The following is a 57671-nucleotide window of genomic DNA, read 5'->3' on the forward strand; positions in this document are numbered from 1 at the left end:
GCTGCAGGACGATCCCCTGCTGGAAGGCGTGGGCGCGCTGCTGTTCGATGAATTCCACGAACGCCACCTGGCCGCCGACCTCGGCCTGGCCTTGGCGCTGGACGTGCAAAGCCAACTGCGCGAAGACCTGCGCATCATGGTGATGTCGGCCACGCTCGATGGCGAGCGCCTGGCCGATTTCCTGGATGCACCGCGCCTGTCCAGCGAAGGCCGCAGCCATCCGGTCGAGGTCAGCCACTTCCCGGCCCGCCGCGATGAAGCACTGGAAGCACAGGCCCGCCGCGCGGTGGAACAGGCGTTGGCCGAGCATCCCGGCGACGTACTGGTGTTCCTGCCGGGGCAGCGCGAGATCGCCAGGGTGCAGGCCGCGCTGCAGGCGGCATTGACCGCTGCCGAGGCGGGTCGGAACGTCGATGTCCTCGCCCTGCACGGCGAGCTGCCGATCGAACAGCAATCACGCGTGCTGCAGCCCGATCCGGAGGGCCGCCGCCGCGTGGTGCTGGCCACCAACGTCGCCGAGTCGTCGGTCACCCTGCCCGGCGTGCGCGTGGTGATCGATGCCGGGTTGGCGCGTGAGCCGCGCTACGACCCCAACAGCGGCTTCTCGCGGCTGGATGCGGTGGCCATCTCGCAGGCCTCGGCCGACCAGCGCGCCGGCCGCGCCGGCCGTGTCGCCGCCGGCTGGGCGTGGCGGCTGTGGCCGCAATCGCAACGGCTGGAGCCGCAGCGGCGCCCGGAGATGGCGCAGGTGGAACTGGCCGCGCTGGCACTGGAGCTGGCCGCGTGGGGCAGCGACGAGCTGCGCTTCGTCGACCCGCCGCCGGCCGGTGCACTGGCCGCCGCGCGCGAGCTGCTGCAGCGGCTGGGCGCCTTGAGCGCGGGCAACACCCTCACCGCGTTGGGCAAGCGCATGCTCGGCCTGGGCACGCACCCGCGCATGGCCGCGATGCTGCTGTCGGCCAGGAACCCGCGCGAGCAAACGCTGGCCGCCGACCTGGCCGCATTGCTGGAAGCACGCGACCCGTTGCGCCAGGGCGGCGATGCACTGGCCGCCCGCTGGCGTGCGCTGGCGGCCTTCCGCGCCGGCCGCGCACCGCACGATGCCAGCGGCAGCGCGCTGGCCGCGATCGATGCGGCTTCGAAACAATGGCGGCGGCGCCTGCGTTGCGACGCCACGCCCCCCGGCAACATCGAGGCACATGAGCTCGGCGACCTGCTCGCCCATGCCTTCCCCGACCGCATCGCCCTGCAGCACCCCAGCGATCCCCTTCGTTACCAGCTGGCCAATGGCCGCAGCGCGCGCCAGTTCGATCACAGCGACCTGCGCGGCGAGCCATGGCTGGTCATCAGCGAACTGCGCCATGACCCGCGTGATGCGCTGATCCTGCGTGCGGCCCCGGTCGATGAAACGCGCTTGCGCACCGACTTCCCCGAACGCTTCCGGCAGCAGGACGTGGTGCGCTGGAACGCCGCCAAGCGTGCGCTGGAAGCGCGCCGCGAAAGCAGCTTCGAACGTATCGTGCTGGACAGCCGCCCGGCCGGCCGCGTGGACCCGGCGCATGCCGCGCGTGCACTCACCGATGCGGTGCGCGAACTGGGGCTCGACGCGCTGCCGTGGACCGAAAACCTGCAGCAATGGCGCGCACGGGTGATGGGCCTGCGCGCGTGGATGCCCGAACTCGCCCTGCCCGACCTGGCCGACGCCGCGTTGCTGGAAACGCTGGAGGACTGGCTGTTGCCGGCCTTCAACGGCAAGACCCGGCTGGACGCGCTCACCGAGGAAGAGCTGGGCGAAGCGTTGAAATCCGGCATCGACTGGAACACGCGGCAACAGGTGGACCGCCATGCCCCGGTGCGCATCAGCGTGCCCTCGGGCATGGACCGGCGCATCGACTACGCGCTGGACGACGACGGCATCAGCCCGCGTCCGCCGGTGCTGGCGGTGAAGCTGCAGGAACTGTTCGGCCTGGCCGACACGCCGCGCATCGCCGATGGCCGCGTGCCGTTGCTGCTGCACCTGCTTTCGCCCGGCGGCAAGCCGCTGCAGGTAACCGGTGACCTGAAGAACTTCTGGCAGAACACTTATGCCGAGGTGAAGAAGGAAATGAAGGGCCGCTACCCACGCCACCCGTGGCCGGATGATCCATGGAGCGCGACCGCCACACATCGGGCCAAGCCGCGCGGGACGTGAGGCCGGGCGGGCGCCGGGAACGGCAGCCCTCCCTTTGGCGTGGCCAAGGTGAGGGCGGGGAGGGGTGCCGTCCGCGCCACCAACACCCAAGCGTGAACGCACACGTTTCATCCCGCGCTCAGCCCCGCGCTTTCCGGCTAACATCCCCTACACGCCCGTGCAGCGAAACTGGGCGTCTGATCCTCGCAAACAAGGAGCCCCCACATGAGCAAGTTCAGCGATATCACCGGACCGGCCCTGGAGCGGGCAATGGAACTGGTCAACCATGCCGGCGGCAGCCTCAAGGGTGGCGGTGCCAATGCCGCCGAATGGCTGAAGGCCGGTGCCGCCATCGGCGCCCTGAAGACCGGTGGTCGTACCGTCAGCCGCGTCGCCCGCCGCAACCCGACCGCCACCGTGGCGGTGGCCGCCGTGGGCCTGGGCCTGATCGGTTACATGCTGTACCGCAAGAACAAGCGTGACAACGAAGCCATCGAGGCCAAGTCGCGCCAGATCGCGCAGCGTCGTCGCCACGCGCATGCGGCCAGCGTCACCGACGAAACCAGCGACATCGGCAGCGATACCTGAGCCGCGGCGGCAACGCCGGCAGTTCCGCAGGAGCGCAGCAACGGCCGTCGGCCGTGCTGCGCTTCTTTCGTTTCAGCGTGCGCCCACTTCCCGCCACTGCCCCGGCTGCAGGCTCTCCAGCGCATACGGCCCCATCGCTGCGCGCACCAGCCGCAAGGTGGGCAGTCCGACCGCTGCGGTCATGCGGCGTACCTGGCGGTTGCGGCCTTCGCGGATCGTGATGGCCAACCATGCATCGGGCACGGTCTTGCGGAAACGCACCGGCGGGTTGCGTTCCCACACGGCCGGCGCCTGTTCCATCCGCTGCACGCCGGCCGGCAACGTCGGCCCATCGTTGAGCTGCACGCCGTCACGCAGCGCCTGCAGCCTGTCCTCGCTCGGCACGCCTTCCACCTGCACCCAGTAGGTCTTGGGCTGCTTGTGCTTCGGGTCGGTCAGGCGATGGGCCAGGTTGCCGTTGTCGGTGAGCAACAGCAGGCCTTCGCTGTCGTAGTCCAGCCGACCGGCCGCGTACACGTTGGCCGGCAGGCCGAACCCGGCCAGCGTCGCGCGCGGCGGCTGGCTGCGGTCGGTGAACTGGCACAGCACGTTGAAGGGCTTGTTGAAGGCGATCAGCATGGAAACGGCGGGCGACGGGCGGGACGCCATTGTCCCATCCCCGCCGCGCGACGCTAGCGCGGCGCGCGCCGACGCCCGGCCACCGTCCGCCGCAGCACTGCGGCAAGCTGCGCCACCGCCCCCTCCATCTCCGCCACCGTGTAAGCGGCGAAGCCGAGCAGGAAACCGGCCTGCGGCGTGCGCGTGGCATGCAGGGCGCTCAGTCCCTGCAGCGCGACGCCCGCCCGGCGCGCGCCATCCAACACCGCCTGTTCGTCGATGCCGGGCCGGAGCAGGCAGGGCAGCTGCATGCCGCCCGCCGGCACCTGTGGCACCAGGTAGTCGGACAACTGCGTGCGTACCAGGTGCAGCAGTGCATCGCGCCGCTGCACGTAGAGATGGCGCATCGCCCGCACGTGCGCGCCGAAGTGGCCCGCCTCCATGAAGCGCGCCAGCGTCAGCTGGGTGAGCGTGGGGCTGTGCCCGTCCATCAGGCTGCGCGCCACCGTCATCGGTTCCACCAACGCCGGCGGCAGCACCAGGTAGCCGATGCGCAGGCCGGGGAACAGCGACTTGGTGAACGTGCCGATGTAGAGCGTGCGCTCGTGCGGGTCCAGCCCCTGCACGCACGCGGTGGGCTTGCCGGCGTAATGGAACTCGCTGTCGTAGTCGTCCTCGATGATCCAGGCATCGTTGCGCTCGGCCCAGTGCACCAGCGCCAGGCGGCGGTCCAGCGCCAGCGTCGCCCCGGTCGGGAACTGGTGCGATGGCGTGAGGAACACTGCCCGTGCACCCGCCGCCAACTGCGGCAGCCGCTCCACCTGCATGCCCTCGGCATCGACCGGCACCGGCACCGGCTGCAGTCCCGCCGCATCGAAGGCACGCGCCGCGCCGTGGTACATCGGGTCCTCGACCAGGATGCGCTCACCGGCATCGAGCAGCACGTTGGCGCACAGCGTCAGCGCCTGCTGCGAGCTGGTCAGCACCAGCACCCGTTCCGGCGTGGTGTGGCCACCGCGTTCGAGGTTGATGTAGTCGGCGATCGCCCGGCGCAATGCTTCCACGCCCTGCGCCGGGCTGTGCGCCAGCACCGCGCTGCCCTGCGCGCGGATCACCTCGCGCTGCAGGCGTTCCCAGGTCTGCAAGGGGAAGTTCCGCGTCTCCGGCACGCCGGGCGCGAAGGCATGCTGCGTGGCGCCGGTGACCCCGCCAGTGGCGCGCAACGCCTGGCCGCGCGTGCTCAGCCGCACGGCCTGCCGCGGCGCGTGGCCACGCCGTTGCGCCTTGCCGCCGGCAAATGGCCGGGCACGCTGCGACACCCGACTGCCGCTACCCACCTGACGTTCGATGAAGCCCTCGGCATGCAACTGGCGGTAGGCCGCCTCGACCGTATCGCGGGATACCCCCAGCGACTGCGCCAACGGGCGCGTGGCCGGCAAGGGGCGGCCCACTTCCAGCGCACCGTCCAGGATCAGCTGGCGGATCGCCCGCTGGATACGGGCATGCAGCGCCAGCCCGGCATGGGCGGGGTCGCCGATGCCGGCCTTCACCGACTCCAGTTGCGCGTGCCTGAACATCGCCGTGGGGTCTCCCGGGTTGCCGCAATGGTCTGCCCGGCAGGCCATAAGTGGAGGGGCGCAACATGCCATTGCCCGCCTACAAAGACAACCTGCCTTCGTCCCCGGATGCCGGATGTCCCCGCTACCTTCCTCCCCTCCCGTTCCTTCCCCGGCACTGCGTGCGGCCGACCTGCTGCATCCGACCATCGCGGCGCTGGTGTCGGTCATCGTCAATTACGGCGGAACCTTCGTGCTGGTGTTCCAGGCCGCGCGCGTGGCCGGGCTGGGCCCGGAACTGACCGCCTCCTGGGTGTGGTCGGTGTCCATCGGCGTGGGGCTGACCGGCATCGCGCTGAGCGTGTGGGCGCGCGCGCCGATCATCACCGCCTGGTCCACCCCCGCCGCCGCCTTCCTGGTCACCGCACTGGCCAGCGTCTCCTACCCGGAAGCCATCGGCGCCTACCTGGCGTCGGCCGCCGCGTTCGTGCTGCTGGGCCTGTCCGGCGGCTTCGAGAAGGTGGTGCGCTGGATACCGCCAGGCATCGCGGCGGCGTTGCTGGCCGGCATCCTGCTGCCGTTCGGCATCGGTGCCTTCGCTGGCATCAACATCGACCCGCTGCTGGCCGGCGCGCTGGTCCTCGCCTACCTGGTGCTGAAACGGATCAGCGCGCGCTATGCGGTGGTGGGCATCCTGCTGCTCGGCATCGCACTGCTGGTCGCGCAGGACCGCATCGACCTGGCGGCGCTGGAGCTGAAGATCGCCACCCCGGTGTTCACCGCGCCGGCGTTCTCGATCAATGCCCTGCTCGGCGTGGCATTGCCGCTGTTCCTGGTCACGCTCACCGGCCAGTACATGCCGGGCATGCTGGTACTGCGCAACGACGGCTACACGACCAGCGCCAATCCGATCGTCGCGGTCACCGGCCTGGGTTCGCTGCTGATGGCCCCGTTCGGTGCGCATGCCTTCAACGTGGCCGCGATCACCGCGGCCATCTGCACCGGCCGGCACGCGCACGAGGACCCGCGCAAGCGCTGGCTGGCCGGCGTCGCCGCGGGCGTGTTCTACGTGATCGTCGGGGTGTTCGGGCTGACCCTGGCGGCGTTGTTCATGGCCATCCCCGCCACCTTCATCAGCACCCTGGCCGGGCTGGCGCTGCTCGGCGCGATCGGCGGCAGCCTGGCCACCGCCATGGCCGATGCGCGCGGCCGCGAAGCAGCACTGGTCACCTTCCTGGCCGCGGCGGCCAACATCCAGCTGTTCGGCATCGGCGGCGCGTTCTGGGGGCTGGTGATCGGCCTGCTCGCCCACCTGCTGCTCGATGCACGCCTGCCACGCCACCGCACGCGGCCCGCTGCCAGAACCGCCACCCACCGCCAGCCCACCGCACCGGAGGCCCCCCATGTATGACCCCCACCTGCGCCTGGACCAGTTCGACCCCGAGCTCGCCCACGCCATCGAGAACGAGCGCCGTCGCCAGGAAGACCATGTCGAGCTGATCGCCTCGGAGAACTACGCCAGCCCGCTGGTGATGGCGATCCAGGATTCGGTGTTCACCAACAAGTACGCCGAGGGCTACCCCGGCCGCCGTTACTACAGCGGCTGCGAACACGTGGACGTGGCCGAGCGGCTGGCCATCGAGCGCGCCTGCGCGCTGTTCCAGTGCGACCATGCCAACGTGCAACCGCACTCCGGTGCGCAGGCCAACGCCGCGGTGTTCCTGGCGCTGACCTCGCCCGGCGATACCGTGATGGGCATGAACCTGGCCCAGGGCGGCCACCTCACCCACGGCAACCCGGCCAATTTCTCCGGCCGGCACTATCGCATCGTGCCCTACGGGCTGGACCCGGCCACCGGCCTGATCGACTACGACGCGATGGAGCGCATCGCACTGGAAACCCGGCCCAAGGTGCTGATCGGCGGCTTCTCCGCCTACTCCCGGCACAAGGACTGGGCGCGCATGCGCGCCATCGCCGACAAGGTCGGGGCGTGGTTCTGGGTGGACATGGCCCACGTCGCCGGGCTGGTGGCCGCCGGCCTGTACCCGGACCCACTGCCGCATGCGCACGTGGTCACCACCACCACGCACAAGACCCTGCGTGGCCCGCGTGGCGGGCTGATCCTCTCGCGCGGCCAGGACGCGGCGTTCAACCGCCGGCTCGACGCCGGCGTGTTCCCGGGCGTCCAGGGCGGCCCGCTGATGCACGTGGTGGCGGCCAAGGCGGTGGCATTGAAGGAAGCCCTGCAACCGGGCTTCCGTGACTACCAGCAGCAGGTGCTGCGCAACGCGCGCGCGATGGCAGCGGTCATCCAGGCCAGTGGCTTCCCGCTGGTCTCCGGCGGCACCGACAACCACCTGATGCTGCTGGACCTGTCATCGCGCCCGTACACCGGCAAGCAGGCCGACCAGGCGCTGGCGCGCGCCCACATCACCACCAACAAGAACACGGTGCCGAACGACCCGCGTCCGCCGCTGGTCACCTCCGGCATCCGCCTGGGCACGCCAGCGGTCACCACGCGCGGCTTCGGCGTGCTGGAGTGCGAACTGCTCGCGCACTGGCTATGCGATGTGCTCGAGGCACTGGCGCAGGACGAGCACGCGCAGCGCCACGTCAGCGAACGCGTCGCGCGCCAGGTCACCGAGCTGTGCCGGCACCATCCGGTGTATCGCCGCGCCACCACCGGCTGAAACGACGGCGGGAGGCGCAGGCATCCTGCGCCTCCCGCCCTGCTGCATGCCGCTTGCCGTGCTTCAGGGCTTCAGGGCTTCAGGGCTTCACGAAACGCAGCGTCATCCGGTCGCTCTCGCCGATGGCGGTGTACTTGCCGGCATCGGCGGCGGCGTGATTGTTGGACGGCGGCAACGTCCACACGCCGTTGGGATGGTCCTTGGTGTCGCGCGGGTTGGCATTGACCTCGCTGCTGGCATCGAGCTTGAAGCCCGCCGCCTCGGCCATGGCGATCACCTGTGCCTGCCCCACGTAACCGCTCTTGTCGTCGGCCGGCACGTCGGCCTTGGCGCGGTGCTCGACCACGCCCAGCGTGCCACCGGGCTTGAGCACGGCGAAGAACGCGCCGAACATGCCCTCGGCCTGGCCGCTGGAGCGCCAGTTGTGCACGTTGCGGAAGGTCAGCACCAGGTCGGCCGAGTTCGGCGCGCCCAGCACCGGTGCGGCCGGGTCATAGGCCACTTCGACGGCCTTGTCGAACAGCGCCGGCGACTCGTTGAACTTCTTCGCCAACCCGTCGCGCGAGCGCTGCTGGTAGTCGCGCCCGCCACCGGCCGGCAGCGCCGCCGGGTCCACGACGGCAGCCACGTACTTGCCGCCATCGCGCAGGTAGGGCGCCAGGATCTCCGAATACCAGCCGCCACCCGGGGTGATCTCCACCACCGTCTGGCCCGGCTGCAGGCCGAAGAATGCCAGCGTCTGCGCCGGGTGCCGGTAGACGTCGCGGGCCACGTTGGCCGGCGTGCGCGTGCTGGCATCCACGGCGGCCTGCAGCGAAGCCGGCACCTGGACCTGCGCGCTCGCGGCGGCACTGTCCCTGGCTTCCACCGCGACACTGGACAGCAGTGCGCTCACGCCCAGCAGACAGGCACACAACAACGGGGTTGGCTTGTTCATCACGGACTCCGGCAAGGGGTGTGGCGCGAGCCTAGCACGCGCGCATTTGCATCGATGCACGCCCGGATGTTCACAATGCGTTAGCGCGTGGCCGTGCCGCGGAACGCAGTTTTCAATCCGTTGCCACGGAACCGGAACGTTCAGCCGTTATGCTGCAAGGCTCGGAGAAAAATCAGGGAGATACGCATGCCCCAGTACCGCGAACTCGGCCGTTCCGGCCTGCAGGTCGGCCCCATCGCCTTTGGCGGCAATGTCTTTGGCTGGAGCGCCGACGAGAAGACCTCCTTCGCGCTGCTCGATGCCTTCGTCGAAGCCGGCTTCAACCTGGTCGATACCGCCGACGTCTATCCGGCCTGGGTGCCGGGCAACCGTGGCGGCGAGTCGGAAACCATCATCGGCCGCTGGCTGCAGCGCAGCGGCAAGCGTGACAAGGTGGTCATCGCCACCAAGGTGGCCAAGTGGGCCGAGCACCCGGGCCTGTCGGCGGACAACATCAACGCCGCGGTCGAGGACTCGCTGCGCCGCCTGCAGACCGACGTGATCGACCTGTACCAGGCACACGAAGACGACGATGCGGTGCCGCTGGAGGAAACCCTGGGCGCGTTCGCGCGGCTGATCCAGGCCGGCAAGGTGCGCGCCATCGGTGCGTCCAACTACAGCGCCACGCGCCTGCGCGATGCGCTGAAGGTGTCGGCCGACTACAACCTGCCGCGTTACGAGACGCTGCAGCCGGAGTACAACCTGTATGACCGCGCCGGCTACGAGGCCGAACTGGAACCGCTGGCGCGCGAGCAGTCGCTGGGCGTGATCAGTTACTACTCGCTGGCCAGCGGCTTCCTCAGCGGCAAGTACCGCAGCGCCGACGACGCCGCCAAGAGCAGCGCGCGGGGTGCCAAGGTGGTGCAGCAGTACGTCAACCCGCGCGGGCTGCGCATCCTGGCCGCGCTCGATGACCTGGCCGCCCGGCACAAGGCCACGCCGGCGCAGGTCGCGCTGGCCTGGCTGATCGCCCGCCCCGGCATCACCGCCCCGATCGTCAGTGCCACCGGCGTGGAGCAACTGCACGACGTGCTCGCCGCCGCGCGGCTGGCATTGTCGGCGCAGGAAATCACCCAGCTGGACCAGGCCAGCGCCGAACACACCTGAATGCGCAGGGCATTGGACGCCAGGGAGGGCGCCCAGTAGGATCGGCGGCACAGGGGGTAGACCGCGAATGGAGTCCTACCCATGAAGACCACATCCGCAGCCCAACGCGATTTCAACCGTGACGCCGAACTGGCCTACTGGCGCGGCGTGCACGCCATCGGCCGGCTGGGCCAACATGATTTCGACCATTACCAGCGCCTGCTGGAGATGGGTTACGACGTCTACCAGGCCTATCCGCGCGCCAACGAAGAGCAGCTCTACAAGGTGCTGCAGGACAGCTACCACCGCCACCAGCCGGCCCTGGCCGTGCCGTGGGACGAAGCCCGCTGGCTGGTCAGGCACGCCTGGCACCACGCGCAGCTGCACTGAACCGGTAGCGCCGGGCCATGCCCCGGCGCAGCCTGGCTGCGCGCTACCGGGCGCGGGTCATTGGGCGAACGGGGCGGTGCTGATCGCCTGCGCCAGGTGGTCCAGGAACGAGGTGATCCGCGCCGACACCGCGGTGTTGCGGTAGTACACCGCGTGGATGGGCTGGCCGATGCCCAGGTTCTGCCGGGGCAGCACCTCCACCAGCGTGCCCGCGTCACGGTCACGCTCGGTCATGAAATCGGACAGGCAGACGATGCCCGCGCCTTCCAGTGCCAGACGCCGCAGCGTTTCGCCGCTGGAGACCGCCAGCACCGGGCGCACGTACAGCGGCCCGCCGTCAGCGCCGCGCACCGGCCAGTAGTTGAGTGAATCCGGTTCGTTGAAGCCCAGCAGCGCGTGGGTTTCCAGCTGCGCCACGCTGCGCGGGGTGCCGTGCTGCTGCAGGTAGGCCGGGCTGGCCAGCACGCGCAGCCGGCTGTGCGCCAACGGCCGCGCGTGCAGGGTGGAATCGGCCAGCGGGCCGATGCGGATGGCCACGTCGGTACGCCGTTCCAGCAGGTCGATGTAGCGCTCGCTGCTGTTGAGTTCCAGCGCGACCTCCGGGTAGCGCGCACGGTAGCTGGCCACCAGCGGTGCGATCACGTGCAGCACGAACGGCATCGCCGCATCCACCCGCAGCCTGCCCGAAGGACGCTCGCGGCGCGCCGCGATCAGCTCCTCGGCCGCCTCCACCGAGGCGACGATGGCCCGGCACTGCGCCAGGAACGCCTCGCCTTCCTCGGTCAGGTGCAGGCGCCGGGTGGTGCGGGTCAGCAGCGTGGTGCCCAGCTTTTCCTCCAGCCGTGCCAGCGCCCGGCTCACCCCGGAGGTGGTCTGGTCCAGCTGCTCGGCCGCGGCGGTGATCGAACCGGCGTCGATCACCGCGATGAAGGCCTGCATCTCATCAAGGGTGGTTTTCACGAGGAATGCGGCCAGCCGGGATAATTATTGACTCTAAATCAACAATCATTGCACCGGGAAGCGGTTTTTCCGCAACAGTGTGGCGCGCAGACTGCGCAGCCTCTTCCTCCACCGGTAATTCCCATGTCCCGTGGTATTCCCCTCGCCCTGTGGGCGCTGACGCTGGGTGCCTTTGCCATCGGCACCACCGAGTTCGTCATCGTCGGGCTGATCCCGACCATCGCCGCCGACCTGCAGGTCAGCCTGCCCTCGGCCGGCCTGCTGGTGTCCCTGTATGCGCTGGGCGTGGCGATCGGCGCGCCGGTGCTCACCGCACTGACCGGCCGGGTGCCGCGCAAGACCCTGCTGGTCGCGCTGATGGCGCTGTTCACCGTCGGCAACCTGATCGCCTGGATGGCACCGGGCTACGGGCCGCTGATCGTGGCGCGGGTGCTGACCGGCCTGGCGCACGGTGTGTTCTTCTCGATCGGCTCGATCATCGCCACCTCGGTGGTGCCGAAGGAGAAGGCCGCCAGTGCCATCGCCATCATGTTCACCGGGCTGACCGTGGCACTGGTGATCGGCGTGCCGCTGGGCACCTTCATCGGCCAGCACCTGGGCTGGCGCGCGACCTTCCTGGCAGTGGCGGCACTGGGCGTGATCGCCCTGCTCGGCAGCCTGCTGCTGGTGCCCAACAACCTGCCGCGCAGCGCGCCGGCCACCTTCGGCCAGCAGTTCGCGGTGCTGGCGCAGCCGCGCCTGTTGCTGGTCTACGCGATGACCGCGCTGGGCTACGGCGGCACCTTCCTGTCGTTCACCTACCTGGCCTCGATCCTGCAGGAAGTCAGCGGCTTCTCGGCCAATGCCGTGGGCCTGGTGCTGCTGGTGTACGGCGTGTCGGTGGCGATCGGCAACCTGTGGGGCGGACGCCTGGCCGACCGGCTGGGGCCGATCCCCGCGCTCAAGCGCATCTTCGCGCTGCTGGCGCTGGTGCTGCTGGTGCTCACCTTCACCGCCTACAACCCCGTGCTGGTGCTGCTGACCGTGCTGGCGATGGGCGCGGTGGCATTCGGCAACGTGCCGGGGCTGCAGGTCTACGTGGTCAAGCAGGCACAGCGCTTCGTGCCGCAGGCCACCGACGTGGCCTCGGGCCTGAACATCGCCGCGTTCAACATCGGCATCGCCATCGGTGCCTCGCTGGGCGGGCTGGTGGTGGACCACGTCGGGCTGATGCACACGCCGTGGCTGGGTGCGCTGGTGGTGGTGGGCGCCTATGGCCTGACCGCGCTGAGCGGCCGCCTGGATCGCCGCGATGGCATCGATGCACGCGCCGATGGCATCGCCGCCGCCGCGCACTGAGTGACCGACCTTTCCCTGGCGCTGCACGGCATCGCCGGCAGCACCCTACTCCTGGAGATTCCTGATGAACGTTCCTTCCATTGGCCTGGGCACCTACCGCCTCAAAGGTCAGGTACTGATCGACTCGGTGCACAACGCACTGGAGCTGGGCTACCGCGCCTTCGACACCGCGCAGATCTACGACAACGAAGCCGACCTCGGCCAGGCCCTGGCCGCCGGCAAGGTGGCCCGCGAGGACCTGTTCCTGACCACCAAGATCTGGATCAGCAACTTCCACCACGACGCGCTGATCGCCAGCCTGCGCGAAAGCCTGCGCAAGCTCGGCACCGACCACGTCGACCTGGCGCTGATCCACTGGCCCTCGCCGAACGATGAGGTGCCGATGCGTGAGTACCTCGGCGCATTGGCCGAAGCCAGGCAGCTGGGCCTGACCAAGGCGATCGGCGTCTCCAACTTCACCATCGACCTGACCCGCCAGGCCATCGACATCCTTGGTGCGCAGGCCATCGCCACCAACCAGATCGAAGTGCACCCGTACCTGCAGAACCGTGCGTTGATCGCCTACCTGCGTGCGCAGGGCATCCACGTCACCGCGTTCATGAGCCTGGCCTACGGCGCGGTGCTGAAGGACCCGGTGATCCAGGCCATCGCCGACAAGCACGGCGCCACTACCGCGCAGGTCGCCTTGGCGTGGGCATTGCAGCAGGGCTATGCGGTGATCCCGTCCTCCACCCGCCGCGAGAACCTGGCCAGCAACCTCCAGGCTGTGGCGCTGCAGCTGGATGCGGCGGACATGGCGCAGATCGCCACGCTGGACCGTGGCGAGCGCGTGGCCAACCCGCAGGGCATCGCACCGCACTGGGATTGATGCCTGTTGGTGGTCCCGGGCCATGCCTGGCGTTGGGGTGCGGGTAAAGCAGAAGCGCCCCCTCCCCAGCCCTCCCCTGCTGCGCAAGGGAGGGGGCGGCTCCGCTAGATCGGTCGGATCGCCGCACGCCCGCTTCTGTCCCCTCCCTTTGGCGCAGCCAAGCGGAGGGTTGGGGAGGGGTGCTGTTGACGTTGACGTTGCCGAGCACCGTTCGGCGTTACGCCGACAACCACGCCCGCAGCGCGGCGCTGACCTGCTCGGGCTTCTCCAGTGGCGCCAGGTGCCCGCAGTCCTCGATCACCACCAGCGTGGCCTGCGGCATCAACGCCGCCATCTGCTCGCTGACCGCCAGCGGCGTGATCGCATCATTGCGTCCGCACACGATCAGCGCCGGACCCTGCCAGGCGCGCAGCTCGGCGCTGCCATCCACGCGCGCGATGCGGCTCTGGCGCAGGAACACCTCCACGCCCAGCCGCGAGGTCATCTCGCGCACGGTGCTGACCAGGGCATGGTCCTGCAGGCGCGAGGCGTCGATGTAGCTGCGCATGAGCTTGTCGCCGAAGCCGTGGAACGTGCCGGGCAGGCGCACGCTGTTCTGCTGCGCCACGCGCTGGGCCGCGCGTTCCGCGGAATCGGCCTTGTACGAGGTGTCCAGCAACGCCAGCCGCAGCACACGCCCGGGCGCAATGCGCAGGATTTCCTGGGCGATGTAGCCCCCCAGCGAGAAGCCGGCCAGCGCGAAGCGCTCCGGCGCCCTGGCCAGCACGTCCTCGGCGACGGCGCGCAGGTCGTCATGGCCGGTGAGGTCACCGACCTGGCAGTCGGCGATGTCGGCCAGGGCATCGAGCTGGGCACGCCAGAGCGTGGCATCGTTCAACAGGCCGGGGAGCAGCAGCAGCGGGGTTCGTTGTTCCATGGCGCTAGTGTGAACCGGCCATGGGCAATCGTGTGACAACGCGCGTCACCGGCAGGGTGCTCCCGGCGATGCGTCAGCCTTCGTTGACCGGCAGCGTGACGTTCATGATGGTGGCATCGTCCGGGTCGGCCTTCACCTTGAAGCCCAGGCTCTGGCACATCGCCAGCATCGTGGTGTTCTCGCGCAGCACCTGGCCCTCGACCAGGTTCAGGCCCTGCCAGCGCGCGTACTCGATCATGATCTGCATCAGCTTCCAGCCGATGCCGTGGCCCTTCAGGTCCGAGCGGATCAGGATGCCGTACTCGCCGCGGTTGTAATCGGCATCGGCATGCAGGCGCACCGCACCGAGCATGTCGCCGCTCTTCGGGTCGATGGCGACCAGCGCGATCGAACGCGCGTAGTCCAGCTGGGTCAGCCGGGCGATGAACTCATGGCTGAAATGCTTCACCGACTGGAAGAAGCGCAGCCGCAGGTCGTCGTCGGTCACCCGCGCGAAGAACGCGCGGAACAGCGCGTCGTCCTCCGGCCGCACCGGGCGGATGAAGGCCTTGCCGCCATCGGACAGCGCGATGGTGCGCTCCCACTCGGTCGGATACGGGAAGATCGCGAAGCGCGGATGGCCGCGGCCCTTGTGCAGGCGCTTGACCGGGGTGATGGCGATGCGCGCATCGAGCGCGATCACGCCATTGCGGTCGGCCAGCAGCGGGTTGAGGTCCAGCGTGCGCACCTCAGGGATGTCGGCGGCCAGCTGCGCCAGCTTGACCAGCACCAGCGCCACCGCGCGCTCGTCGGCGGCCGGCACGTCGCCGTAGGCCTTGAGGATGCGCGAGACGCGAGTGCGGCCGATCACTTCGTGGGCCAGGCGCAGGTCCAGCGGCGGCAGTGCCAGGGTCTTGTCATCGATGACTTCCACCGCGGTACCCCCGCGACCGAACACCACCACCGGGCCGAACACCGGGTCATCGGCGATGCCGGCGATCAGCTCGCGCGCCTTGGGCCGGGTCAGGCACGGCTGCACCATCACCCCGTCGATGCGCGCCTGCGGGCGCAGTTCGCGCGCACGCGCGAGGATGGCGGTGGCCGCGGCCTGCACCGCCGGCAGCGTGCTCAGGTTCAGCCGCACGCCATCGACTTCGCTCTTGTGCGGGATGTCGGGCGAGAGGATCTTCACCGCCACGCTCATGCCCTTCTCCAGCATCGGCTGGGCCAGGTCCATCGCCTCGTGCGCGTCGCGCGCGACCATCACTTCCAGCGAGGGAATGCCGTAGGCCTGCAGCAACGCATGGGTGGCCACCGGGTCCAGCCATTGCTGGCCGTTGGCCAGCGCCACGTCGACCAACCGGCGCGCGGCGGCGGCATCGACCACCAGGTCGGCCGGCAGGCTGGGCGGGGTTTCCATCAGCGCCGCCTGCGCCTGCCGGTACTTCACCAGGTGCTGGAAGCCGCGCACGGCCTCGGCCTCGCTGGGATAGGTCGGCACGCGCGCGGTGTTGAGGGTGACGGTGGCGTTCTCGTCGTTGCCCAGCCACACCGCGAACACCGGTTTGTCGCGCAGCTGCCGCGAGCGCAGCCCCAGCGTCTTGGTCAATGCCTGCGCGGCGTCGGCCGAGGAGGTGAAGGCCGTGGGGACGTTGATCACCAGCACCGCATCGTTGGCATCGTCGGACAGCAGCGCCTCGATCGCCGAGGCGTAACGCTCGCCGTCGGCATCGACCACGATGTCGACCGGGTTGTCGCGCGACCAGCCTTCGGGCAGCACCTTGTCCAGCTGCGCGATGGTGGCCGGCGACAGCTCCGCCAACGCCCCGCCCAAGGCCTGCAGCTGGTCCACCGCCAACCGGCCGACGCCGCCACCATTGCTCAGGATGGCCAGGCGGCTGCCGGGGAAGGTCCCCAGCCGGCCCAGCGTCTCGGCCGCGGTGAACAGTTCGTCCAGCGCATTCACGCGTAGCAACCCGGCGCGATTGAAGGCTGCGCCATAGACCGCGTCGGAGGCGGCCAGCGCCTGCGAGTGGGTGCTGTTCTCCTCGTTGCTGGCCTTGGGCTGGCGGCCCGACTTGACCACCACCACCGGCTTGGCGCGCGCGGCCGCACGCGCGGCCGACATGAACTTGCGCGCGTCGCTGATCTGGTCGACGTAGAGCAGGATGGCGCGGGTGCGGTAGTCGGTGGCGAAGTAATCGAGCAGGTCACCGAAATCGACGTCCAGCGCGTCGCCCAGCGACACCACCGCCGAAAAGCCGATCGAACGCGCCACGCCCCATTCCACCAGCGCGGCGGCGATCGCGCTGGATTCGGAGATCAGCGCCAGGTCGCCGGCCTGCGGTGTATGCGCGGCGATGCTGGCATTGAGCCGCGCATGCGGGGCAATCACGCCCAGGCAGTGCGGGCCGAGCACGCGCATGCCCTTGGGCCGTGCCGCGGCCTCGACCTGCGCGGCCAGCGAACCGGGACCCTTGCCGAGCCCGGCGGTGAGGATGATGGCCGCGGCCACGCCGCGTTCGGCGGCCTGCGCCACCACCTGCGGCACGATGCTGGCCGGCGCGGTGATCACCACCAGGTCCGGGATCCAGGGCAGGTCCTTGAGCCGCTTGACCGTGCGCATGCCATCGATCTCGGCATGGCGCGGATTCACCCAGCCGATCTGCCCGGCGAAGGCCGCCGCCTTGAGGTTGCGGATGACCGCGCGCCCGGCCGAGCGCTCGCGCGGACTGCCACCGACGACGGCCACCGAACGGGGACGGAACACGGTCTGCAGGTGGTAGGTGCTCATCACGGTGCCTGTTGCGGGTACCGGGCAAAGGTACACGGCCCGGAGGTGGTCTGGCTTGCTTTGGATCAAGTGCCGATGAGCGCCAGAGCACAGCCCTGCTGCGCTCTGGCGTGAAGCCCTGCCGGGCACGGCCCGGCACTACCGGCTACAGCAGCGTGCCGCCGAGGATCATCGCCGCGATGCTGAAATAGATGACCAGGCCGGTCACGTCCACCAGCGTGGCCACGAACGGCGCCGAGGCGCTGGCCGGGTCGAAGCCCAGCCGCTTGAGCACGAACGGCAGCATCGAGCCGGACAGCGAACCAAAGGTGACGATGCCCACCAGCGCGGCGCCGATGGTCACCGCCAGCAGCACCCAGTGCGCGCCGTAGTCATGCAGGCCGGCCAGCTGCCAGACGGTGATGCGCACGATCGCCAGCACCCCGAGGATGCCGCCCAGCACCATGCCGGTCGGCAGCTCGCGCAGCGCCACCCTCCACCAGTCGCGCAGGCGCAGCTCGCGCAGGGCCAGCGAACGGATCAGCAACGAGGTCGCCTGCGAGCCGGAATTGCCGCCGGAACTCATGATCAGCGGGATGAACAGGGTCAGCACCACCGCACGCGCCAGTTCATCCTCGTAGTGCTGCATGGCGCTGGCGGTCAGCATCTCGCCGAGGAACAGCACGCTCAGCCAGCCGGCGCGCTTGCGCAGCATCTCGAAGAAGCCGATCTGCATGTACGGCTTGTCCAGCGCCTCCACGCCGCCGAACTTGTGCACGTCCTCGGTGGACTCGTCGATCAACGCATCCAGGATGTCATCGACGGTGACGATGCCCAGCATCTGCAGCTGCGCATCGACCACCGGGATCGCCAGCAGGTCGTGCCGGCGGATCAGCTGCGCGACTTCCTCCTGGTCCAGCAGCGGGCCCACCGTGACCGGCGGGTTGACCTGGGCCACGTGCAGGATCGAATCCTCCGGCGCACCGGTGATCAGCCGGCGCATGGTCACCACCTGCCGCAACTGGCGGGTGAGCGGGTCCAGCACGTAGATCGCGTACACGGTCTCGCGGCTGCGCTCGACCTGTCGGATGTGCTGCAGGGTCTGGGCCACACTCCAGTCGGCCGGCACGCCGACGAACTCGGTGGTCATCAAGGCGCCGGCGGTGTTCGGCGGGTAGCTCAGCAGCAACTGGATCGACTGCCGCGCCTCCGGCGCCAGCAGCGGAATCAGCCGTGCACGCTCGGCGGCGTCCAGCTCGTGGACGATGTCGGTGGCGCGGTCGTCGGCCATCAGCCCGAGCAGGGCCGCGGCGCGGGCCGGCGGCAGCGCGGCGATCAGCTCGCCGGCATGCTGCAGCTCGGGGGCCTCCAGCAGCTTGACCGCGCGTGGCACCGGCAATGCGGCCAAGGTGTCGGCCGCCTGCGGCAGGCCCAGGGTGTTGAGGTATTCCACCGCATCGGCGGTGTTGAAGTCGGCAAGGGGTGCACTCAGGGTGGCCGCGTCGGCCACCGGGCGCAGGAGCTGCTTCTGGTTCATGTGGATTCGCCTGTATGCATTGCGATCACGCAACGCCAGCAACGGCGAATCACCCCACTCAGGCGTTCGTCACCGCTGGCGTCGATCGAGATCGACTTCTACTGTCGCTGGACATGGGTTGGACTCCGGAAAGGTGCTGCGGGCCTGCCGCAGCGGCGCGAGTCTGTGCCTGTTGGCCGCCCGGGTCAACCCCGCGCGCGGGTACCGGCGACAGTGCATTGCGCGCGCATTCCTTTTCGTTGACGGGGCAGCCCCCATAATGAACGCAGCGGCCGGCCCACCCGGGCGGCCGGCCCGGTCTTACCTCAAGGAGCTCCACTTCATGCATGGCGGCGGTCTCGAACTCGCGCTGGTACTGCTGCTGGCCGCAGTGGTGGCGGTGCCCATCTTCAAGAAGTTCGGACTCGGTGCCGTGCTGGGCTACCTTGCGGCCGGCGTGGTGCTGGGCCCGCACGTGCTGGGCTTCGTGCAGGACGCCGACCGCATCCTCAACGCCGCCGAGATCGGCGTGGTGATGCTGCTGTTCCTGATCGGCCTGGAGCTCTCGCCCTCGCGCCTGATGGTGATGCGCAAGCCGGTGTTCGGCGGCGGCACGGTGCAGGTGCTGCTCAGCGCCAGCGTGCTCGGCGGCCTGTTGCTGATGTACCACTTCCACTGGAAGAGCGCGCTGGTGGTCGGCACCGCGCTGGCGCTGTCCTCCACCGCGGTGGGCCTGCAGCTGTTGTCCGAGCACAAGGCGCTGAACAGCGATTATGGCCGCTTCGGCTTCGCCATCCTGCTGTTCCAGGACCTGATCGCGATCCCGTTGCTGGCGGCGATCCCGCTGCTGGGCGGGGTCAAGAACGAAACCCTCACCTGGCAGGACGCGGCCATCGCGCTGGGCGTGCTGGCGGCGGTGATCGTGCTGGGCCGGCCGGTGCTGCGGCGGTTGTTCGCGGTGGTGGCGCGCACGCGCATGCCCGAGGTATTCACCGCTACCGCCCTGCTGGTGGTGCTGGGCACCGCGTGGCTGATGACCGAAGCCGGCCTGAGCGCCAGCCTGGGGGCCTTCGTCGCCGGCGTGCTGCTGGCCGACTCGGAGTTCCGCCACGAGATCGAAGCGCAGATCGAGCCGTTCAAGGGCCTGCTGCTGGGCCTGTTTTTCATCGCCGTGGGCATGGGCATCGACCTGAAGCGGGTCGCCGCCGAACCGGAGGTGATCGCCGCCGGCGTGGCCATCCTTCTAGCGGTGAAGTTCTCGATCCTGGTGGGGCTGGGCCTGGCCGCGCGCATGTCGCTGCGCAGCGCCCTGATGCTGGGCAGCGTGCTGTGGCTGGGCGGTGAATTCGCCTTCGTGGTGTTCAACGAAGCCGAGCGCGCCCTGCTGCTGGGGCGCATCAACCATGACCGGCTGGTGGCCATCGTCAGCCTGTCGATGGCGATCACGCCGCTGCTGTTGCTGGCCCTGCAGCGCGTGCTGCAGCTCAAGCCGGCGCATGCCGCGCCCGAGCGGGCCCCGGATGAAACGCTCAAGGAGGCCGGCGCACAGCGCCCGCAGGTGATGATCGCCGGCATGGGCCGCTTCGGCCAGATCGTGGCGCGCCTGCTCACCGCCCAGCGCATTCCCTACGTGGCACTGGAGGCCGACCCGGACACGGTGGAAGACATGCGCCGTTTCGGCAGCCAGCTGTACTACGGCGACCCGACCCGGCCGGAACTGCTGCGCTCGGCCGGTGCCGAGCACATCCGCGTGTTCGTGATGGCCATGGACGACCCGGACACCAACCTGCGCGCGGTGCGGCTGGTGCGGCGCCTGTACCCCGATGCCAAGATCCTGGCCCGCGCGCGCAACCGCCAGCATGCGTGGAAGCTGATGGACATGTCGGCCGAACCGTTCCGCGAAGTGTTCGGCTCCAGCCTGGAAGCCAGCGAGCGCGTGCTGACCGCACTGGGCATCCCGGCGCATGTGGCCCAGGCGCACGTGCAGCGCTTCCGCGAGCACGACGAGCAACTGCTCAAGGCCCAGCACCTGGTTTACGACGACGAGGCCGCGGTGATGCAGACCTCGCGTGATGCGCGTGCCGACCTGATGCACCTGTTCGAGGCGGACGTGGAGGAAGCGGAGGTCAAGCGCGAAGGCAACGGCGAGTAACGACCGACGGCCTTACCCCTCCCCGGCCCTCCCCTGCTGCGCAAGGAAGGGGGCAAGAGCAACAGCTACCCCTCCCCAACCCTCCCCTTGCCTGCGGCAAAGGGAGGGGGCGGTTCTACTTGAACGGTCAGATCGCGGCACGCCCGTTTCTGCCCCCTCCCTTGCGCAGCAGGGGAGGGTTGGGGAGGGGTCCGCGCTTCACCGCGCAAACAAAAAGCCCGGCATCACGCCGGGCTTCTTGTTGCAGGACACCACGCATCTCATCCGCGATCGCGCAGGAACCGCGCCATCGACGAGACGCCCGGCACCGCCGGCTCGAACTCGCCGGCCACGTCGACGAAACCGCGCATGATCGCGATGTCGCGCGGGCTGCGGTTGATCGCATCGCGCATGTCCGGATCCGCGCCGGCACGCAGCAGGCGCTGCACCAGCAGGGGCAGGCCATGCAGCGCGGCCAGGTGCAGCGGGCCGAAGCCGCGCGGGTCGCGCACGTCCAGCGCCACGTCCTCGTCGAGCAGGCGCTCGACCGCGGCCAGCACCACGTGCTCGTCGCAGGCAGTACCCGGTTCGGCGCGCGCACCCAACAGCAGCAGCAGCGGCGTGACCGTGCCAGCCGAGGCCTGGTCCGGCTCGGCGCCGGCCAGCAGCAGCGTGTCCAGCAGGGCCAGCAGGCGGGTGCGGTCGCGCGAGGTGAAGCCATACAGCGCCGCGCAGTGCAGCGGCGCCAACTGCTGGTCGTCGCCGGCATGCACGTCGGCACCGGCGGTCAGCAGCCGCGCGACGATGTCCGGCAGGCCCAGCGCGGCGGCCAGCATCAGCACCGTCACGCCACCGGGCAGGCGATGTTCCAGCTTGGCACCGGCCGCCAGCAGCGCGGTGACGATGGCGGTCTGGCGCATGCTCACCGCCGCCGACAGCGGCGTCGCACCACTGGCCGCGGCATGCTGCGGGTCGGCTCCGCGTGCCAGCAGCAGGTCGACCACCGCCGCGTGGCCACCGCCGGCCGCACGCAGCAGGCCGGTGCAGCCCTGCGCATCGACGGCGTCGACCGCGAACCCCAGGTTGATCAGGCGGCGCACGGCATCGGCATCGCCGGCCATCGCCGCGGCCGGCACGTCGGCCTCGCGCAGCGCACGCAGCGGCAAGGCCCAGCCGCGCCAGTCCAGCCAGTCGGCCAGGTCACGGCGGCCGCTGGACAGCGCCACGCCCAGCGGGGTCTGGCCATCGGCGGCACGTGCATCCGGCGAGGCACCCTGCAGCAGCAGCTGCTTCAGCGAGGCCTCGCGGGCCAGCGCGGTGGCCAGGTGCAGGGCGGTCATGCCGTGGCTGTCACGGGCTTCGCGGTCCACGCCATTGGCCAGCAGCCACAGCTGCAGCTTCAGCCAGCCCAGGCGCACGGCCAGGGACAGCGCCGGGTCACCGGCCGGCGACGCGCCGAACGGGTCGGCACCGCGCTCCAGCAGTTCCACGGCGAATTGTTCGGTGCCACGCGAGGCGTGGTCATGCTGCACGCAGGCCGCGAGCAGGCGGGTCAGGCCACCGCGACCGGCCGGCGAGACCCCGTGCCTGAGCAGCACCTGCAGGGTCGGCACCGCGTCCACGCCGCGCGAAAGCAACGCGAACATCGGCGTGTCGCCGCAGGCGTCGAGCACGTCCGGGCGCGCACCGGCACCCAGCAGCCAATCCACCACGCGCGGTTGCAGCACCAGCTCCGGGTCATGCAGCAGGCCGCCCAGTTCGTCGGCCGAACACAGCTTGGCCAGCGGCGCCATGCCGTCGACGTTGCCGAACACCAGCGCCTCGCGCAGCAGCGCCAACGGCGCGCGGTCGTTGAGCACCGGCGACACCTCGCCCTGGCTGGCGTCGCCGGAGGCGGCGGCATCGCTGACCGCGGCCGGCAACGGGTAGCCGGGGTCCAGCAGCGAGACGATGCTCCAGCGGCCGGCGGCGGCGGCGTGGTCGATGGCACGGCGTCCATCATTGCCGGCCACGTCGGCGGCAATGCCCAGGTCCAGCAGGCGCCGGACCAGCGCCGCGGACACGTGTTCGGCGCGGCAGGCCAACAGCACCGCGTTGCTGCCGTCGCCATCGACCGCACTGACGTCGGGCTGGTGGGCGAGCAGGCGTTCCAGCACCCCGGCATGGCCCTGCGAGGCCGCGTCCAGCCAGGGCGTGCGGCCGTTGGCATCACGCGGCTCGACGTTGGCGCCGGCGTTGAGCAGGGTTTCGACGATATCGACATGGCCGGCCAGCGCCGACTCGTGCAGCGCGCTACGGCGCTGGCGGTCGCGCGCGTCCAGCCGCGCCTTGTGCTTGAGCAGCAGCTGCACGCCGGCCGGGTCGTCGTCATCGGTGGCCGCGGCGGCGACCAGCACCGGCACGCCATCGACCGGCTCGACCTTGGCACCGCGCTCCAACAGGAACTTGGCCAGGCGCCAGTTGCCGGACTGGCAGGCCACCGCCAGCGGGCTGTGGCCATCGTTGTTCAGCGCGTCGATCTCGGCGGCGGCATCGCGCAGCAGCGCGGCCACGCCCGGGTCCGAGCTGCGCGCGGCGTGGTGCAGCGGGGTGTTACCCTCGGCATCGGTGGCGCGCGGGTCGGCGCCGTTGGCCAACAGCGTCATCACCGCCTCGGGACGGCCGTGCCAGCTGTCGCGGGTCGCCGCCAGCAGCGGGGTCATGCCGCGATGGCTCTGGTTGACGCCGACGCCGCGGCTGATCAGCGCACGCAGCAGGCGCAGGTCCGGCAGTACCGCGGCCAGCACCACCAGGCTGCGCTGGTCGCGCGAATCGGCCGGCGGCTCGGCGTGCGGGTCGGCACCGGCATCCAGCAGCTGCAGCGCGCGGTCGACGCGGCCGCCACGGGCGGCATCGAACAACTGCGGGACCAGCTCGTCCTGCGCGATCGGTTCCAGCGGTGCCGGCGTGGCGGCGGCCTCGGCGAACAGCTCGACGTCGGTGCGCCGTTCCACCCGTGCCTCGGCCACGGCGGCCGGCGATGCGACCTGCATGGCCTGCAGCAGGTGGTGCAGCAGCGGTGCCAGCACCGCGCTGGCGATGGCCAGCGGCCAACGCAGGGAGGTCGGCAGCAGGCCCGGCCAGGCCGGTGCGACGATGGCCGCGCACAGCGCCACCAGGATCGCCGCCGCGCCCAGCCCCTGCCAGGAATCCAGGCCGCGCCCGGCTAGGGCGTTCCACTGCGTGCGCAGCGAGCTGTCCTCGCGCTCCATCGCGTGCCACAACGGCCAGGTGCGCCACAGCGCCAGCACCGCCACGCTGACCGCCACGCTCAGCGCCAGCACCGCGGCCAGGCTGCCGCTGTCATGCAGCGCCGCCAGCGGCCAGGACACCAGCACCGCGACCATCGCCGCGCCACCGGCCCACAGGCCGAGCAGGCCGGGCAGTTCACGCTTGAACAGGGCCAGCGACGGTGCCACGGTGCGGCTGCGCCGCCACCAGGACACCGCCAGCGCGTAGGCCGGCTGTGCCAGCACGCCGCACAGTGCCGCGGCCACGCCACCGAAGCCGGTGAGCAGGGTCAGCACCACACCGATCGCCAGGGCGATCGCGACCGCACGGGTACGCAGGGTTTCAGTCATCGCGGCCGTCGATGCGGGCGATCTTCACCGGTGCCAGCGGTTGCGGCGGGAGCTGCAGGTGGAAACCACGCTCGGCCAGGTTGGCGCGCACCAGCGCGGCATCGACCTGGGCCAGGCGACGTTCGGGGGTCAGGGCAACCTCGAGCACGAAGGTGTACGGGGCCAGCGTTGCGCCCAGCGAGGCCGGGATCGCATCGAAATCATCACGCTTGGCCAGGTAGACGTAGGTGTCCTGCTTGCGTTGGCTTTTATAGACGTAGGCTTGCATGCCAGCGGGCTTGGCCCTGCATGGGAAGCTAATGATTGTGTCGGAAATAGGGCGCTGTTGAAAGGCGTAATCCCTGAAACGTCGGGCATTTAGCGCAACCATTGCATTCATTTTCATCAAAACGACGTGCAGGTCGGCACCGTTCCCGGCCGCCGTCGTCAGCTCGTATCCGGGCGGGCGTCTATATACTCGCGCCCCGTTGATCCCCTGGAAGCCCGCGTGCCTATCGCTGCCACCCCGCCCATCGCTGCCCTGGACATCCTGGCCTACACCGCCACCACCGCGCTGGGCGCGGGCCGGGATGCACAACGCGAGGGGCTGCGTGAACGCCGCAGCGGACTGCGCCGCAACGACTTCGGCAACGCGCCGCTGGACTGCTGGATCGGCCGCGTCGAGGGCGTGGAGGCCGTCGCCCTGCCCGCCCACCTGGCCGAGCTGGACTGCCGCAACAACGCGCTGGCCTGGCTGGCGCTGCAGCAGGACGGCCTGCTGGACGCCGTCGCGCAGGTCGTCGGGCGCCACGGTGCCGGGCGCGTGGCGGTGGTGATGGGCACCTCCACCGCCAGCATCGGGGCCACCGAGGACGCCTATGCGCGGCTGGTCGACGATGCCGACGGCACGCCCCGTTTCCCCCAGGACCTGCGCTACCGCCGGCGCATCCACACCCCGCACTCGCTGGGTGACTTCGTGCAGACCGCCACCGGCCTGCAGGGCCCCTGCGTCACCGTGGCCACGGCCTGTTCGTCCAGCGCCAAGGTGTTTGCCCAGGCCGCGCGCCTGATCGATGCCGGGCTGGCCGACGCCGCCCTGGTCGGTGGCGTGGACACCCTGTGCGGCAGCGTGCTGTTCGGCTTCAACGCCCTGCAGCTGGTCGCGCCGACGCCGTGCCAGCCATTCGATGCGCGCCGGGTCGGGCTGTCGCTGGGCGAGGCCGGCGGCTTCGCCGTGCTGGAACGGGCCGGGGCCGGCCCGGGCACCGGCCTGCAGCTGCGCGGCTACGGCGAATCCAGCGATGCGCACCACATGTCCGCGCCGCATCCGCAGGGGCTGGGCGCACGCCTGGCGATGCAGGCCGCGCTGCAGCGCGCCGGCATCGAACCGGCCGCGGTCGGCTACCTCAACCTGCATGGCACCTCGACCCCGGCCAACGACAGCGTGGAGGCCGCCGCGGTGGCCGCGCTGTTCCCGGACAGCCTGCACGCCAGCTCGACCAAGGGCTGGACCGGGCACACCCTGGGCGCGGCCGGCATCGTCGAATCGGTGTTCGCGCTGCTGGCGCTGGAGCACGGCCTGCTGCCCGGCACGCTCAACAGCGAGATCCCCGACCCGGCCTGCGGCCCGCAGATCCGTTTCGACAATGCACAGGCCGACATCCACTACGCAATGAACAATTCCTTCGGCTTCGGCGGCAACAACTGCTCGCTGGTCTTCGGCAGGGCGCACTGATGCAGGCGCTGCAGGCAACCGTGGAAGGCATCGGGTTCTGGGGCAGCGGCCTGCCCGACTGGGACAGCGCCTGCGCCTGGGTCCGCACCGGGCAGCGCCCGGACGCCCCGCCGGCACGGCCGGCCCCGCAGCTGCTGGCCGCCAACGAGCGCCGGCGCGCGCCGGGCACCGTGGTGGTGGCGCTGGAGGCGGCGCTGGCCGCCTGCCAGGCCGCCGACCGCGCGCCGGATACGCTGTCCTCGGTGTTCACCTCCACCCACGGCGAGCTGTCGATCACCGACTACATGTGCGCCACGCTGGCCGACGACCCGCGCGCGATCTCGCCCACCCGCTTCCACAACTCGGTGCACAACGCCGCGGCCGGCTACTGGACCATCGGCGCCGGCGCGCATGTCCCGGCCACCGCGATCACCGCCGGGCCGTACAGCTTTGCCCAGGGCCTGCTGGAAGCGCTGGTGCAGCTGCATGCCGGCGAGGAGGCGGTGCTGCTGGTGGCCTATGACGGCAGCGCCAGCGGCCCGCTGGCCGAACCGGCGCCCAGCGAAGGACTGCTCGGCGCGGCGCTGGTGCTCTCGCGGGTTCCCTGCGCCGGCCTGCCGTCGCTCACCGTCCACCTGGACGCCTGCGCCGACGCCCCCGTCGCCGACGCCGCGCCCGGTCCGCTCACCGCGCTGCTGCACGGCAATGCCATGCAGCCGATGCTGCCGCTGCTGGAAGCCCTGGCGATGGAAAGCGAACAGGTCCTGCTGCCGTCCGGTCGGCAGCAACAGCTGAGGATCCGCCTGGGCCATGAATGACCCCGTGCCGTTGTCTCCGAACGATGTCGCGGTACTGATCCCGGCACTCAACGAGGCGTTGCGCATCCGCGAGGTCGTGCAGGGCGCGCTGGCGCTGTTCCCGCACGTGATCGTGGTGGACGACGGCTCGGACGATGACACCACCCAGCGCATCGCCGACCTGCCGGTCATCGTGCTGCGCCACCGCCAGCGTCGCGGCAAGGGCGACGCGCTGCGCACCGGGTTCCTGGAAGCCACCCGGCGCGGCCTGCGTGGCGTGCTGACCATGGACGGCGACGGCCAGCATGCCGCCACCGACCTGCCCCGCCTGCTGGCCTGCGCCAACCGCCACCCCGGCTGCATCATCATCGGCGCACGCCTGCGCAAGCGCGCCGCGCAACCGCTGTACCGGCGCCTGGCCAACGCCTTCGGCGACTGGGGCATCGCCTGGGGCACCCATTACCAGGTGGTCGACAGCCAGAGCGGGCAACGCTTCTATCCGGCCGAGGTGATCGCGCTGCGCGACATCCCCGCCGAGGGCTTCGTGTTCGAGGCGCAACTGCTGATTTCCGCCGCGCGGCAACTGGGCACGCGCTGCGTGTCGGTGCCCATCGACTCGCGTTACCGCTGCGCCGGCAGCGACGAACAGTTCCGCCCCAGCCACTTCCGGCCGCTGCAGGACCTGTACCGCATCACCCGCCACATCGTGCTGTTCGCGCTGCGCCATGGCCACGTCTGGCGCGTGTACCGCACCATCCGCGCCAACCCGCCGCTGATCGACGACGCCGACAGCCGCAACTGAGCCGCCGGGCCTCAGCCCATGCCGCCATTGATGCCGATCACCTGGCCGTTGATGTAGCCGGCCGCATCGCTGCACAGGAACGCCACCAGCGCGGCCACTTCCTCCGGCTTGCCGGCGCGCGCGGCCGGCACCGCCTGCTTGATCATCTCCGGCGGGAACGCCTCGGCGGCCATCTCGCCTTCGATCACGCCCGGGGCGACCACGTTGGCGCTGATGCCGCGGCTGGCCATCTCGCGTGCCAGCGAACGGGTCGCGCCATGCAGGCCGGCCTTGGCCGCGGCGTAATTGCTCTGGCCGCGGTTGCCCAGCACCGCCGCCACCGAGGACACGCTGACGATGCGACCCCAGCGCGTGCGTGCCATCGGCAGCAGCAGCGGCTGGGTGACGTGGAAGAAGCCGTGCAGGCTGACGTCGACCACCCGCTTCCAGCGCTGCGCGTCCATGCCGGCCATCGGCGCATCGTCATGGATGCCGGCGTTGTTGACCACGATCTGGATCGGCCCATCGGCCAGCAGGGCCTCCAGCGCCGCCGCCACCGCCTGGCTATCGACCACGTCGAAGGCCACTGCCTGCGCGCTGCCACCATCGGCGTGGATCTGCTCCACCACCGCCTGCGCGCGCGCCAGGTTGGCGTTGGCATGGACGATGACATGCACGCCGTCGGCGGCGAGCCGGCGGCAGATCGCGCCACCGATGTCACCGCTGCCGCCGGTTACCAGAGCACGTCGTTGGGTCATGGGTAGGGGTTCCTGCAGAAAGGTAAGAAGGGAATCACGGCAACCGCAGCATCACCGCCGCACGGCCTTCGGCCAGCAGCCGCTCGCCATGGTGCACGGTGAAGGCGTACTGCTGGCTGCCATCGGCCTCGACCAGCACCTGCGCGTGGGCCAGCAACGGGCCATCCAGGTCATCGATGCGGGCCACGTGCAGCTGCACGTCACGCAGTGCCACCAGCACGCCGGGGGTCACCGCACCGCCACGCGCCTGTGCACGCAGGCCACCGTGCACGGCCATTGCCTGCGCACCGTACTCGCACAGGTGGATCGCCCCCAGCTGCCCGCCGTTGCGCAGCGGGTGCGCGGGATCGCGGTGATTGAAGGCACGCAGCCTGATCTGCTGCGAAGACCAGTCCAGCACCTCGTCCCACAGGCACATCCGGCCCTGGTGCGGCACCAGTTGCAGGATCTGCTCACGCCCCATCATCGGCCTGCTCCTGCAGTGGATGGCGTGACACCAGCAGCGCCAACACGAAATTGCACACCACGCCCAGCGCCACCGTGCTGCCGATCGCGCGCAGCACCGGGATCGAGGACAGGCCCAGCAGGCTGAACACCAGCAGCGTCATCACGCTGCACACCAGCAGGCCGTGCAGCGTGCGCAGCTGGTCGGCGTGGCTGTCGCCGGCATGCTCGAAGAACAGCCCGTAATCCAGGCCCAGCCCGGCGGCCAGGATCAACCCGATCAGGTGGAACAGGTTCAGCTCCACGCCCAGGCCACGCAGCACCGCCAGCACCAGCAGCGTGCTCAGCGCCATCGGCAGCAGTACCCGCACCACCCGGCGCGGCGTGCGCAGTGCCGCCCACACCGTGGCCGACAGCAGCAGTACCGCCACGGCCAGTGCGGCGAGCACGCGCCCGCGGTAATCGGCCACCAGCGATTCGGAGGCGTTCTTCAGGTCCAGCAGCTCACCGCCCTGGGCGCGTGCGGCGGCGGCCAGCGCGGCGATATCGTGCAGGCCACTGAGCGAGACCAACGCGGTGCTGTGCTGTTGCCCCTGCACCAGCAGGCCGCCCACGGCGGTGGCCAGCGGCGTGCCCTGCAGGTCCTGCGGCTGCAGCGCCGGCGCGGCGCGTGCACGTGCGACATCGGCGAGGAACGGCGCGAACGCATCGCTGCGGAACGGCGTATCGGCGACCGCTTCGGCCAGCGCGGTGCGCAGCGTGGCCGCGTCCGGCAGCTGCCGTTGCCGCTGCTGCTGGGTGGCGGCGCTGGGCAGGTAACGCGCGGCCATGTCGTAGCGCTCCAGCGCACCCCTGTCGACCAGTGCATCCAGTGCCGGGCGCAGGCGCTCGCTGGCCTCCAGCGCGGCCTGCACGTCATTGCCGCGCAGGGCGATCACGTAGCGCACGTCCGGCGCGCCCAGCTCGCTGCGCAACTGGGCGTCACGCTGCAGGTCCTGCGGGTCGACCGGGGTCAGCCGGCCCAGGTCGTTCTGCCAGAACGGGCCCGGCGCCCACGACACCACCGCGCCGGCCAGCAGTGCCAGCGCCAGCAGCGACCAGCGCGGCTGTGGCAGGTGCCGGGTGTAGGCCCACACCCGCGCCAGCGGTCTGGAATCGGCGAAGTCGCGCGTGGCCGGGTCGACCAGCGCCGGCAGCACGAACCGGGTGGCCAGCGCCGCGGTGGCCAGGGCGGTGATGGTGAACACCGACAACTGCTTGAGCCCTTCCACCCCGGAGAACAGGAAGGTCAGGTAGGCGATGCAGGTGGCGATCACGCCGGTGCCCAGGGTTGGCCACAGCGCGCGCACGTTGTCCCAGGACGAGCGCCCCGGGCGCTCATGGCTGAAGAAATGGATGGGGTAGTCCTGCACCACGCCGATCAGGGTGAAGCCGAAGGCGATGGTGATGCCATGCACGCCATCAAAGCCCAGTGCCACCGCGGCCAGGCCGGCCAGGCCGGCGCTGGCCAACGGCAGGAAGCCCAGGATCGGCATCTTCCAGCTACGGTAGGCCAGCCACAGCAGCAGGACCATGCCGATCGTGTCGAGCGTGCCGATGGTGCTGGCTTCCCTGGCGGTGCGGTTGCCGATCTTCACCGAGAACGCGCCCGGCCCGCTGAGCTCGATGCGGCTGCCGCTGGTCCCGGCCGCGTGCGTGAACGCTGCCTGGATCGCGTCCACCGCCGCCTGTTGCGCGCCCGGGTCGAAGCCGGCGGCGCGGGTCTGCACCAGCAGCAGTGCCTGGGTGCCGGTGTGGTCGAACCAGACCTCGTCGATGCGTTGCGGCGCGGTGGCCGGTTGCAGCGCTTCGGCCACGCGCAGGAGCTGCAGGGTGGGGTCGGAGGGCAGCAACGGTTCGATCAGGCCGCCGGCCGGCGAGCCCAGGTCCTGCAACCGCGCCTGCAGCTCATCGCCCAGCGTGGCACGGGAGAACGCATCGGCCGGCAGCGCGTGGATCAGGTAGCGATACGGCAACAGGTGTTCGGGGAAAGCCTCCAGCCCGGCCTGCTCGCCATTGGCGACCAGCTCGAACTGCGTGTCGGCGGCCAGCGTGGCGCGCAGTTCGCGCGACTGCGCGGCCAGCTGTGCCGGGCTGGCCCCGGACAATGCCACCAACAGCAACCGCGCGCCCGGGCCTTCGCCCAGTTCATCGAGCAGCAGCTTCTGCGCGGGGGTGCGCGCATCGGGCATGAACTTGCGCAGGTCGCCGCTGACCTGGATGCGCGAACTGATCCAGGCCGTCAGCAGGCCCAGCAACACCAGCCAGCCAATCGCCAGCCCGATGCGTTGCGGCGCGGTCAGCTTCAACGCGCACCACCGGCCTGGCACAGCGCGGCCAATGCGTCGGCCTGGCGCAGGTTGGCCGCCGCCGCGGCGGCACTGCCCAGCAACGTGCGCTGCAGGTCACCGCGCGCCGGCTGGGTCTCGATGCAGCGCAGCTCCTTGCCCTGGCCATGCAGCGTCACCGCGCGCACACGCCGTGCCAGCGCCTCGGCGCGCGGCGTCAGCACCAGCTGCCACTGCTGCGCGCTGCCGGAGGCCTGCAGCCGGTAGGCCTGCTCCAGCCTTGCCAGGTCGCCGGACAACAGCGCGCCGAAACTGGCCTGCAGGTCGGCCAGCTCGGGCACCCGCTGCAGCGAGAACACGCGCGGCGGCTTGCCGCTGCGGTCGATGCTGACCTGGCCATTGGCGATCGTGGTGGTCTCGGCATAGGGCACGCGCACCTGGCGGACCAGCGTGGCCGCATCCGGGCGACGGTACTGGCCTTCCACGCGCAGCGGCTCCTTCAGCAGGGCCGAACCCCGCAGCTCGACGAAGCCGGTCTGGCTCGGCGCCGGCTGCGCGAGCTGGCGCAGGATCCAGCCGGCATCAACCCCGCTGGCCAGCGCCGGTGTCGCCAGGCTCGCCAGCAGCAGGCCGAGCAGGCGGGGACGGAGTTTCGGTTTGCCAGAAATCATAGAAGTTGAACCAGTTGTAGGGAGCACCGTGCAGGTGATGCTCCAGCCTGTCGACGTAACGCTGGATAAGCGCGGTGAGGACGTCTGCGCGCTGCGCGCGCGGGATGTCCACGCGCGCATCGAACGGCTCGAAGCACAGATCGTAGCGATTGCCGCCGCGGTACAGGCCGAAAGCGAGCATCACCGGCGCCTTCAGCACGCTGGCCAGCAACCACGGTGCGGCCGGGAATGGCGCCGGGCTGCCCAGCAGCGGCACCTTGACCACGGCCTCGCCCGGACGCGCGCGGTCCACCAGCAGCGACACCATCGCCCCCTCCTGCAGCGCCTGCTGGATGGCCAGCGCGATGCTCGGCCCGTCCTGCCCGGCATCGATGATGCCGGCGGCCAGCGCCGGGTCCAGCTCGGCCAGCAGCTCGCTGATGGCCGCGTTGTGCGAGATGTCCAGCAGCACCCGCAGCTTCAGGTCCGGGCGCTGCCGCGACAGCGCGCGCAACGCGTCGAAGCTGCCCAGGTGCGAGCCGAACAGCAGTACCCCGCGACCCTGGTCGATCTGCTCCAGCAGCTGCGCGGTGCCTTCGGTACGGATGTCGAACAGCCGCGTGCGCCCGGCCAGCAGGAACACCCGGTCCAGGATGGTCGCGGCGAAGGTGTGGATGTGGCGGGCCACGTCCCAACGGTGCGCGGGCCGACCCAGCGCCCGCTGCAGGTAGTCGCGCGAGGCGCGCCGTTCGCTGCCGCGCACGCAGTAGAAGTAGGCGGTGATCGGGTACAGGCAGGCGCGGGCGATGCCACGCCCGCCGCGCCGGGCGATCAGCCCGATCAGGCGGATGGCACGGCGCCCACCGCCTTCCGGGCGCTGCTTCCAGTCGGCGCCACTCATGCAACGGCCTCGTCAACCAGCACCAGCTCGCCACGCACCAGCACGGTGTCCTCGCGCAGCACGCGGAACTTCCAGCGCGGCGCCTGCCCGTCCAGTTCCACCCGCGCACACTCGCCCGGCAACAGCGGTGCCATGAACTTGACCTGCGGCAGCCGCAGCGCCGCCGGTGCCCGCCCGCTGTCGCGCGCGATGGCCTGCAGCACCTGTTCCAGCACCACCACGCCCGGCACCAGCGGCCGGCCCGGGAAATGGCCGGGCAGGCAGGGATGGTCGGGGGCAATCACGAACTGCATGGCGTCCAGTCGACGGGCCGGGCCGCACAGGATAACGACAGGGCCGCCACTCAGCGCAGCAGGTCGCGCCAGAACACCGGCCCCAGCTGGCCCATCTGGCGCATGAAATCCAGCGCGTTGCGGTAGGGGCGCGTGGGGAACAGCCGCGAGCGCACCGCGTATTCCAGCGCGAAGAAGCCGCCGATCAGGCCCCAGTCGGCGATGTTGGCGCACCAGGACCACTGCTCGTGGGTGACCGGCCACCACGGCTGGAGGCCGAAGGCCGCCAGCAGCCCGTCGGGGACGGCGCTCATCGCCAGCCCCAGGTTGATCGCCGCCAGCAGGCTCAACACCACCGCCCAGGCCGCGGTCAGCCGCCGCGTGTAGCGCTCCAGCACCGCGGTGACCGGCATGCCGGCGCGCTGGTACAGGGCCTGCACGATGCGGCCGATCAGCGGCACCCGGCCGGGCAGCAGCGAGCGGGCAAACCCCCAGGCCACCAGCAGCGGGAACACCACCGGCGGGGCCAGCAGCAGCATCCAGGCCCAGCGCGAGGCCCCCACCCCGTACAGCAGCAGGCCGGAGGTGAGCAGCGCCAGCCACGCCGATGCGCGGCGCCGCGCCAGCGGCTCCAGCAGGCACAGCAGTACCAGGCCGAACAGCGCCAACGCCGCCCAGGCCCCCTCGCTGCGCAGGCTGGCCACGTGCGAGAGCACCGGGTAGGCCAGCAGCAGGATCACGCGCAGTGCCAGCGCCACCGGCCCGTGGCCGGGTTCATGGCTGGCCGGGTTCATGGTGCTCAGGCGGTCTTGTTGGCCTGCACGTGCGCCGACAGCGCGCGCAGCGAGGCGAAGATGCGGCGGTTGTCGTCGTTGTCCGAACGCAGCTGGAAGCCGTAGCGCTTGCTGATGGCCAGCGCCAGCTCCAGTGCATCGATCGAGTCCAGCCCCAGCCCGTCGTTGAACAGGGCCGCTTCCGGGTCGATCTGCGCCGGGTCCACGTCTTCCAGGTTCAGGCTCTCCACCAGCAGCCCTGCCAGTTCGCGTTCGGCTTCGGTTTGTTGCGACATTTCCACTTCCACGACCAAATGAAGCCGCAACGATCCGGCATCGCCGCGCCCAGCGCAACCATGGCCGCAGCGACGCGCAGGCTATCATTGGCCCCTCTGCAAGCCTGATCCACCGTGCAATGACGTCCAAGCTCCGCCACCGCCCCGCCTTCATGTCCCACCTCCCGTCCCGCCCCGCGGGGCGACACGGCGGTGCGCGATGAACGCACGCACCACCCCGGCCCAGGTGGCGGCACTGGACGTGGATTACGTCGACCCGGCGCGCCTACCGGAGCTGCTGGCCGACGAGCACGTGCTGGCGATCTTCGGCTTCCAGGCCGGCGACACGGCACCGCCGACCGACGACCCGCGCTACCTGCAGGTCGGCCTGCAAGCGGTGGGAACGGCACTGCTGGAGGTCTGGCGCAGCCCGTACCCGGTCAGCCGCGGCCGCGATGCCGAGGGCATGGCCTGGGCCAGCGATGGCGCGCTGATGTTCGGCGCGATGCAGGTGGTCGAGGCCGCGCACGGCGGCATCCGCAACGCCGCCGAGCATGCCTACACGCACCTGCTGGCGGCCCTGCCCGCGCAGGGCTACCCGCACCTGCTGCGCATCTGGAACTACATGGATGCCATCATCGAGGGCGAGGGCGACCAGGAGCGTTACCGCCAGTTCTGCGTGGGCCGCGCCCGGGGCATCGGCACGATCGATACCGGCACCCTGCCGGCCGCCACCGCCATCGGCCGCGTCGATGGCGTGCGCGTGCTGCAGGTGTACTGGCTGGCCGCGCGCGTGCCCGGCACGCCGCTGGAGAACCCGCGCCAGGTCAGCGCCTACCACTACCCGCGCCAGTACGGCCCGCAGTCACCGAGCTTTGCCCGCGCCATGCTGGCCGCGGCCGGCAGCCGGCTGCCGCTGCTGCTGTCCGGCACCGCCAGCGTGGTCGGCCACGCGACCCTGCACGGCGACAGCACCGAGCGCCAGCTGCAGGAAACCTTCAACAACTTCGAGGCGCTGATCGGCGCGGCGCGGCGCCATCGTCCGGGCTTGCCGGAGCAGTTCGGCCACGGCAGCCGGCTCAAGGTGTACGTGCGCAACCTTGACGAGGTTGCCGATGTGCGCCGGATGCTGGCGCAACGCCTGCCCGCCGACCTGCCCTACCTGGTGCTCAATGCGGTGGTGTGCCGGCACGACCTGCGCGTGGAGATCGACGGCGTCCACGACGCCTGAGTGTTGTCACCCGGGGCGGCGCAGGTCACTGCCCCAGCAGGGCCAGCACCGCATCGCGCGGCAGCTTGCCGGTTTCATTGCGCGGCAGCACGTCCACCTTGCGCAGCGGGCGCGGCAGGAACACCGGGTCCATCAACGCACGCAGATCGCGCAGGATGTCCGCTTCCTCGCGCTCGGACACCACCAGCGCGGCGATGCGGCCCACCGCGTGGCCGGGTTCGGCGGCCAGCTGCACCACCACCGCGTCCCGCACGCCCGCCACTGCCTGCAGCTTGCGGGTCAGGTCGCCCAGCGAGGCGCGCTTGCCGGCGATTTCCAGCAGGTCCGCGCGCCGGCCACGCAGCACGAAACGCTGCGCCGGCAGCAGCTCCACCAGGTCGGCCAGCTGCACCGGCGCGGCCAGGTGCGCGGCCTGCACCAGGGTGCCGTCCGGTTGCGGGCTCAGCCGCACGCCCGGCAGCAGCTGCCAGGCCGCCTCCAGCGCGGTGCGGCGGCGCGCGATGATGCAGGTTTCGGTCGAGCCGAACATTTCCCGCACCTCGGTGCCGAAGCGCTGCTCGGCGGCGATGGCCAATGCCTGCGGCAGCGGTGCGGTGGCGGTGACGATGCCGGCCAGCGGCGGCAGCGACACGCCCGATTCCACCAGTGCCTTCAGGTGCACCGGGGTGGTGACCAGCAGGCGCGGGGCGGCCACGCCGGCCAGCGCCTGCGCCACGTCCTGCGGGAAGAACGGCCTCCCGGCCTGCAGCGTCGCCGGTGCCAGCAACGGCATCAGCACTGCCATCTCCATGCCGTACATGTGCTGGGACGGCACCGTGGCCACGATCGACGGCTGCGCCTGGCCCCACAGGTCCTGCAGCGCGGCCAGGTTCTGCGCGGTGCTGGCCACGAATGACCCCCAGTGCTTGGGGTTGGCCGTCGGCACGCCGGTGCTGCCGGACGTGAAGCCGATCGCCACGCGCTGGTCGGCGGCCAGCGCCGGCGGCGCGCCCTCGGCCACCGGCAGCACCTCGGGCAGCATGACGCAACCCTCGGGCAGCTGCCCGGTGTCGGTATCGGCCAGGCAATAGGCATCGGCGTGGCGCTGCATCACGTCCTCGACCACCGCCCGCGCCCGCGACGGCGGCAACAGGTTGACCTGCCCGCGCACGGCCACCGCGCAGAACGCGACCAGGAAGCGATAGCGGTCCTCGCACAGGTTGACCACGTGCGCGCCGGCCGGCAGCCACGCGGCCAGGCCGCGCACCTGCGCCAGGAAGGTGTCCAGGTCCACCTGCATGCCGGCATGGGCGGCGATCAGGCGCCCGCCGTCACCCACGGCAAGCGGTAGGGACGGACGCGGAACGGACACCGGGACATGCGACATGCGACTGCGACAACCTCTGTGGTGACACGGGCGCGGTGCGCCCGGCGGGCGGCCAGCTTGGGCGCAGCCCGCCCCGCTGGCAAGCCCGCGCGGTTCAGTGGTAGCCGGTGCCGGCGGTGACCTTGCCGCGGAACACGCGATACGACCACACCGTGTAGCCCAGGATCACCGGCAGCAGCAGCACCAGCCCGACCATGCTGAAGCCCAGCGACGAGGTCGGTGCGGCGGCCTGCCACAAGGTCATCGACGGCGGCAACAGGTACGGCCACATGCCCAACACTAGCCCGATGAAGCCCAGCACGAACAGCGCCAGCGTCAGCAGGAACGGGGGCAGGTCGCGACGCGGGTGCATCACGCTGCGCCACAGCGCCGCGGCCACCCCCAGGGTCAGCAACGGCACCGGCGCCAGCCACCAGAAGTTGCCATCGCTGAACCAGCGTTCCATCACCCCGGACTGCAGGAACGGCAGCCAGGTGCTGACCAGGCCCATGAACACGATCACCGCCACCGTCAGCGGCCGCGCCAGCGAGCGTGCCAATGCCTGCTCGCGGCCTTCGGTTTTGAGGATCAGCCAGGTGCTGCCGAGCAGCGCGTAGCCGGTGACCACCGCCGCGCCGGTCAGCATCGAGAACGGGCTGAACCAGCCGAACGCACCGCCGACGTAGCGGCCATCCTCCACCGGCAGGCCCTGCACCAGCGCCCCGAGGATCACGCCCTGCGCGAACGAGGCCAGCAGCGAGCCCAGCGCGAACGACACGCTCCACAAGCGCCGCGAGCGATGCGCCTTGAAGCGGAACTCGAACGCCACCCCGCGGAACACCAGCGCCACCACCAGCAGCAGCACCGGCAGGTACAGGCCGGACAGCAGCACCGCGTAGGCCTTGGGGAACGCCGCCAGCAGGCCGGCGCCACCGAGCACCAGCCAGGTTTCGTTGCCGTCCCAGATCGGCGCGGCGGTGTTCATCATCACGTCGAGCTGCTGCTCGTCTTCGGCGAACGGCGCCAGCACGCCGATGCCGAGCACGAAGCCGTCCAGCACCACGTACATCAGCACACCGAAGCCGATCACCGCGAACCATGCCACCGGCAGCCAGGTCGTCATGTCCATGTCAGCGGCCCTCCAGCGGTTCGTCGGCACCGGACAGCGGGCGCGCCGGCGTCGGCAGCGCCTCGTCGCCGGGCGGATGCGTGTCCGGGCCATGGCGCAGGATCTTGACCAGGTACCAGATGCCCCAGCCGAACACGAACAGGTAGCCGACCACGTAGACCGCCAGCGACAGCACCGTCATCCACACGCTCTGCGGCCCGACCGCATCGGCGGTGCGCAGCAGCCCGTACACCACCCACGGTTGCCGGCCCATCTCGGTGACGAACCAACCGGCGACCAGCGCGACGAAGCCGCTGGGCAGCATCCAGTTCCAGCCACGCAGCAGCCACCTGGACTGCAGCAGCCGGCCGCGCCACAACTGCAGCGCCGACAACCACGCCACCACCAGCATCAGCGTGCCGATGCCGACCATGATGCGGAATGCGTAGAACACCGGCACCACCGGTGGCCGCTCGCTGGCCGGCACCGAGGTCAGCGGCGCGAACGTGCCGTCCACGCTATGGGTCAGGATCACGCTGCCGAGCTTGGGAATGGCGACTTCGAAGTCGTTGCGCTCTTCCTTCTCGTTGGGCACCGCGAACACCACCAGCGGCACGCCTTCGCCGGGCGCGGTGTCGTGCCAGTGCCCTTCCATCGCGGCGATCTTCATCGGCTGGTGCTCGAGCGTGTTCAGCCCGTGCATGTCACCGGCCAGGATCTGCAGCGGCACCGTCAATGCGGCGAACACCACCGCCGCGGTCAGCATCTTGCAGCCGGCTTCGAGGTGCACGCCGCGGCGCAGGTACCACGCGCCCACGCCACCGATGACGAAGCAGGTGGTGATGAACGAGCCCAGCGCCATGTGCGCCAGCCGGTACGGGAAGGACGGGTTGAACACCACCTGCCACCAGTCCTGCGGATGCACGATGCCATCGACCAGCGTGTAGCCGGCCGGCGTGTGCAGCCAGCTGTTGGAGGACAGGATCCAGAACGTGGAGAACAGCGTGCCCAGCGCCACCATGCAGGTGGAGAAGAAGTGCAGGCGCGGCGACACCCGGCCCCAGCCGAACAGCATCACGCCCAGGAAGCTGGCTTCCAGGAAGAACGCGGTGAGCACTTCATAGGTGAGCAGCGGGCCGATCACGGTGCCGGCCACTTCGCTCAGGCGCGGCCAGTTGGTGCCGAACTGGAAGGCCATGACGATGCCGCTGACCACGCCCATGCCGAACGACACGGCGAAGATCTTCTGCCAGAAGAAGAACAGTTCACGCCACACCGTGTTGCGCGTGCGCAGCCAACGCCATTCGACGAATGCCAGCCAACTGGCGGTGCCGATGGTGAAGGCCGGGAACAGCACATGGAAACTCACGACGAACCCGAACTGGATCCGTGACAGCAATAGCGCGTCCACGCCGGCCTCTCGCTTCTGGAAACTGGTCCATTTTGGTCCTGTATTCGTGAAGACCGGATGTGACCGGTTGTCGCAGTGCGTCAATCGGTCGCAGCGAGGCCCGTTTCCACGCTCCCCTTTATTTTGCGAAGCAAATCCCGCCTCTTCCCCCCTCACTTCTGTGAAGCAACCCCGCTTCTTCCCCCTCCCTTTTGCGAAGCAAAGGGGAGGGCTGGGGAGGGGTGCTCCCCTGCGACCCGCCCCAAACAGCGACATCAAAAGCGACCCCTCCCCAACCCTCCCCTGCTGCGCAAGGGAGGGGGCCCTTCCCCGCGATCCGAACGCCCCCGGCAAACCCCGCTTCGGCTCCCTCCCTTTTGCGAAGCAAAGGGGCGCGCCGGGGAGGGGTGCTCCCCGCGACCCGCCCCAAACAGCGACATCAAAAGCGACCCCTCCCCAACCCTCCCCTGCTGCGCAAGGGAGGGGGCCCTTCCCCGCGATCCGAACGCCTCCGGCAAACCCCGCTTCGGCCCCCTCCCTTTTGCGAAGCAAAGGGGAGGGCTGGGGAGGGGTGCTCTCCCCCGCGGCCTTCCCCTGCCGCACAAGGGAAGGCGCCATTCCGCGCACCCCTGCAGACCTTGCCGATTCCGGCAGCTGCCGCGCCGGAAACCGGCCGCCATGACCTGTGGCCCAGCCCGGCAAAACCCCTGCCTGCTACGCTTGCCCGGTTTTCTTCACCGGTGCCCGCAATGCCCAGAATCCTGCCCCTGTCCCTGCTGTTGTTGACTGCTTTCGGCAGCGCCCACGCCGCGCCCACGCCGATCACCATCGAACAGGCGATGGCCGACCCGGACTGGATCGGGCCGCCGGTGGAATCTGCCTGGTGGTCGTGGAACGGCCAGCAGGTCGAATACACCCTCAAGCGCAAGGGCAGCGCGGTGCGCGATACCTTCCGCCTGCCCAGCGCCGGCGGCGTCGCCCAGCAGGTCGCCGACGACCAGCGCGGCACGCTCGATGCCGCCAGCCGCGTCTACGACAGCAGCCGCCAGCGCATGGCCTTCGTGCGCAACGGCGACGTGTTCGTGCGCGACCTGCGCAGCGGCGCGCTGACCCAGCTCACCCGCAGCAACGAACGCGCCAGCGGCGTCAACTTCGCCACCGACGGCGGCGTGATCTGGAACGTGGCCAACAACTGGTTCCATTGGGACGCCCGCAGCGGCGTCACCCGCCAGGTCGCCCAGCTCAAGGCCGACAAGAACCCGGCCGACCCGCCCAAGGCCGACACCCTGCGCGACCAGCAGATGCGTACCCTGGCCACGCTGCGCAACGACCGCGCCCAGCGCGAGGAACTGCGCGACCAGGGCGAGCGCTGGCGCCAGGCCGACCCGACCCGCGCACCGGCGCCGGTCTTCCTCGGCGGCGACGTCGAGATCGTGGACAGCGTGCTCTCGCCCGATGCCCGCCACCTGGTGGTGGCGACCAAGCCCAAGGGTTACGACGAGGGCCGCGGCGGCAAGATGCCGCTGTACGTCACCGAATCCGGCTACGAGGAAGCCGAGGACACCCGTACCCGCGTCGGCCGCGACGATCCGGCGCCGAACAGCTTCTGGCTGGTCGATGCGGCCACCGGCAAGGTCCAGCCACTCGCGCTCGACGGCCTGCCCGGCATCACCACCGACCCGCTCGCCGAGCTGCGCCGCAAGGCCGGCAAGGACGCGCTCAAGGGCAATCGCCCGGTGGAAGTGATGAGCGAGTTCATGGGCGGCGGCATCCGCTGGAACGCCGACGGCAGCCAGGCCGCGATCATGCTGCGCGCCATCGACAACAAGGACCGCTGGATCGCCACCACCAGCGCCACCAATGCCCGCCTGGAAACCCGCCACCGCCTTACCGATGGCGGCTGGATCAACTGGAGCTTCAACGATTTCGGCTGGCTGCCCGATGGCCGCACGCTGTGGCTGCTGTCCGAGGAATCGGGCTATTCGCACCTGTACACGCAGAGCGGCAGCGCCAGGCCCAGGGCGTTGACCTCGGGCAACTGGGAAACCTCGGCACCGGAGGTCAGCGCCGATGGCCGCAGCTTCTACTTCCTGTGCAACCAGAAGTGGCCCGGCGACTACGAAGTCTGCAACGTCGACGTCAACGGCGGTGCCGTGCGCGAAGTGACCGCGCTCGACGGCGTGGAGGACTTCAGCCTGTCGCCGGACGGCCAGCAGCTGCTGGTGCGCTATTCGGCCCCGTACCTGCCGGCGCAGATCGCCGTGCAGCCGGCCGCCGGCGGTGAAGCCCGCACGCTCACCGACACCCGCAGCGCCGAGTTCAAGGCACGCCAATGGATCCAGCCGCAGATGGTGCAGGTGCCCTCGCGGCACGGCGCCGCACCGGTGTGGGCCAAGTACTACGGCCCGGAAACGCTGGAGCCGGGCAAGCAGTACCCGATCGCCATGTTCGTGCATGGCGCCGGCTACCTGCAGAACGTGCACGCGCGTTACTCCAACTACTTCCGCGAGCAGATGTTCCACAACCTGCTGGTGCAGCAGGGCTACGTCGTGCTGGACATGGACTACCGCGGCAGCGCCGGCTACGGCCGCGACTGGCGCACGGCCATCTACCGCAACATGGGCCACCCGGAACTGGAGGACTACCTGGACGGCCTGGACTGGCTGGTCACCACCAAGCAGGGTGACCGCGCCCATGCCGGCATCTACGGCGGCTCCTACGGCGGCTTCATGACCTACATGGCGCTGTTCCGCTCGCCGGGCACGTTCAAGGCCGGCGCCGCGCTGCGCCCGGTCGGCGACTGGAACCAGTACAACCACGCCTACACCAGCAACATCCTCAACACCCCGGACATCGACCCGGAGGCCTACCGCATCTCCTCGCCGATCGAGTACGCCGAAGGCCTGCAGGACACCCTGCTGATCGCCCACGGCATGATGGACGACAACGTGTTCTTCCAGGACTCGGTCAACATGACCCAGAAGCTGATCGAGCTGCACAAGGACAACTGGTCGATCGCGCCCTACCCGCTGGAACGCCACGGCTACACCCGCGCCGACTCCTGGCTGGACCAGTACAAGCGCATCCTGAAGCTGTTCGAGCAGGCGCTGAAGTAAGCACCACGCCAAGGGCGCCGCAAGGCGCCCTTGGCGTTCTACCCCCGGCCACTCCTCGATCCACGACTGTCCATGTCCCCCATCCAGATCGTCACCGCCATCCTCCTCGACGCCGAACAGCGCGTGCTGGTGGTCCGCAAGCACGGCTCGGACACCTTCATCCAGCCCGGCGGCAAGCGCGAGCCCGGCGAAACCTCGCTGCAGACCCTGCAACGCGAGCTGTTCGAGGAACTGGGCGTGCAGCTCGACGTCGACAGCGCGCAGCCGTTGGGCGTGTTCGAGGAGGCCGCGGTCAACGAGCCCGGCCGCCGCGTGCAGGGTGAGGCGTTCCTGGTCCGCGTCAGCGGCCAACCGCAGGTGAAGGCCGAAATCGCGGAGCTGGCGTGGGTTCCGCTGCAACCGCCGCATGGCGTGACGCTGGCTCCGCTCAGCGCGCGACACCAGCTCCCGGCTGCACATGCGTGGCTGGTCAAGGCTGGGCATACCGGCACATAACGGCGATAGTGGCGCCACTTTCCAAGCGCCGCCGACCGTGAGCCCACCCGACCTGCCCATCGCCACGCCCCGCCGTTCCAGTGCCGACCGCTTCATCGACCTCACCGCCAAGCTGTCACTGGCGCTCGGGGCGCTGGGCATCGTCTGGTGCCTGTTCCAACTGCTGATGGTGGTCCTGCTCGGGCGCCTGGACATCGTCGCGCTGATGCAGCGCGACGGCCTGGTCGTCCCGGACTGGATCCAGTGGACCGACGCGCATGCCTTCAGCCTGAGCGTGGCGCTGCTGCTGTTCTGCATCGCCTTCGTCGTGGTGTGCTGGGCCATGCTCAAGCGCCATGAATGGGGCCGCATCGGCTTCATCGTGTTCCTGCTGCTGGTCGCGCTGGGCAACTTCGCCTTCATCCCGGTGATGGACAGCATGTTCAACAGCATGCTGACGATCTTCCCTGCCGACTTCCTCAGCTCGCCGCAGGGCGCCCAGATGCGCGCGCAGATGGCCTTCAGCCGCTGGAGCCTGCTGATCACCCTGCTGGTGAGTTCGCTGGCGATCGCGGCATTGCATGGTTGGCTGGCGATCAAGCTGCAGCGGCGCGACGTCCGCGACCTGTTCCACTGAGTTCCCCGGAGTTCCCATGCCGCACTCGTTCCGGACGCGCCTGCTGGCCCTGCTTGCCCTGCTGCTGTTGCCCGCGCTGCCGGCAATGGCCGCCACGCCGCTGGCCTGTGGCACCTACCAGGCCGTCGATGACGGTGCCCGCTTCATCGTGGAGAGCACCCACCAGGCCGTGCGCATCTACGACGGCCAGCCACCGACCCGCTACCTGATCCGCCAGCAGGGCCAGACCCTGCATGCGGCCGACCTGTCCAACGGCTTCAGCGCCGACTACACGCTCAGCGCCGATGGCAAGCGCATCGGCGGCCTGCTCGGCGACTACGTGCTGGAACGCACGGCGCGCTGCAACGCCTCCCCCGCCGCGCCGGCCAACAGCTGCCGCGCCGACATCGACGGCTGCATGGACAGCGCCTACAGCGCCACCCCGGTGCAGTTGAAGCAATGGTGCCAGGAGGACCTGCCGTTCGCCTGCGAACGCCTGCTGTCCAGCTACGTCGAGCAGGCGCGTACCGGCCAGCCGTCGAACCTGCCCGAGCCGGACCTGGCCGAACCGGCGGTCTGCAGGGAAGGCACGCCGGCCTTCGACGAAGCCGCCTGCCGTGCCGCCGCGCGCGAGGCGCTGGGCCTGGCGCTGGCCAAGGCCATGGCCGGCACGCTGGCCGGTGGGCCGGCGCCCGCGCTGCCCGCCGTGCAGCTGGACGAGGTGCTGCAGCTGTGCCAACGCCACCCCGACGCCGGTTTCTGCGGCAAGGTGGCCGACGCGCATCTGGATGCCGGCCGGTACCCGGGTGCCCGCGAGGCGCTGCAGCAGGCCTGCGCCGCCGGCGGCGAGGAACGCACCTGCCAGCGCGCCCAGGCGCTGGCCGCGGTGGACGTCGCCGACCTGGCCGCGGTAGCGGCAACGGCCCTGCCGTGCGGCGACTATGCCGCCAGCACCGGCCTGATGGATGCCCTGTCCTTCGCTGACCAGGGCCTGGTATCGATGTCCGGCAACAGCGTGCTGCGTGCCCGCCTGGAAGGCGGTGCGGTGCGGATACGCCACGACAAGGGCGGCGACTTCGTGCTGCAGCCCTTGGCCAGCGGCCAGCTGCTGGGCGTGGACGAATGGAACCGCTACGCGCTGTACCAACGCACCGGCGGCGCCACGCACTGCAGTGCCCCGGTCGCGTACGCCGAAACCCCGCTGCGGCAGGATTGCCCGGCCGGCACTGATCCACAAGCCTGCTGTGCCGCTGGCAAGCTGCAGGGCTGCAACACGCTGGGCCATCGCAAGGCGCTGGCCGGCGACTGGGCCGGTGCCACCCCGTACTACCAGACGCTGTGCCGGGCCGGCGTCCGCGCCGGGTGCGAGAACCTGCGCAGCGTCTACGAGCACACCGGCGATGAGGACATCCCCGGCAAGCTGCTGGCCCTCTGCAAACAGGACGGCACCGGCAGGCACGTGGCCTGCGACCTGTACGAAACCACCGATTGGGCCATGCTTGGCATGGGCGCGCGGCTGATGCAGGCCGTCGAGCCCGCCGCGGCGGATGACGCACCGGCACAGGCCGGCAACCGCACGTCCCATCGCAAGTAAACTCCGCCCGCCAGCCCGTCGGCAGCCCGCACCCGAGTACCCACATGAACGATTTCGACCGCGTACGCGACTACCTCACCGGCCTGCAGGACCGCATCTGCGTCGCCATCGAGCAGGCCGACGGCCAGGCCCACTTCATCGAGGACCGCTGGCAGCGCGCCGAGGGCGGCGGCGGGCGCACGCGCGTGCTGCGCGAAGGCGCGGTGTTCGAACAGGCCGGCATCGGCTTTTCCGACGTGGCCGGCACCCGCCTGCCGCCGTCTGCCTCGGCCAACCGCCCGGAGCTGGCTGGCGCCTCGTGGCGCGCCTGCGGGGTGTCGCTGGTGTTCCACCCGCGCAACCCGTACCTGCCCACCACGCATGCCAACGTGCGCTACTTCCAGGCCGAACGCGATGGCGAGAAAGTCGCCGCCTGGTTCGGCGGTGGCTTCGACCTGACCCCGTTCTATCCGTTCGACGAGGACGTGCGGCAATGGCACGGCGTGGCCCGTGATCTGTGCGCGCCCTATGGCGACACCCGTTACGCCGAGCACAAGCGCTGGTGCGACGAGTATTTCTTCATCAAGCACCGCAACGAGACGCGCGGCGTGGGCGGGCTGTTCTTCGACGACCTGCACGCCGATTTCGACACCGACTTCGCCTACCTGCGTGCGGTCGGGGACGGCTTCCTCGATGCTTACCTGCCGATCGTCGAACGCCGCAGGGACACGCCGTACGGCGAACGCGAACGCGAGTTCCAGCTGTATCGCCGTGGCCGCTACGTCGAGTTCAACCTGGTCTACGACCGTGGCACGCTGTTCGGCCTGCAGAGCGGCGGCCGCAGCGAGAGCATCCTGATGAGCCTGCCACCGCGCGTGCGCTGGGAGTACGGCTTCCAGCCGGAGACCGGCAGCGACGAGGCACGCCTGGCCGAGTACCTCGTCCCGCGCGACTGGCTGGCCGGCTGAGGCTGCAGCCCCGGCGGCGCGTCCGGCGCGAACCTCGACAGCACCCCTCCCCAGCCCTCCCCTGCTGCGCATGGGAGGGGGCGGTTCGATGCGATCGATCAGATCACCGCACAACCTGCTTCTGCCCCCTCCCTTGCGCGGCAGGGGAGGGCTGGGGAGGGGTCGCTTCTGCTTCTGCTTCTGCTTTTGCATCCATCGCCACCCCCATCAACGCACCACCTCAGGCCTTGCGCAGGAAGGTGATGTGCCCATTGATCTCCAGCAGCGCCAGGTCCACCTCGTCGATGTTCTCGCAGCCGGCATCACGCATGGCCCGCGCGAAGTCCGCCTTGCTCACCAGCTCGCGCTGCAACACCCTGTGCAGCACCTGCCCATGCCGGGCCAGCACCACCGGCTCGCCATCGATCACGCGCTCCACCGCCGGGCTGCGGGTGGTCACCCAACCGACGAAGTAATTGAGCACGATCAACGTCGCGGCCAGGATCAACCCACCGCCCAGCGACGTGTCCTGCCCCAGCAAGGCGTTCTGCACCGCGTTGCCGAGCAGGATCAGCAGCAGCATGTCGAACGGGGTGAACTGCCCCAGCGCGCGCTTGCCGGCCACCCGCACCATCGTCAACACGACCACATACACCACCACCGCGCGCAGGATGAACTCCCACCACGGCATCGACAGCGCGAACAGGTCCGGCATTCCTCGTCTCCCGACTATGCGTCGCCCCCCATGCTCGGGCGATGCCCATCAACACGGTGCGACGACCGGCACCGGAGCAGGCCGGCGGTTCCAGGATCGCCAAAAAAGAAGCCCCGCCGACCAGGGGGGGGTCGACGGGGCCGGGGAGCGGGTATTTGGGGAGGAATCCCCGCTCCGAGATCTGCTCCAGGGGATGGGAGAGATCCGCGACAGGTATTGCGCCTGTCGAGGGCTATATCACCACTACGAACCTTGACGGTTCGTGAAGAATCCAAGCCTTTTCAAAACAAATTAAGGATGGATTCATCGCATTGACGCCAAACGGTTTTTTGAATGCGCAGGGATATAACGAAGTGTTTCAATTGAATCGAGATTCGAGTTAATAATTTGGAAAATTAGTGCGCTTCGTCCCAGTTTTCCCCGATACCGGTATCCACCACCAGCGGCACACGCAAATTCGCCGCCGCTGACATCCGGGCCTCCACTTCGGCCTGAAGTGTCTGGATGAATGCGCTGTCCGCCTCGAACACCAGTTCATCGTGCACCTGCAGGATCATCCTGGCGCGGTCGGCATGGTCGGCCAGCCAGCCATCCACGCTGACCATCGCACGCTTGATGATGTCCGCCGCGGTGCCCTGCATCGGGGCGTTGATCGCCGCACGCTCGGCACCGGCACGCAGGCCCTGGTTGCGGGCGTGGATGTCGTTGAGGTACAGCCGGCGGCCAAACAGCGTCTCCACGTAGCCCTGCTCGCGTGCCTGCACGCGCATGCGCTCCATGAAGTCACGCACCGCCGGGTAACGGCTGAAGTACAGCGCCACGTAGTCCTGCGCCTGGCCACGGTCGATGCCCAGGTTCTTGGCCAGGCCGAACGCGCTCATGCCATACATCAGGCCGAAATTGATCGCCTTGGCGGCGCGGCGCTCGTTCGGCGTCACCTCCTCCAGCGCGCGCCCGAACACCTCGGCGGCGGTGGCGCGATGCACGTCGGCGCCCTGCTCGAAGGCACGGATCAGGCCCGGGTCCTCGGACAGGTGGGCCATGATCCGCAGCTCGATCTGCGAGTAGTCGCAGGCCATCAGCTTGCGCCCCGGCGGGGCGACGAAGGCCTGGCGGATGCGGCGGCCATCCTCGGTGCGGATCGGGATGTTCTGCAGGTTCGGGTCGGACGAGGACAGCCGCCCGGTCGCCGCGCCGGACTGGTGGTAACTGGTGTGTACGCGGCCGGTGTCCGGGTTGACCATCTCCGGCAGCTTGTCGGTATAGGTACTGCGCAGCTTGGCCAGCCCGCGGTACTCCAGGATCACGCGCGGCAGCTCGTGCTGCTCGGCGATCGCCTCCAGCGCCTCCTCGTTGGTGCTGGGCTGGCCCTTGGGCGTCTTCACCAGCGCCGGCAGGCCCAGTTCGTCGAACAACACCGCCTGCAGCTGCTTGGGCGAGTCCAGGTTGAAGGTGTGCCCGGCCAGCTCGGTGGCTTTCTGCTGGGCGGCCAGCATGCGCGCGGACAGGTCGCTGCTCTGCCGCTTCAGCTCGGCCGCGTCGATCGCCACGCCATTGGCCTCGATGCGCGCCAGCACCGGTACCAGCGGCATCTCGATCTCGCGGTACACCTTTTCCAGCGACGGCTCGGCCGCCAGCTGCGCCGACAGCACGCGGTGCAGGCGCAGGGTGATGTCCGCGTCCTCGGCCGCATAGGCGCTGGCCTCGTCGATGCCCACCTGCGAGAACGGGATCTGCTTGGCACCCTTGCCGGCGACCTCCTCGAACTTGGTGGTGGTGTAACCCAGGTAGCGCTGCGCCAGCGAATCCATGTCGTGGCGGGTGGCGGTGGAATTGAGCACGAAGCTCTCCAGCATGGTGTCGTCGGCATAGCCGCGCACCTCGATGCCATGCCTGCGCAGCACGTGGATGTCGTACTTGCCGTGCTGGCCGAGCTTCTTCCTGCCGGCGTCCTCGAACAGCGGACGCAGCGCATCGAGCACCTGCTGCATCGGCAACTGCGCCGGCGCGCCCGGGTAGTCGTGGCCGACCGGGATATAGGCGCCCTTGCCCGGTTCCACGGCCAGGCTGATCCCGACCAGGTTGGCGCGCATCGCATCCAGCGCGTCGGTTTCGGTATCGAAGGCGAACTCCTCGGCACCCTGCAGGCGTTCCACCCAGGCCTGCAGCTGGCCGGCGGTCAGCACGGTCTCGTACTCGCCCTTGGCCGCCAGCGCCGGGTCGGTGCCGGCGGCCGGCGCCGTGTCACCGGCCTTGGCGTAACCGGCGGCGGTGCCACGCAGGCTGACCTTGGCATCGTCGGCGGCGGCCGGGGCGGCCACGCCACCGAGCTCGCGCAGCGCCTGGGTAAAGCCATAACGCGCGTACAGCGCGCGCAGGCTGTCCGCGTCCTGCTCGCGCAGCTGCAGGTCGCGCGGGCCCTGTTCCAGTGCCACGTCGGTACGGATGGTGACCAGCGCGCGGTTGAGCGGCAGGCGCGGCAACGCGGCGCGCAGGTTCTCGCCGATCTTGCCCTTCATGGTCGGGGCGGCGGCGATCACGCCGTCCAGGTCGTTGTATTCGGCCAGCCACTTGGCGGCGGTCTTGGGGCCGCACTTCTCCACGCCGGGCACGTTGTCCACGGTGTCGCCCATCAGCGCCAGGTAATCGACGATCTGGTCAGCGCGCACGCCGAACTTGTCCATCACCGCCGCATCGGAATCGGTGCGGCTGCCGGTCATGGTGTTGACCAGCACCACGCCCGGACGTACCAGCTGGGCGAAATCCTTGTCGCCGGTGGAAATGGTCACTTCCAGCCCGTCCCTGGCCGCGGCCAACGCCAGCGTGCCGATCACGTCGTCGGCTTCCACGCCCTCCACGCGCAGGATGTCGATGCCCAGCGCCTGCACGATGTCGCACATCGGCTGTACCTGCGCGCGCAGGTCGTCGGGCATCGGCGGACGATTGGCCTTGTACTCGGCGTACATCTCGTCACGGAAGGTCTTGCCCGGTGCGTCGACCACGAAGGCGACGTACTCGGGCTTTTCCTTCAGCGTGGCACGCAGCATGTTGACCACGCCGAACAGCGCTCCGGTGGGCTCGCCGGCGGCGTTGGACAGCGGCGGGAGCGCGTGGAACGCGCGGTACAGGTAACTGGAACCGTCAATCAGGACTAATCTGCTCATGTGCCGATTCTACGCGGCGGACCGTTTTCCGACGTGCACGGGCATAATCGAATCCACGCCGAAACAAGGAATCCCGTCATGAAGCAGCTGCTGTTGATCCCCCTGCTGGCCCTGGCCGGCTGCGCCACCCTGGGCGCCGGCTCCCCGCCGGTGGACGTCTCAGGCGCCGACGTGACCAGCAAGGCCATGGACAACGGCGACACGGTCGAGGAATACCGGGTCGGCGGCGTGCTGCGCATGGTCAAGGTCACCCCGGCGCGTGGCGCACCGTTCTACATGTACGACCGTGACGGTGACGGCCGCATGGACAGCGACAAGGACGGCACCAAGCCGGTGTACTGGAAGCTGTACAGCTGGTAATGACGGGCATGGGCCGCCGCGTCGCCTGCCGGCGGCAGGAGCGGCGCGGTGGCCATGCGATCACGGTGGTGGGACTGCGGCCCTGGCACCGCCGAGGGGCGAAACAGCGCCTCGCGGGCGCGGGTGCGCTTGCCCGGCTGCAGTTTCGCGGGGACCGGGGCTTGCCCCTCCCCAGCCCTCCCCCGCTACGCAGGGGAGGGGCAGAATGCCCCGCGACGGCGGGGCCGCAGGCCGGGATGCACTCCCGGCCCCTTGCGCATGACTCAGCGGATCACCAGCACCGGCACGGTGCTGCGCGCCAGCACTTCGGCGGTCTGGCTGCCGAGCAGCACGCGGGTGACGCCGCGACGGCCATGCGAGGTCATCACCAGCAGGTCGCTGCCACAGGCCGTGGCGGTATCGATGATGCCGTCGGCGGCGTAGCGGTCCAGCACGTGGTGCGGCTGCACGTTGGCCACGCCGGCCGCACGTGCGGCGGCAACCGCCGGCTCCAGGATCTTCTGGGCGCCGGCCTCACGGTCCTTCTTGTACTCGGGGCTGGCCTCGTAGCCGGCGCTCCAGCCCATGGCGTCGTACATGCCCACCGCCCACGGCTCGGACACGGTGACGATGTCGACCTGGGCGCCCAGCTGGGCGGCCAGTTCCAGGCCCTTCTGCAGGCCCTTGGCGGCCAGCTCGGAACCGTCGGTGGCAATCAGGATGCGCGTGTACATGGCAGTTCTCCTCGGTGAAGGGTGGACATTTACCATTGCACATCGGATGTTGCGGTTCCGCATTGAGCCAGATCAAACATTGCCTCACTGCAGCACATTCACCCGCCAATGCGCCCCCTCCGGCTGCCAGTCGAACGCGACCGGCAGGAACTTCTCGATCAGGCGCGCATTGCTGTGCAGGTGCGCGCTGATCTGCCCGGTGCTGAAGCTGCCGCCCCCGGCCAGCGCCATCGGCAGCAGCAGCTGGTCGGACAGGTGCTCGCCGATGCAGGCCTCGCCCTGCAGGTAGGCCTGCACGGCATCGGCCAGGCGCATGCCGACCTGCTCGGCCGACAGCCCACGCTCGCCATGGCCATCGAACAGCTCCACGTGCGCGCCATGCCGCACCGTCACCGCCGCGACATTGCCCGGCCCCAACGCCGGCCGCACCACCTGCAGGTGGCGCGGATGGGTATCCACGCCCAGGCGCCTGCCCAGCACGTCCAGCTCGCGTTGGCCGATGCCCGCCGCCAACCCTGAGACCAGCACCGATGCCTCCATTGCCTGCAGCGGCCCGCGTTGCTCGAACGCGCACGCGGACAACCCCGTGCAGGGCTGCACCTCCAGTTCCAGCTCACCGCCTCCGGCCGGGAAGAACCCATGCCGCTGCAGCTGCAACTGCGCCTGCACGCCCATGCGTGCCAGCGCCGGCAGGTAGCAGCGGTCCAGGAAGTCCGCGCTCGGTGCCAACGGGTTATGGGTGCCACCCTCCACGCGTATGCGCGAAGGCGCCGGTGCCTGCCACAAGGCCGGCAGCAAGGTCTGCAACACCAGCGTGGCCGAGCCCGCGCTGCCGATGGCGAAGTGGTAGTCACCGGCCTGCACCTCGCCCGGTTCGAAGCGCAGCGTGGTCGCCCCCAGCGTGGCACCCTCCACCCGCGCATTACCCACTCGCGCCGCCGCGATCACCGCGGTCAGGTGCTGGCGCATCAGTCCCGGGCGCCTGCGCATGGCGCGGATGCCCTGCAGGGTGAAGCCAATGCCGGTGCACAGGCTCAGGCTGAGCGCCGAGCGCAGCAACTGCCCGCCACCCTGGCTTCCGTCGATTTCAATCATGTCCATGTTCCTGCCTTCCTTCGGCGCCCCACCGTAGTGGGGCGCACGCGCCTTTCATCCCTTCACGCAGACCACCTGACGCAGGGTATGCATGATCTCCACCAGGTCACGCTGCGCCTCCATCACCGCCTCGATGGGCTTGTAGGCGGCCGGTGACTCGTCCACCACCTCGGCGTCCTTGCGGCACTCCACGTGCGCGGTGGCCTTGATGTGGTCCTCCACGCTGATCAGCTTGCGCGCCTGGGTACGGCTCATCACGCGGCCAGCCCCGTGGCTGCAGCTGTGGAAGCTGTCCTCGTTGCCCAGCCCGCGCACGATGAAGCTCTTGGCCCCCATGCTGCCGGGAATGATGCCCATCTCGCCCTTGCGCGCACTCACCGCCCCCTTGCGGGTCACCAGCACATCCTTGCCGAAGTGATGCTCTCGGTTGACGTAGTTGTGGTGGCAGTTGACCGCCTCGGCCTGGGCCTGAAACGGCTTACCAATCACCGTGCGCGCCGCGGCGACCACGTTGCGCATCATGATCTCGCGGTTCATGCGCGCGAAGCGCTGCGCCCAGTCCACCGCGAACACGTAATCACCGTAGTGCACGCTGCCTTCCGGCAGGTAGGCCAGGTCCTGGTCGGGCAGGTTGATCATCCAGCGACGCATTTCCTGCTTGGCCAGCTCGATGAAGTAGGTGCCGATGGCATTGCCGACACCACGCGAGCCGGAGTGCAGCATGAACCACACCCGCTGCTCCTCGTCCAGGCACACCTCGACGAAGTGGTTGCCGGTGCCCAGCGTCCCCAGGTGCTTGAGATTGTTGGTGTTCTTCAGCTTGGGGTGACGCTCGCAGATCAAGGCGAAGTCAGCAGCAAGCTGCGACCAGCCTTCGATGGCCAGCGCCGGTGGCGTATCCCAGCTGCCCTTGTCACGGCCGCCACGGGTCACGCTGCGACCATGCGGCACGGCCCGCTCGAGCGCACTGCGCAATGCCGAGAGGTTGTCGGGCAGGTCGCTGGCGGTCAGCGTGGTGCGGGTGGCGATCATGCCGCAGCCGATGTCCACGCCGACCGCGGCCGGGATGATCGCGCCGATGGTCGGCACCACCGAGCCCACGGTCGCGCCCTTGCCCAGGTGCACGTCCGGCATCACCGCGACCCACTTGTGGATGAACGGCAACCGCGCGATGTTCTGCAGCTGCTCGCGTGCCTGCTCCTCCAGCGGCACGCCGCGCGTCCACAGCTTGATCGGTGCCGCGCCCGGCTCCTGGATGACGTTGTAGTTGAGAGTGTTCATGCAGGTGTTCCTGTCATCTTCAAATTCGAAAAGGTGCGGTGACAAAGGGTGGTGGAACCGTAAGCAGTGCCGGCATGGCCGGCGCTGTCACCGGGAGTTGAACCCGACCCCGAAGGGTTATCCATGTAGTTCCACCGGCATTCACCGCGTGCAACGCTTGCCACGGGTGCCGGCCCGCGCGACGAGGGGTGAAGGAACATCCTCCTGCTCAGCTGCAGAGCGGTCACCGCCAGATTGGCGATGGGCGGGGTCAACCCGCGGAAGGTACCTGTAGTTCCTTCGGCATTCGCGCATGCCGACATTGAAACCACTTCATGCGCCTGCATGAAGCGTTGCTGCGGGTGCCGCTGTGCACGACAAGGGTGATGGAACGTCTCGCTGCCATGCCACGCGGGCGTGGCAGCGTTCCTGCTCTAACCACTGAGCTACCGGTGCATCGCGGCACCGGGCGGGAGTCGAACCCGCGACCTGGAGCGTCAAAGGCTGTAGTTCCATCGGCATTCGTGCACACCGACATTGAAAGGGTGGAAGCAGACGGCAAGGGGTGGACTGACGTCCGGAGTCGAACCGGAAGAACCCATGTAGTCAGACCGGCATCCGCCTTCTTCCATGAAAAATCCTGTTATCCAGGCCCGGCTGGCCCCATTGCCAGCCGGGCATCATTGCGACGACCTCCGTGTCGTCCCTACAAAGGCATTGCGGCCACCCGCTCCACCCAACGCGGGCGCTGTCCGGCGGGCAGGCTGGCATTGGCCAGCAACTCGAACACCGCATCGCTGAAACCGCCCACGTGCAGCACGTCCTCCCGCTCGACGGTCTGGCTGGTCGCCACCGGCTGCAGGTCGATGCAGACCAGCTGCGCCTGCGGGCAACGCGCCTTCAGCGCGGCCCACTCACGCAGGGTGGCGGTCGCACCGCTGCCACGGGTGTCACGCCAGCTTTCGTTGTCGGACACCAGTACCAACAAATCCACTTGCGCACGCTTGCGGTTGAGGTAGGCCAGCGGCGCGCTCACCGACGTCCCCCCGCCATTGATGGCCAACTGGCGTGCCAGGGTCATCACGCTGTCGCGTGGGTTCAGCGGCTGCGGGCGGACGTCCGTATCGAACGGCAGCACCTGTGCCTGCGGGTGGCCACGCAACACGCAGGCCGCGATCAGCGCCGCCACGTCCACGCAGCGCGCAGCCGAGGTGGCACCCTTGCGGTAGCCGGTGACCGGCGACTGCATCGACCCGGACACATCCACCGCCACCACCACGTTGCCCTGCAGCGCCGGCACCGATGCCGTGGCCAGTTCCATCGCATCCTGCAGCGCGTCCAGGATCGGACGCGGCAACGCAGCGGCGGCGTGGTAAGCCATCAGCAACTGGTACGGCAGCACCCGTGAACGGGCGATCTGCTGCGGGTCACGCAGCTTGGTGACGATCACCTCCACCATCGCCGGGTCCTCGAACACCCCATGACGCGCGAACGTGTTGAGGTTCATGCGCAGTTGCTGCCATGACGCGTTGCGTGCCAGCATCGCCCACTGCGCGGCATCCAGCGGCAGCGCGGTGTAGTACTGGAACGGCAGGTCCGGCAACGCGCCGCGCGGGTCACGCTTGAACGCCTCGTAGGCCTGCAGTTCCACCGGCAGCAATGCCTCGTCGTGCGGCCGCCCGATCACCCAGGCATACAGCGCTTCACGCGCGGCATCCTGCGGCTTGGGGTGGACCATGCGGATCACGTCGGCCAGCGACGGCTGCTGCCCGATCGCGGCATGGATGATCGCCTTCGGCGAGGCCTGTTCCAGCCACTGGCGCAACAGGCGCTTGGGCAGCGAGCCCAGCGAACGACGCCCCACCTGGCCACTGCGCATGATCTGCACGAACGTACGCAGCATGCGGCCGTTGTCGATCACCTGCGGGAAGGCCGCGGCGAAGGCGGCGCCATCGCGCACGCTCAGCGTCGCCAGCAGCAACGCCGGCATGTCCTTCATGTGGGCCACGGCATGTGCGTACACCGCGGTGCGGGCGACGAAGTCGGCATCCACCTCGGCGCATAGCGCCAACACCTGTTCCAGCTGCGCCTCGGCGTCCCCGTAGAACGTGCTGCTGAGGCAGCCGGTGGCGGCAAACAGCGCCAGCGCCGCACGCGGGTCACGGGCATAGGCCCGCCCACCGGCTTCGTTGCGCGCCTGCGCCTTCGGCAGCAGCGCACCACGCAGGGATGCGAAGAGGGTTGCGTTGGCCATCTGGTACTCCTTGGCGGGAATGCCCGCGTCTTGTCCTGGCCCTATAAACGCAATCGCCGTGCCAACTTCCGAGATAGAAATACAACTTATTGATTTAATTCGTTATTCATTCAACCCAGGACTCATCTCTCGTCTCGCGAACAATCCATTTCATATACTTTGATATCTATATTTATCGGAATGGATATGTCCAGGCGACAGGTAGTCTTCGGCATGCTCGGTACCCAGCTCGATGCCGGCAATGGTCCGGGCCGCTGGGAGAAGTGGCGCCCCACCGTGGCCCTGGGCATGCACGAGGACTTCCAGCTCGACCGGCTGGAGCTGCTGCTGGACCAACGTCGCTTCGGCAAGCTGGCCCAGCAGGTCAAGGATGACCTGGCGCAGGTGTCGCCGGCCTCCGAGGTGCGCCTGCACGACAACTACCTGGTCGACCCGTGGGAGTTCGAGGGCGTGTATGCCCGCCTGCACGACTTCCTTTCCAGCTATCCGTTCCTGCCGGACGAAGAGGACTACTACGTCCACATCACCACCGGCACCCACGTCACCCAGATCTGCTGGTTTCTGCTGACCGAGAGCCGCCACTTCCCCGGTCGCCTGCTGCAGACCTCGCCGCCGCGCAAGCAGGCCAGTGGCGACCCCGGTAGCCATGCGGTGATCGACCTGGACCTGTCCCGCTACGACCACATCGCCCAGCGCTTCGCCCAGCAGCAACTGCAGGACCGCGACTTGCTCAAGGGCGGCATCGCCACCCGCAACCCGGCGTTCAACCGGATGATCGAGCAGATCGAAACCGTGGCCACGCGTTCGCGCGCACCGATGCTGCTGATGGGGCCGACCGGCGCCGGCAAGAGCCAGCTGGCCAAGCGCGTGTTCGAGCTGAAGAAGAACAAGCATCAGCTGCCAGGCCGCTTCGTCGAGGTGAACTGCGCCACGCTGCGCGGCGATGGCGCGATGAGCACGCTGTTCGGGCATACCAAGGGGGCCTACACCGGCGCCAGCAGCGACCGCGCCGGCCTGCTGCGCTCGGCCGACAAGGGCCTGCTGTTCCTCGATGAGATCGGCGAACTCGGCGCGGACGAGCAGGCCATGCTGCTGCGCGCACTGGAAGAGAAGCGCTTCCTGCCGGTGGGTAGCGACCGCGAGGTGGAGAGCGACTTCCAGCTGATCGCCGGCACCAACCGCGACCTGCAGGACGACGTCCGCCAGGGCCGCTTCCGCGAAGACCTGCTGGCACGCCTGAACCTGTGGACCTACCAGCTGCCCGGGCTGGCCGAGCGCAGCGAGGACATCGAGCCGAACCTGGAGTTCGAGCTGGAGCGCTGGTCACGCGAACAGCACGAGCGCGTGCGCTTCAACGTCGAGGCACGTGCGAGATACCTGTCGTTTGCCACCAGCAGCGAAGCCACCTGGCGCGGCAACTTCCGCGACCTGGGAGCGAGCGTGGTGCGCATGGCGACCCTGGCCACGGCCGGACGCATCCAGATCGACGGCGTGGATGCGGAGATCACCCGGCTGCGTGCGCAATGGCGAGGCAGCGAAGAAGCCTCTCCACTGATCGCACTCATGGGCGATGCGGCGTTGGCACTGGATCGTTTTGATCGCGTGCAGCTGGAGGACGTGGTGCGCGTCTGCCTGCGTTCTAAAACCTTGTCCGCCGCGGGTCGCGAGCTGTTCGCGGCATCACGCACCCAGCGCGCCAGCACCAATGACGCCGACCGCCTGCGCAAATACCTGGCCAGGTTCGATCTCGACTGGGGACATTTGAGGAATCACGCACCCCTGCTGTAGTACCGAACCATTCCCAGTAGTTCTTCACGAGGAGAACTGGACGACCAGCGCAAGCGCAGCATGCGAAAGAGCACAATTCCAGCTGTAATCAGATCAATTCATCGCCACGCTCGAGGACCATCACCCGATCACGAGGTACACCGTGCCTCTTTCGCTTGCTGCAGGCAGCTCGCTACAGCTGATCATTGAAGTAACAACCATCCAGCTCTGGGCGAGAACGCCCACGCACCCGAAACCAAGCAACCATCCCTTTGTCGAGAGACGTAAACGACGGGTTTTTGAATCCCAAAACACGTAACACTTCGGTATTCAGCTTGAAGTCCCCCCACTCCCTTCGGCACGCGAGCAGCGCCAGAATGATCGACACCAGCAAAGCAATGATCAGGAAGCCAGCTGAAGCAGGCAACCAGGACATGACGTTTGCAGGCTCAGGCAGGATCATAAACGCGAGGACAACCGCAGTAGGCAGCGCGGAGAAAGCAAGCATGATCCGAAGCATCGAAAGCAACTCGACACCAATCCCCTGCGCATTCCGGGAATTTACAAGCACGCAATGTGCCGACGGCAGATGAACAGCGAAAGCATCCCAACCGCCATCCGCCCTCAACCTGGAAATTACACGCACTTTTCTGGCTAACGCCGGTGCAGGATCGAAGGTTGCCCGGAACGGGCGACCCTCAAGCACGAAGGTCCAGTA

General features: G+C 69.4%; 47 protein-coding genes (2 of these 47 running past the window's edge). 20 read left to right on the forward strand and 27 right to left on the reverse strand.

Features of this window, described 5'->3' with window-relative positions:
- Both hrpB and AC06FE_RS06910 read left to right on the forward strand, forming a co-directional pair.
- On the forward strand, positions 1 to 2191 hold the 3' portion of the coding sequence (hrpB, locus tag AC06FE_RS06905) for an ATP-dependent helicase HrpB (protein WP_478072613.1). Its footprint begins 326 nt before the window's first position; the window shows 2191 of its 2517 coding nt (coding positions 327-2517); its start codon lies off the left edge, out of view; the stop codon is at positions 2189 to 2191.
- 204 nt (positions 2192 to 2395) lie between these two features.
- The gene (locus tag AC06FE_RS06910; RefSeq protein ID WP_132863792.1) at positions 2396 to 2758 is read left to right on the forward strand and encodes a hypothetical protein; all 363 of its coding nucleotides are present in this window, start codon (positions 2396 to 2398) and stop codon (positions 2756 to 2758) included.
- A gap of 72 nt (positions 2759 to 2830) precedes the next feature.
- On the opposite strand, the gene AC06FE_RS06915 is transcribed toward AC06FE_RS06910, so the two are convergent.
- Positions 2831 to 3376, reverse strand: coding sequence for a pseudouridine synthase (locus AC06FE_RS06915; RefSeq protein ID WP_478072675.1), 546 nt, complete (start codon positions 3374 to 3376; stop codon positions 2831 to 2833).
- Positions 3377 to 3429: 53 nt separating this feature from the next.
- Entirely contained in the window at positions 3430 to 4932 is a 1503-nt protein-coding gene (pdxR, locus tag AC06FE_RS06920) for a MocR-like pyridoxine biosynthesis transcription factor PdxR (RefSeq protein ID WP_478072614.1), read from the reverse strand.
- A 115-nt stretch (positions 4933 to 5047) separates the two neighbouring features.
- Between pdxR and AC06FE_RS06925 the strand changes: the two genes are divergently transcribed.
- A complete protein-coding gene (locus AC06FE_RS06925; RefSeq protein WP_478072615.1) occupies positions 5048 to 6322 on the forward strand; it encodes a benzoate/H(+) symporter BenE family transporter in 1275 nt (424 codons plus the stop codon).
- Positions 6315 to 7601 carry a serine hydroxymethyltransferase gene (gene glyA, locus AC06FE_RS06930; RefSeq protein WP_478072616.1) on the forward strand — a complete coding sequence of 429 codons (1287 nt, stop codon included), beginning with the start codon at positions 6315 to 6317 and terminating at the stop codon, positions 7599 to 7601. Before AC06FE_RS06925 ends, glyA begins: the two co-directional genes overlap by 8 nt.
- A gap of 79 nt (positions 7602 to 7680) precedes the next feature.
- On the opposite strand, the gene AC06FE_RS06935 is transcribed toward glyA, so the two are convergent.
- A complete protein-coding gene (locus AC06FE_RS06935; RefSeq protein ID WP_478072617.1) occupies positions 7681 to 8538 on the reverse strand; it encodes a class I SAM-dependent methyltransferase in 858 nt (285 codons plus the stop codon).
- 186 nt (positions 8539 to 8724) lie between these two features.
- Between AC06FE_RS06935 and AC06FE_RS06940 the strand changes: the two genes are divergently transcribed.
- Positions 8725 to 9684 (forward strand): aldo/keto reductase, encoded by a 960-nt coding sequence (locus AC06FE_RS06940; protein WP_192287062.1) that lies wholly within the window; start codon positions 8725 to 8727, stop codon positions 9682 to 9684.
- 81 nt (positions 9685 to 9765) lie between these two features.
- Positions 9766 to 10053, forward strand: coding sequence for a hypothetical protein (locus AC06FE_RS06945; protein WP_132863803.1), 288 nt, complete (start codon positions 9766 to 9768; stop codon positions 10051 to 10053).
- Between the two features lie 57 nt (positions 10054 to 10110).
- On the opposite strand, the gene AC06FE_RS06950 is transcribed toward AC06FE_RS06945, so the two are convergent.
- The gene (locus AC06FE_RS06950; protein WP_313253568.1) at positions 10111 to 11013 is read right to left on the reverse strand and encodes a LysR substrate-binding domain-containing protein; all 903 of its coding nucleotides are present in this window, start codon (positions 11011 to 11013) and stop codon (positions 10111 to 10113) included.
- Between the two features lie 123 nt (positions 11014 to 11136).
- On the opposite strand from AC06FE_RS06950, the gene AC06FE_RS06955 reads away from it, so the two are divergent.
- The gene (locus AC06FE_RS06955; RefSeq protein ID WP_446540899.1) at positions 11137 to 12351 is read left to right on the forward strand and encodes an MFS transporter; all 1215 of its coding nucleotides are present in this window, start codon (positions 11137 to 11139) and stop codon (positions 12349 to 12351) included.
- 64 nt (positions 12352 to 12415) lie between these two features.
- Complete coding sequence (gene dkgB / locus AC06FE_RS06960; RefSeq protein ID WP_478072618.1) at positions 12416 to 13219, forward strand: 2,5-didehydrogluconate reductase DkgB; 804 nt, start codon at positions 12416 to 12418, stop codon at positions 13217 to 13219.
- Positions 13220 to 13436: 217 nt separating this feature from the next.
- Here dkgB and AC06FE_RS06965 read toward each other — a convergent pair whose 3' ends face one another.
- The 3 genes from AC06FE_RS06965 to mgtE form a co-directional block, all read right to left on the reverse strand.
- The gene (locus AC06FE_RS06965; RefSeq protein ID WP_478072619.1) at positions 13437 to 14135 is read right to left on the reverse strand and encodes an alpha/beta fold hydrolase; all 699 of its coding nucleotides are present in this window, start codon (positions 14133 to 14135) and stop codon (positions 13437 to 13439) included.
- Positions 14136 to 14208: 73 nt separating this feature from the next.
- A complete protein-coding gene (locus AC06FE_RS06970; protein ID WP_192287066.1) occupies positions 14209 to 16908 on the reverse strand; it encodes a bifunctional acetate--CoA ligase family protein/GNAT family N-acetyltransferase in 2700 nt (899 codons plus the stop codon).
- Positions 16909 to 17053: 145 nt separating this feature from the next.
- Positions 17054 to 18424 (reverse strand): magnesium transporter, encoded by a 1371-nt coding sequence (mgtE, locus tag AC06FE_RS06975; protein ID WP_478072620.1) that lies wholly within the window; start codon positions 18422 to 18424, stop codon positions 17054 to 17056.
- Positions 18425 to 18746: 322 nt separating this feature from the next.
- Between mgtE and AC06FE_RS06980 the strand changes: the two genes are divergently transcribed.
- Positions 18747 to 20555: a monovalent cation:proton antiporter-2 (CPA2) family protein gene (locus AC06FE_RS06980; protein WP_313253581.1), complete on the forward strand. Its 1809-nt coding sequence runs from the start codon at positions 18747 to 18749 to the stop codon at positions 20553 to 20555.
- A gap of 260 nt (positions 20556 to 20815) precedes the next feature.
- Here AC06FE_RS06980 and AC06FE_RS06985 read toward each other — a convergent pair whose 3' ends face one another.
- Both AC06FE_RS06985 and AC06FE_RS06990 read right to left on the reverse strand, forming a co-directional pair.
- Positions 20816 to 24154 (reverse strand): ankyrin repeat domain-containing protein, encoded by a 3339-nt coding sequence (locus AC06FE_RS06985; protein WP_478072621.1) that lies wholly within the window; start codon positions 24152 to 24154, stop codon positions 20816 to 20818.
- Positions 24147 to 24422: a YcgL domain-containing protein gene (locus AC06FE_RS06990; RefSeq protein WP_132863820.1), complete on the reverse strand. Its 276-nt coding sequence runs from the start codon at positions 24420 to 24422 to the stop codon at positions 24147 to 24149. The genes AC06FE_RS06985 and AC06FE_RS06990 overlap by 8 nt, the downstream gene beginning before the upstream one ends.
- 243 nt (positions 24423 to 24665) lie before the next feature.
- Here AC06FE_RS06990 and AC06FE_RS06995 point away from each other — a divergent pair, with 243 nt between their 5' ends.
- Genes AC06FE_RS06995 through AC06FE_RS07005 form a run of 3 tightly spaced genes read left to right on the forward strand, consistent with a single transcriptional unit; the run spans position 24666 to position 27446 of the window.
- Positions 24666 to 25868, forward strand: a complete 1203-nt coding sequence (locus AC06FE_RS06995) for a beta-ketoacyl-[acyl-carrier-protein] synthase family protein (protein ID WP_478072676.1) — start codon at positions 24666 to 24668, stop codon at positions 25866 to 25868.
- Complete coding sequence (locus tag AC06FE_RS07000) at positions 25868 to 26665, forward strand: beta-ketoacyl synthase chain length factor (protein ID WP_478072622.1); 798 nt, start codon at positions 25868 to 25870, stop codon at positions 26663 to 26665. The genes AC06FE_RS06995 and AC06FE_RS07000 overlap by 1 nt, the downstream gene beginning before the upstream one ends.
- Positions 26658 to 27446, forward strand: coding sequence for a glycosyltransferase family 2 protein (locus AC06FE_RS07005; protein ID WP_478072623.1), 789 nt, complete (start codon positions 26658 to 26660; stop codon positions 27444 to 27446). Before AC06FE_RS07000 ends, AC06FE_RS07005 begins: the two co-directional genes overlap by 8 nt.
- An 11-nt stretch (positions 27447 to 27457) precedes the next feature.
- Here AC06FE_RS07005 and fabG read toward each other — a convergent pair whose 3' ends face one another.
- From fabG to AC06FE_RS07045, 8 genes are read right to left on the reverse strand one after another with little or no spacing between them, the layout of a single operon-like run.
- The gene (fabG, locus tag AC06FE_RS07010; RefSeq protein ID WP_478072624.1) at positions 27458 to 28183 is read right to left on the reverse strand and encodes a 3-oxoacyl-ACP reductase FabG; all 726 of its coding nucleotides are present in this window, start codon (positions 28181 to 28183) and stop codon (positions 27458 to 27460) included.
- A gap of 34 nt (positions 28184 to 28217) precedes the next feature.
- On the reverse strand, positions 28218 to 28649 hold the full coding sequence (locus tag AC06FE_RS07015) for a hotdog family protein (protein WP_478072625.1): 432 nt from the start codon (positions 28647 to 28649) through the stop codon (positions 28218 to 28220).
- Positions 28636 to 30996, reverse strand: coding sequence for an MMPL family transporter (locus AC06FE_RS07020; RefSeq protein ID WP_478072626.1), 2361 nt, complete (start codon positions 30994 to 30996; stop codon positions 28636 to 28638). Before AC06FE_RS07020 ends, AC06FE_RS07015 begins: the two co-directional genes overlap by 14 nt.
- Positions 30972 to 31625 carry a LolA-related protein gene (locus AC06FE_RS07025; protein ID WP_478072627.1) on the reverse strand — a complete coding sequence of 218 codons (654 nt, stop codon included), beginning with the start codon at positions 31623 to 31625 and terminating at the stop codon, positions 30972 to 30974. The genes AC06FE_RS07020 and AC06FE_RS07025 overlap by 25 nt, the downstream gene beginning before the upstream one ends.
- Complete coding sequence (locus AC06FE_RS07030) at positions 31537 to 32505, reverse strand: LpxL/LpxP family acyltransferase (RefSeq protein ID WP_478072628.1); 969 nt, start codon at positions 32503 to 32505, stop codon at positions 31537 to 31539. Before AC06FE_RS07030 ends, AC06FE_RS07025 begins: the two co-directional genes overlap by 89 nt.
- A complete protein-coding gene (locus AC06FE_RS07035) occupies positions 32502 to 32798 on the reverse strand; it encodes a beta-hydroxyacyl-ACP dehydratase (protein WP_192287075.1) in 297 nt (98 codons plus the stop codon). The genes AC06FE_RS07030 and AC06FE_RS07035 overlap by 4 nt, the downstream gene beginning before the upstream one ends.
- A gap of 50 nt (positions 32799 to 32848) precedes the next feature.
- Entirely contained in the window at positions 32849 to 33571 is a 723-nt protein-coding gene (locus tag AC06FE_RS07040; protein ID WP_478072629.1) for a ketosynthase, read from the reverse strand.
- Positions 33572 to 33576: 5 nt separating this feature from the next.
- Positions 33577 to 33846, reverse strand: coding sequence for a phosphopantetheine-binding protein (locus tag AC06FE_RS07045; RefSeq protein WP_132863836.1), 270 nt, complete (start codon positions 33844 to 33846; stop codon positions 33577 to 33579).
- 199 nt (positions 33847 to 34045) lie between these two features.
- Here AC06FE_RS07045 and AC06FE_RS07050 point away from each other — a divergent pair, with 199 nt between their 5' ends.
- Complete coding sequence (locus AC06FE_RS07050) at positions 34046 to 35056, forward strand: chorismate transformation FkbO/Hyg5 family protein (RefSeq protein WP_313253613.1); 1011 nt, start codon at positions 34046 to 34048, stop codon at positions 35054 to 35056.
- A gap of 25 nt (positions 35057 to 35081) precedes the next feature.
- On the opposite strand, the gene AC06FE_RS07055 is transcribed toward AC06FE_RS07050, so the two are convergent.
- The 3 genes from AC06FE_RS07055 to AC06FE_RS07065 all read right to left on the reverse strand — a co-directional run bounded on the left by AC06FE_RS07055 (position 35082) and on the right by AC06FE_RS07065 (position 38920).
- Positions 35082 to 36422 carry an AMP-binding protein gene (locus tag AC06FE_RS07055; RefSeq protein WP_446540912.1) on the reverse strand — a complete coding sequence of 447 codons (1341 nt, stop codon included), beginning with the start codon at positions 36420 to 36422 and terminating at the stop codon, positions 35082 to 35084.
- Positions 36423 to 36516: 94 nt separating this feature from the next.
- A complete protein-coding gene (gene cydB, locus AC06FE_RS07060; RefSeq protein ID WP_313253618.1) occupies positions 36517 to 37530 on the reverse strand; it encodes a cytochrome d ubiquinol oxidase subunit II in 1014 nt (337 codons plus the stop codon).
- Between the two features lies 1 nt (position 37531).
- Positions 37532 to 38920: a cytochrome ubiquinol oxidase subunit I gene (locus AC06FE_RS07065; RefSeq protein ID WP_478072630.1), complete on the reverse strand. Its 1389-nt coding sequence runs from the start codon at positions 38918 to 38920 to the stop codon at positions 37532 to 37534.
- Positions 38921 to 39648: 728 nt separating this feature from the next.
- Here AC06FE_RS07065 and AC06FE_RS07070 point away from each other — a divergent pair.
- The 5 genes from AC06FE_RS07070 (at position 39649) to hemF (ending at position 45646) form a co-directional block, all read left to right on the forward strand.
- On the forward strand, positions 39649 to 42015 hold the full coding sequence (locus AC06FE_RS07070) for a S9 family peptidase (protein ID WP_478072631.1): 2367 nt from the start codon (positions 39649 to 39651) through the stop codon (positions 42013 to 42015).
- Between the two features lie 72 nt (positions 42016 to 42087).
- Positions 42088 to 42510 (forward strand): NUDIX hydrolase, encoded by a 423-nt coding sequence (locus AC06FE_RS07075; RefSeq protein ID WP_313253625.1) that lies wholly within the window; start codon positions 42088 to 42090, stop codon positions 42508 to 42510.
- A gap of 37 nt (positions 42511 to 42547) precedes the next feature.
- Positions 42548 to 43126 (forward strand): hypothetical protein, encoded by a 579-nt coding sequence (locus AC06FE_RS07080; RefSeq protein ID WP_478072632.1) that lies wholly within the window; start codon positions 42548 to 42550, stop codon positions 43124 to 43126.
- A 16-nt stretch (positions 43127 to 43142) separates the two neighbouring features.
- On the forward strand, positions 43143 to 44699 hold the full coding sequence (locus AC06FE_RS07085) for a hypothetical protein (protein WP_478072633.1): 1557 nt from the start codon (positions 43143 to 43145) through the stop codon (positions 44697 to 44699).
- A 44-nt stretch (positions 44700 to 44743) separates the two neighbouring features.
- Complete coding sequence (gene hemF / locus AC06FE_RS07090) at positions 44744 to 45646, forward strand: oxygen-dependent coproporphyrinogen oxidase (RefSeq protein WP_478072634.1); 903 nt, start codon at positions 44744 to 44746, stop codon at positions 45644 to 45646.
- A gap of 220 nt (positions 45647 to 45866) precedes the next feature.
- Here the strand turns inward: hemF and AC06FE_RS07095 are convergent, their stop codons facing one another.
- Positions 45867 to 46340, reverse strand: a complete 474-nt coding sequence (locus tag AC06FE_RS07095; RefSeq protein WP_313253635.1) for a DUF421 domain-containing protein — start codon at positions 46338 to 46340, stop codon at positions 45867 to 45869.
- 395 nt (positions 46341 to 46735) lie between these two features.
- Entirely contained in the window at positions 46736 to 49504 is a 2769-nt protein-coding gene (polA, locus tag AC06FE_RS07100) for a DNA polymerase I (protein WP_478072635.1), read from the reverse strand.
- A 78-nt stretch (positions 49505 to 49582) separates the two neighbouring features.
- On the opposite strand from polA, the gene AC06FE_RS07105 reads away from it, so the two are divergent.
- Positions 49583 to 49864 carry a DUF2782 domain-containing protein gene (locus AC06FE_RS07105; RefSeq protein WP_132863855.1) on the forward strand — a complete coding sequence of 94 codons (282 nt, stop codon included), beginning with the start codon at positions 49583 to 49585 and terminating at the stop codon, positions 49862 to 49864.
- A 263-nt stretch (positions 49865 to 50127) separates the two neighbouring features.
- Here AC06FE_RS07105 and AC06FE_RS07110 read toward each other — a convergent pair whose 3' ends face one another.
- The 4 genes from AC06FE_RS07110 to AC06FE_RS07125 form a co-directional block, all read right to left on the reverse strand.
- On the reverse strand, positions 50128 to 50577 hold the full coding sequence (locus tag AC06FE_RS07110) for a universal stress protein (RefSeq protein ID WP_132863856.1): 450 nt from the start codon (positions 50575 to 50577) through the stop codon (positions 50128 to 50130).
- Between the two features lie 84 nt (positions 50578 to 50661).
- Complete coding sequence (gene rtcA, locus AC06FE_RS07115; RefSeq protein ID WP_478072636.1) at positions 50662 to 51678, reverse strand: RNA 3'-terminal phosphate cyclase; 1017 nt, start codon at positions 51676 to 51678, stop codon at positions 50662 to 50664.
- Positions 51679 to 51726: 48 nt separating this feature from the next.
- Positions 51727 to 52953, reverse strand: a complete 1227-nt coding sequence (locus tag AC06FE_RS07120; protein WP_478072637.1) for an RtcB family protein — start codon at positions 52951 to 52953, stop codon at positions 51727 to 51729.
- Positions 52954 to 53638: 685 nt separating this feature from the next.
- Positions 53639 to 55186, reverse strand: coding sequence for a vWA domain-containing protein (locus AC06FE_RS07125; RefSeq protein WP_478072638.1), 1548 nt, complete (start codon positions 55184 to 55186; stop codon positions 53639 to 53641).
- 186 nt (positions 55187 to 55372) lie between these two features.
- On the opposite strand from AC06FE_RS07125, the gene rtcR reads away from it, so the two are divergent.
- The gene (gene rtcR, locus AC06FE_RS07130) at positions 55373 to 56974 is read left to right on the forward strand and encodes an RNA repair transcriptional activator RtcR (RefSeq protein ID WP_478072639.1); all 1602 of its coding nucleotides are present in this window, start codon (positions 55373 to 55375) and stop codon (positions 56972 to 56974) included.
- Positions 56975 to 57146: 172 nt separating this feature from the next.
- Here rtcR and AC06FE_RS07135 read toward each other — a convergent pair whose 3' ends face one another.
- Positions 57147 to 57671: the 3' portion of a hypothetical protein gene (locus tag AC06FE_RS07135; RefSeq protein ID WP_478072640.1), read on the reverse strand. 195 nt of this gene lie beyond the right edge of the window; the window shows 525 of its 720 coding nt (coding positions 196-720); the start codon falls outside the window, past its right edge; the stop codon is at positions 57147 to 57149.

Source organism: Stenotrophomonas sp. Steno-C18 (assembly GCF_056393195.1).

Excerpts from the sequence above, each read along its gene's own strand:
- AC06FE_RS06910 (WP_132863792.1), top strand. The coding sequence starts at position 2,396 with ATGAGCAAGTTCAGCGATATCACCGGACCGGCCCTGGAGCGGGCAATG.
- AC06FE_RS06915 (WP_478072675.1), bottom strand. The coding sequence starts at position 3,376 with ATGCTGATCGCCTTCAACAAGCCCTTCAACGTGCTGTGCCAGTTCACC.
- pdxR (WP_478072614.1), bottom strand. The coding sequence starts at position 4,932 with ATGTTCAGGCACGCGCAACTGGAGTCGGTGAAGGCCGGCATCGGCGAC.
- AC06FE_RS06925 (WP_478072615.1), top strand. The coding sequence starts at position 5,048 with ATGTCCCCGCTACCTTCCTCCCCTCCCGTTCCTTCCCCGGCACTGCGT.
- glyA (WP_478072616.1), top strand. The coding sequence starts at position 6,315 with ATGTATGACCCCCACCTGCGCCTGGACCAGTTCGACCCCGAGCTCGCC.
- AC06FE_RS06935 (WP_478072617.1), bottom strand. The coding sequence starts at position 8,538 with ATGAACAAGCCAACCCCGTTGTTGTGTGCCTGTCTGCTGGGCGTGAGC.
- AC06FE_RS06940 (WP_192287062.1), top strand. The coding sequence starts at position 8,725 with ATGCCCCAGTACCGCGAACTCGGCCGTTCCGGCCTGCAGGTCGGCCCC.
- AC06FE_RS06945 (WP_132863803.1), top strand. The coding sequence starts at position 9,766 with ATGAAGACCACATCCGCAGCCCAACGCGATTTCAACCGTGACGCCGAA.
- AC06FE_RS06955 (WP_446540899.1), top strand. The coding sequence starts at position 11,137 with ATGTCCCGTGGTATTCCCCTCGCCCTGTGGGCGCTGACGCTGGGTGCC.
- dkgB (WP_478072618.1), top strand. The coding sequence starts at position 12,416 with ATGAACGTTCCTTCCATTGGCCTGGGCACCTACCGCCTCAAAGGTCAG.
- AC06FE_RS06965 (WP_478072619.1), bottom strand. The coding sequence starts at position 14,135 with ATGGAACAACGAACCCCGCTGCTGCTGCTCCCCGGCCTGTTGAACGAT.
- AC06FE_RS06970 (WP_192287066.1), bottom strand. The coding sequence starts at position 16,908 with ATGAGCACCTACCACCTGCAGACCGTGTTCCGTCCCCGTTCGGTGGCC.
- mgtE (WP_478072620.1), bottom strand. The coding sequence starts at position 18,424 with ATGAACCAGAAGCAGCTCCTGCGCCCGGTGGCCGACGCGGCCACCCTG.
- AC06FE_RS06980 (WP_313253581.1), top strand. The coding sequence starts at position 18,747 with ATGCATGGCGGCGGTCTCGAACTCGCGCTGGTACTGCTGCTGGCCGCA.
- AC06FE_RS06985 (WP_478072621.1), bottom strand. The coding sequence starts at position 24,154 with ATGACTGAAACCCTGCGTACCCGTGCGGTCGCGATCGCCCTGGCGATC.
- AC06FE_RS06990 (WP_132863820.1), bottom strand. The coding sequence starts at position 24,422 with ATGCAAGCCTACGTCTATAAAAGCCAACGCAAGCAGGACACCTACGTC.
- AC06FE_RS07000 (WP_478072622.1), top strand. The coding sequence starts at position 25,868 with ATGCAGGCGCTGCAGGCAACCGTGGAAGGCATCGGGTTCTGGGGCAGC.
- AC06FE_RS07005 (WP_478072623.1), top strand. The coding sequence starts at position 26,658 with ATGAATGACCCCGTGCCGTTGTCTCCGAACGATGTCGCGGTACTGATC.
- fabG (WP_478072624.1), bottom strand. The coding sequence starts at position 28,183 with ATGACCCAACGACGTGCTCTGGTAACCGGCGGCAGCGGTGACATCGGT.
- AC06FE_RS07015 (WP_478072625.1), bottom strand. The coding sequence starts at position 28,649 with ATGATGGGGCGTGAGCAGATCCTGCAACTGGTGCCGCACCAGGGCCGG.
- AC06FE_RS07025 (WP_478072627.1), bottom strand. The coding sequence starts at position 31,625 with ATGATTTCTGGCAAACCGAAACTCCGTCCCCGCCTGCTCGGCCTGCTG.
- AC06FE_RS07030 (WP_478072628.1), bottom strand. The coding sequence starts at position 32,505 with ATGAGTGGCGCCGACTGGAAGCAGCGCCCGGAAGGCGGTGGGCGCCGT.
- AC06FE_RS07035 (WP_192287075.1), bottom strand. The coding sequence starts at position 32,798 with ATGCAGTTCGTGATTGCCCCCGACCATCCCTGCCTGCCCGGCCATTTC.
- AC06FE_RS07040 (WP_478072629.1), bottom strand. The coding sequence starts at position 33,571 with ATGAACCCGGCCAGCCATGAACCCGGCCACGGGCCGGTGGCGCTGGCA.
- AC06FE_RS07045 (WP_132863836.1), bottom strand. The coding sequence starts at position 33,846 with ATGTCGCAACAAACCGAAGCCGAACGCGAACTGGCAGGGCTGCTGGTG.
- AC06FE_RS07050 (WP_313253613.1), top strand. The coding sequence starts at position 34,046 with ATGAACGCACGCACCACCCCGGCCCAGGTGGCGGCACTGGACGTGGAT.
- AC06FE_RS07055 (WP_446540912.1), bottom strand. The coding sequence starts at position 36,422 with ATGTCGCATGTCCCGGTGTCCGTTCCGCGTCCGTCCCTACCGCTTGCC.
- cydB (WP_313253618.1), bottom strand. The coding sequence starts at position 37,530 with ATGGACATGACGACCTGGCTGCCGGTGGCATGGTTCGCGGTGATCGGC.
- AC06FE_RS07070 (WP_478072631.1), top strand. The coding sequence starts at position 39,649 with ATGCCCAGAATCCTGCCCCTGTCCCTGCTGTTGTTGACTGCTTTCGGC.
- AC06FE_RS07075 (WP_313253625.1), top strand. The coding sequence starts at position 42,088 with ATGTCCCCCATCCAGATCGTCACCGCCATCCTCCTCGACGCCGAACAG.
- AC06FE_RS07085 (WP_478072633.1), top strand. The coding sequence starts at position 43,143 with ATGCCGCACTCGTTCCGGACGCGCCTGCTGGCCCTGCTTGCCCTGCTG.
- hemF (WP_478072634.1), top strand. The coding sequence starts at position 44,744 with ATGAACGATTTCGACCGCGTACGCGACTACCTCACCGGCCTGCAGGAC.
- AC06FE_RS07095 (WP_313253635.1), bottom strand. The coding sequence starts at position 46,340 with ATGCCGGACCTGTTCGCGCTGTCGATGCCGTGGTGGGAGTTCATCCTG.
- polA (WP_478072635.1), bottom strand. The coding sequence starts at position 49,504 with ATGAGCAGATTAGTCCTGATTGACGGTTCCAGTTACCTGTACCGCGCG.
- AC06FE_RS07105 (WP_132863855.1), top strand. The coding sequence starts at position 49,583 with ATGAAGCAGCTGCTGTTGATCCCCCTGCTGGCCCTGGCCGGCTGCGCC.
- AC06FE_RS07110 (WP_132863856.1), bottom strand. The coding sequence starts at position 50,577 with ATGTACACGCGCATCCTGATTGCCACCGACGGTTCCGAGCTGGCCGCC.
- rtcA (WP_478072636.1), bottom strand. The coding sequence starts at position 51,678 with ATGGACATGATTGAAATCGACGGAAGCCAGGGTGGCGGGCAGTTGCTG.
- AC06FE_RS07120 (WP_478072637.1), bottom strand. The coding sequence starts at position 52,953 with ATGAACACTCTCAACTACAACGTCATCCAGGAGCCGGGCGCGGCACCG.
- AC06FE_RS07125 (WP_478072638.1), bottom strand. The coding sequence starts at position 55,186 with ATGGCCAACGCAACCCTCTTCGCATCCCTGCGTGGTGCGCTGCTGCCG.
- rtcR (WP_478072639.1), top strand. The coding sequence starts at position 55,373 with ATGTCCAGGCGACAGGTAGTCTTCGGCATGCTCGGTACCCAGCTCGAT.